At 72.4% G+C, this 55385-nt stretch carries 51 protein-coding genes; 26 read left to right on the top strand and 25 right to left on the bottom strand.

The genetic code is table 11. The annotated features are described in order from the left end of the window. Positions 1-158: 158 nt before the first annotated feature. Positions 159-1208, top strand: a complete 1050-nt coding sequence (locus tag ACFWZ2_RS29605; protein ID WP_384550819.1) for a glycoside hydrolase family 6 protein — start codon at positions 159-161, stop codon at positions 1206-1208. A 22-nt stretch (positions 1209-1230) separates the two neighbouring features. Here the strand turns inward: ACFWZ2_RS29605 and ACFWZ2_RS29600 are convergent, their stop codons facing one another. The 5 genes from ACFWZ2_RS29600 to ACFWZ2_RS29580 all read right to left on the bottom strand — a co-directional run bounded on the left by ACFWZ2_RS29600 (position 1231) and on the right by ACFWZ2_RS29580 (position 5517). After that, positions 1231-1665, bottom strand: coding sequence for a GNAT family N-acetyltransferase (locus ACFWZ2_RS29600; protein WP_384550796.1), 435 nt, complete (start codon positions 1663-1665; stop codon positions 1231-1233). Positions 1666-1680: 15 nt separating this feature from the next. Next, positions 1681-2100: a RidA family protein gene (locus ACFWZ2_RS29595; protein ID WP_384550794.1), complete on the bottom strand. Its 420-nt coding sequence runs from the start codon at positions 2098-2100 to the stop codon at positions 1681-1683. Between the two features lie 100 nt (positions 2101-2200). Then, positions 2201-3205 (bottom strand): TolB family protein, encoded by a 1005-nt coding sequence (locus ACFWZ2_RS29590; RefSeq protein ID WP_384550792.1) that lies wholly within the window; start codon positions 3203-3205, stop codon positions 2201-2203. After that, positions 3202-4545 carry an MFS transporter gene (locus ACFWZ2_RS29585; RefSeq protein ID WP_384550790.1) on the bottom strand — a complete coding sequence of 448 codons (1344 nt, stop codon included), beginning with the start codon at positions 4543-4545 and terminating at the stop codon, positions 3202-3204. Before ACFWZ2_RS29585 ends, ACFWZ2_RS29590 begins: the two co-directional genes overlap by 4 nt. Before the next feature lie 18 nt (positions 4546-4563). Beyond that, positions 4564-5517 (bottom strand): metallophosphoesterase family protein, encoded by a 954-nt coding sequence (locus tag ACFWZ2_RS29580; protein ID WP_384550788.1) that lies wholly within the window; start codon positions 5515-5517, stop codon positions 4564-4566. A gap of 229 nt (positions 5518-5746) precedes the next feature. On the opposite strand from ACFWZ2_RS29580, the gene ACFWZ2_RS29575 reads away from it, so the two are divergent. The 4 genes from ACFWZ2_RS29575 (at position 5747) to ACFWZ2_RS29560 (ending at position 12016) form a co-directional block, all read left to right on the top strand. After that, on the top strand, positions 5747-8734 hold the full coding sequence (locus ACFWZ2_RS29575; RefSeq protein WP_384550786.1) for a DEAD/DEAH box helicase: 2988 nt from the start codon (positions 5747-5749) through the stop codon (positions 8732-8734). Between the two features lie 149 nt (positions 8735-8883). Continuing rightward, positions 8884-10596, top strand: a complete 1713-nt coding sequence (locus tag ACFWZ2_RS29570; protein WP_384550784.1) for an SWIM zinc finger family protein — start codon at positions 8884-8886, stop codon at positions 10594-10596. A 120-nt stretch (positions 10597-10716) separates the two neighbouring features. Continuing rightward, positions 10717-11157, top strand: coding sequence for a hypothetical protein (locus ACFWZ2_RS29565; protein WP_384550782.1), 441 nt, complete (start codon positions 10717-10719; stop codon positions 11155-11157). Between the two features lie 37 nt (positions 11158-11194). Continuing rightward, positions 11195-12016 carry a nucleotidyltransferase domain-containing protein gene (locus ACFWZ2_RS29560; RefSeq protein WP_384550780.1) on the top strand — a complete coding sequence of 274 codons (822 nt, stop codon included), beginning with the start codon at positions 11195-11197 and terminating at the stop codon, positions 12014-12016. Between the two features lie 88 nt (positions 12017-12104). Here the strand turns inward: ACFWZ2_RS29560 and ACFWZ2_RS29555 are convergent, their stop codons facing one another. From ACFWZ2_RS29555 to ACFWZ2_RS29545, 3 genes are all read right to left on the bottom strand, one after another. Next, positions 12105-12593, bottom strand: a complete 489-nt coding sequence (locus tag ACFWZ2_RS29555) for a DUF3574 domain-containing protein (RefSeq protein ID WP_384550778.1) — start codon at positions 12591-12593, stop codon at positions 12105-12107. Between the two features lie 169 nt (positions 12594-12762). Then, a complete protein-coding gene (locus ACFWZ2_RS29550) occupies positions 12763-12903 on the bottom strand; it encodes a hypothetical protein (protein WP_384550776.1) in 141 nt (46 codons plus the stop codon). Positions 12904-12987: 84 nt separating this feature from the next. Further along, complete coding sequence (locus ACFWZ2_RS29545) at positions 12988-13944, bottom strand: endonuclease/exonuclease/phosphatase family protein (RefSeq protein ID WP_384550774.1); 957 nt, start codon at positions 13942-13944, stop codon at positions 12988-12990. 145 nt (positions 13945-14089) lie between these two features. On the opposite strand from ACFWZ2_RS29545, the gene ACFWZ2_RS29540 reads away from it, so the two are divergent. The 3 genes from ACFWZ2_RS29540 (at position 14090) to ACFWZ2_RS29530 (ending at position 16671) form a co-directional block, all read left to right on the top strand. Next, complete coding sequence (locus ACFWZ2_RS29540; protein WP_384550772.1) at positions 14090-15478, top strand: amidohydrolase; 1389 nt, start codon at positions 14090-14092, stop codon at positions 15476-15478. Positions 15479-15662: 184 nt separating this feature from the next. Next, complete coding sequence (locus ACFWZ2_RS29535; protein WP_384550770.1) at positions 15663-16346, top strand: DUF899 domain-containing protein; 684 nt, start codon at positions 15663-15665, stop codon at positions 16344-16346. Between the two features lie 142 nt (positions 16347-16488). After that, positions 16489-16671, top strand: coding sequence for a hypothetical protein (locus tag ACFWZ2_RS29530; protein ID WP_384550817.1), 183 nt, complete (start codon positions 16489-16491; stop codon positions 16669-16671). Positions 16672-16690: 19 nt separating this feature from the next. On the opposite strand, the gene ACFWZ2_RS29525 is transcribed toward ACFWZ2_RS29530, so the two are convergent. After that, on the bottom strand, positions 16691-18544 hold the full coding sequence (locus ACFWZ2_RS29525) for an ABC transporter ATP-binding protein (RefSeq protein ID WP_384550815.1): 1854 nt from the start codon (positions 18542-18544) through the stop codon (positions 16691-16693). Between the two features lie 359 nt (positions 18545-18903). On the opposite strand from ACFWZ2_RS29525, the gene ACFWZ2_RS29520 reads away from it, so the two are divergent. From ACFWZ2_RS29520 to ACFWZ2_RS29510, 3 genes are read left to right on the top strand one after another with little or no spacing between them, the layout of a single operon-like run. Next, positions 18904-19914 (top strand): thiamine pyrophosphate-dependent dehydrogenase E1 component subunit alpha, encoded by a 1011-nt coding sequence (locus tag ACFWZ2_RS29520; protein WP_384550768.1) that lies wholly within the window; start codon positions 18904-18906, stop codon positions 19912-19914. Between the two features lie 16 nt (positions 19915-19930). Beyond that, on the top strand, positions 19931-20944 hold the full coding sequence (locus ACFWZ2_RS29515; protein WP_384550766.1) for an alpha-ketoacid dehydrogenase subunit beta: 1014 nt from the start codon (positions 19931-19933) through the stop codon (positions 20942-20944). Further along, entirely contained in the window at positions 20932-22086 is a 1155-nt protein-coding gene (locus tag ACFWZ2_RS29510; RefSeq protein ID WP_384550764.1) for an acetoin dehydrogenase dihydrolipoyllysine-residue acetyltransferase subunit, read from the top strand. The genes ACFWZ2_RS29515 and ACFWZ2_RS29510 overlap by 13 nt, the downstream gene beginning before the upstream one ends. A gap of 6 nt (positions 22087-22092) precedes the next feature. On the opposite strand, the gene ACFWZ2_RS29505 is transcribed toward ACFWZ2_RS29510, so the two are convergent. Continuing rightward, positions 22093-22512: a hypothetical protein gene (locus ACFWZ2_RS29505; protein WP_384550762.1), complete on the bottom strand. Its 420-nt coding sequence runs from the start codon at positions 22510-22512 to the stop codon at positions 22093-22095. A gap of 89 nt (positions 22513-22601) precedes the next feature. Continuing rightward, positions 22602-23093, bottom strand: coding sequence for an ATP-binding protein (locus tag ACFWZ2_RS29500; protein WP_384550760.1), 492 nt, complete (start codon positions 23091-23093; stop codon positions 22602-22604). Between the two features lie 157 nt (positions 23094-23250). Here ACFWZ2_RS29500 and ACFWZ2_RS29495 point away from each other — a divergent pair, with 157 nt between their 5' ends. From ACFWZ2_RS29495 to ACFWZ2_RS29485, 3 genes are all read left to right on the top strand, one after another. Continuing rightward, positions 23251-24111 (top strand): helix-turn-helix domain-containing protein, encoded by an 861-nt coding sequence (locus ACFWZ2_RS29495; RefSeq protein WP_384550758.1) that lies wholly within the window; start codon positions 23251-23253, stop codon positions 24109-24111. Then, positions 24092-24433 carry a DUF397 domain-containing protein gene (locus ACFWZ2_RS29490; protein ID WP_384550756.1) on the top strand — a complete coding sequence of 114 codons (342 nt, stop codon included), beginning with the start codon at positions 24092-24094 and terminating at the stop codon, positions 24431-24433. The genes ACFWZ2_RS29495 and ACFWZ2_RS29490 overlap by 20 nt, the downstream gene beginning before the upstream one ends. 70 nt (positions 24434-24503) lie before the next feature. Beyond that, on the top strand, positions 24504-25301 hold the full coding sequence (locus ACFWZ2_RS29485; protein ID WP_384550754.1) for an SAM-dependent methyltransferase: 798 nt from the start codon (positions 24504-24506) through the stop codon (positions 25299-25301). 27 nt (positions 25302-25328) lie between these two features. Here ACFWZ2_RS29485 and ACFWZ2_RS29480 read toward each other — a convergent pair whose 3' ends face one another. The 5 genes from ACFWZ2_RS29480 to ACFWZ2_RS29460 all read right to left on the bottom strand — a co-directional run bounded on the left by ACFWZ2_RS29480 (position 25329) and on the right by ACFWZ2_RS29460 (position 30909). Further along, positions 25329-26063 (bottom strand): dual specificity protein phosphatase family protein, encoded by a 735-nt coding sequence (locus ACFWZ2_RS29480; protein ID WP_384550752.1) that lies wholly within the window; start codon positions 26061-26063, stop codon positions 25329-25331. An 82-nt stretch (positions 26064-26145) separates the two neighbouring features. Beyond that, positions 26146-27069: a hypothetical protein gene (locus ACFWZ2_RS29475; RefSeq protein ID WP_384550750.1), complete on the bottom strand. Its 924-nt coding sequence runs from the start codon at positions 27067-27069 to the stop codon at positions 26146-26148. Continuing rightward, positions 27066-29282: a PEP/pyruvate-binding domain-containing protein gene (locus tag ACFWZ2_RS29470; protein ID WP_384550748.1), complete on the bottom strand. Its 2217-nt coding sequence runs from the start codon at positions 29280-29282 to the stop codon at positions 27066-27068. The genes ACFWZ2_RS29475 and ACFWZ2_RS29470 overlap by 4 nt, the downstream gene beginning before the upstream one ends. A 238-nt stretch (positions 29283-29520) precedes the next feature. After that, complete coding sequence (locus tag ACFWZ2_RS29465; protein ID WP_384550746.1) at positions 29521-30000, bottom strand: DUF1772 domain-containing protein; 480 nt, start codon at positions 29998-30000, stop codon at positions 29521-29523. Positions 30001-30087: 87 nt separating this feature from the next. Beyond that, positions 30088-30909, bottom strand: a complete 822-nt coding sequence (locus ACFWZ2_RS29460) for a DUF2293 domain-containing protein (protein WP_384550744.1) — start codon at positions 30907-30909, stop codon at positions 30088-30090. Positions 30910-30952: 43 nt separating this feature from the next. Between ACFWZ2_RS29460 and ACFWZ2_RS29455 the strand changes: the two genes are divergently transcribed. Together ACFWZ2_RS29455 and ACFWZ2_RS29450 are read left to right on the top strand one after the other, a co-directional pair. Continuing rightward, on the top strand, positions 30953-31600 hold the full coding sequence (locus ACFWZ2_RS29455; RefSeq protein ID WP_384550742.1) for a uridine kinase: 648 nt from the start codon (positions 30953-30955) through the stop codon (positions 31598-31600). 166 nt (positions 31601-31766) lie between these two features. After that, positions 31767-32186, top strand: coding sequence for a CBS domain-containing protein (locus tag ACFWZ2_RS29450; protein WP_384550740.1), 420 nt, complete (start codon positions 31767-31769; stop codon positions 32184-32186). 21 nt (positions 32187-32207) lie between these two features. On the opposite strand, the gene ACFWZ2_RS29445 is transcribed toward ACFWZ2_RS29450, so the two are convergent. Beyond that, positions 32208-33353, bottom strand: coding sequence for a magnesium and cobalt transport protein CorA (locus ACFWZ2_RS29445; protein ID WP_384550738.1), 1146 nt, complete (start codon positions 33351-33353; stop codon positions 32208-32210). Positions 33354-33499: 146 nt separating this feature from the next. On the opposite strand from ACFWZ2_RS29445, the gene ACFWZ2_RS29440 reads away from it, so the two are divergent. Next, on the top strand, positions 33500-34315 hold the full coding sequence (locus ACFWZ2_RS29440; RefSeq protein ID WP_384550736.1) for a methyltransferase domain-containing protein: 816 nt from the start codon (positions 33500-33502) through the stop codon (positions 34313-34315). Between the two features lie 93 nt (positions 34316-34408). Here ACFWZ2_RS29440 and ACFWZ2_RS29435 read toward each other — a convergent pair whose 3' ends face one another. Both ACFWZ2_RS29435 and ACFWZ2_RS29430 read right to left on the bottom strand, forming a co-directional pair. Beyond that, on the bottom strand, positions 34409-35398 hold the full coding sequence (locus ACFWZ2_RS29435; RefSeq protein WP_384550813.1) for a carbohydrate kinase family protein: 990 nt from the start codon (positions 35396-35398) through the stop codon (positions 34409-34411). Further along, positions 35383-36288 carry a pseudouridine-5'-phosphate glycosidase gene (locus tag ACFWZ2_RS29430; protein ID WP_384550734.1) on the bottom strand — a complete coding sequence of 302 codons (906 nt, stop codon included), beginning with the start codon at positions 36286-36288 and terminating at the stop codon, positions 35383-35385. Before ACFWZ2_RS29430 ends, ACFWZ2_RS29435 begins: the two co-directional genes overlap by 16 nt. A 125-nt stretch (positions 36289-36413) precedes the next feature. On the opposite strand from ACFWZ2_RS29430, the gene ACFWZ2_RS29425 reads away from it, so the two are divergent. Beyond that, positions 36414-36779 (top strand): cupin domain-containing protein, encoded by a 366-nt coding sequence (locus ACFWZ2_RS29425; protein ID WP_384550732.1) that lies wholly within the window; start codon positions 36414-36416, stop codon positions 36777-36779. A gap of 33 nt (positions 36780-36812) precedes the next feature. Here ACFWZ2_RS29425 and ACFWZ2_RS29420 read toward each other — a convergent pair whose 3' ends face one another. The 3 genes from ACFWZ2_RS29420 to ACFWZ2_RS29410 form a co-directional block, all read right to left on the bottom strand. After that, positions 36813-38075: an MFS transporter gene (locus tag ACFWZ2_RS29420; RefSeq protein ID WP_384550730.1), complete on the bottom strand. Its 1263-nt coding sequence runs from the start codon at positions 38073-38075 to the stop codon at positions 36813-36815. A gap of 494 nt (positions 38076-38569) precedes the next feature. After that, on the bottom strand, positions 38570-39178 hold the full coding sequence (locus ACFWZ2_RS29415; protein WP_384550728.1) for a methylated-DNA--[protein]-cysteine S-methyltransferase: 609 nt from the start codon (positions 39176-39178) through the stop codon (positions 38570-38572). Between the two features lie 75 nt (positions 39179-39253). After that, positions 39254-40150 carry a glycerophosphodiester phosphodiesterase gene (locus tag ACFWZ2_RS29410; RefSeq protein ID WP_384550726.1) on the bottom strand — a complete coding sequence of 299 codons (897 nt, stop codon included), beginning with the start codon at positions 40148-40150 and terminating at the stop codon, positions 39254-39256. Between the two features lie 275 nt (positions 40151-40425). Between ACFWZ2_RS29410 and ACFWZ2_RS29405 the strand changes: the two genes are divergently transcribed. The 6 genes from ACFWZ2_RS29405 (at position 40426) to ACFWZ2_RS29380 (ending at position 48704) form a co-directional block, all read left to right on the top strand. Continuing rightward, a complete protein-coding gene (locus ACFWZ2_RS29405) occupies positions 40426-41301 on the top strand; it encodes an MHYT domain-containing protein (protein ID WP_384550724.1) in 876 nt (291 codons plus the stop codon). A gap of 62 nt (positions 41302-41363) precedes the next feature. Further along, positions 41364-43502, top strand: coding sequence for an excinuclease ABC subunit UvrB (gene uvrB / locus ACFWZ2_RS29400; protein WP_384550722.1), 2139 nt, complete (start codon positions 41364-41366; stop codon positions 43500-43502). A gap of 156 nt (positions 43503-43658) precedes the next feature. Next, positions 43659-44237, top strand: coding sequence for a TerD family protein (locus ACFWZ2_RS29395; protein ID WP_384550720.1), 579 nt, complete (start codon positions 43659-43661; stop codon positions 44235-44237). A gap of 104 nt (positions 44238-44341) precedes the next feature. Continuing rightward, entirely contained in the window at positions 44342-46258 is a 1917-nt protein-coding gene (locus ACFWZ2_RS29390) for a TerD family protein (RefSeq protein WP_384550718.1), read from the top strand. Between the two features lie 258 nt (positions 46259-46516). Further along, positions 46517-47509, top strand: a complete 993-nt coding sequence (locus ACFWZ2_RS29385; RefSeq protein WP_384550716.1) for a TerC family protein — start codon at positions 46517-46519, stop codon at positions 47507-47509. 94 nt (positions 47510-47603) lie between these two features. Then, positions 47604-48704, top strand: coding sequence for a calcium:proton antiporter (locus tag ACFWZ2_RS29380; protein ID WP_384550714.1), 1101 nt, complete (start codon positions 47604-47606; stop codon positions 48702-48704). Here ACFWZ2_RS29380 and ACFWZ2_RS29375 read toward each other — a convergent pair. Continuing rightward, positions 48694-50001: an MFS transporter gene (locus ACFWZ2_RS29375; protein WP_384550712.1), complete on the bottom strand. Its 1308-nt coding sequence runs from the start codon at positions 49999-50001 to the stop codon at positions 48694-48696. The genes ACFWZ2_RS29380 and ACFWZ2_RS29375 overlap by 11 nt on opposite strands. Positions 50002-50166: 165 nt before the next feature. On the opposite strand from ACFWZ2_RS29375, the gene aroQ reads away from it, so the two are divergent. Next, a complete protein-coding gene (gene aroQ / locus ACFWZ2_RS29370) occupies positions 50167-50631 on the top strand; it encodes a type II 3-dehydroquinate dehydratase (protein WP_384550710.1) in 465 nt (154 codons plus the stop codon). 16 nt (positions 50632-50647) lie between these two features. Here aroQ and ACFWZ2_RS29365 read toward each other — a convergent pair whose 3' ends face one another. Further along, on the bottom strand, positions 50648-51304 hold the full coding sequence (locus ACFWZ2_RS29365) for an MBL fold metallo-hydrolase (protein ID WP_384550709.1): 657 nt from the start codon (positions 51302-51304) through the stop codon (positions 50648-50650). A gap of 10 nt (positions 51305-51314) precedes the next feature. Further along, on the bottom strand, positions 51315-51998 hold the full coding sequence (locus ACFWZ2_RS29360) for a maleylpyruvate isomerase family mycothiol-dependent enzyme (RefSeq protein ID WP_384550707.1): 684 nt from the start codon (positions 51996-51998) through the stop codon (positions 51315-51317). Between the two features lie 222 nt (positions 51999-52220). Here ACFWZ2_RS29360 and uvrA point away from each other — a divergent pair, with 222 nt between their 5' ends. Beyond that, positions 52221-55286 (top strand): excinuclease ABC subunit UvrA, encoded by a 3066-nt coding sequence (gene uvrA, locus ACFWZ2_RS29355; protein ID WP_384550705.1) that lies wholly within the window; start codon positions 52221-52223, stop codon positions 55284-55286. Positions 55287-55385: the final 99 nt, after the last annotated feature.

Raw genomic sequence — 55385 nt, 5'->3', positions numbered from 1 at the left:
GCTTCGGTCCCCTCGCCCACCACCTCGGCTTCGGTCCCCTCGCCCACCACCTCGGCTTCGGTCCCCTCGCCCACCACCTCGGCTCCGGCCCCCTCGCCCACCACCTCGGCTTCGGTCCCTCGTCCCGCGGTCTTCGTCCCGGTCTTTTCTCCCGCCGTCTGCGTCCCGGTGCCTACTCCCGCCGCCTCCGCTCCGATCTCTCGTCCCGCCGCCCCCTCTCCCGTCTTCCCCGCCTCCTCCTCGCCGGTGTGCTCCTCCTGGGGGCGGCGGCGACCGGCTGTGCGCATCCGGCCCGGGCCGGGGATGCGCCTGCCCCGGCTCCGGCGGGTGTTGCCGCGCCCGCGTTCTGGGTCGATCCGCAGAGCGCTGCCGCACGTCAGGTCGGCGCGTGGCGGCGGCAAGGGCGGGCCGCGCAGGCGCGGCTTGTCGGGCGGATCGCGTGGCGTCCGCAGGCCGTTTGGCTGAACAAGGAGGGGGCGGGGAACGTGGTGCGGGGGAGTCTTGACGCGGCGGCGCGGGCGCGGCGCACCGTGGTCTTCGCCGCCTACTTCATCCCGCACCGGGACTGCGGCGCGTACTCGTCGGGCGGTGCGCGTGACGCCCGCCAGTACCGGCGGTGGATCGACGGCATCGCCCGGGGGCTCGGCACGCGGAGCGCGTACGTGATCGTGGAACCGGACGCCGTCGCGCACCTGGTGGCGGGCTGTCCGGGGGTGAACGCGCGTGAGCGGTACGCCCTGCTCGCCTACGCGGTCCAGCGCCTGGAGCGCCAGCCGCGCACGAGGGTGTACCTCGACGCGGGCAACGCGAGCTGGATCCCGGACGAGCGCCGCCTGCTCGGCCCGCTGCGCCGCGCGGGCATCGGCCGCGCCGACGGCTTCGCGCTCAACGTCTCCAACTACCAGACGAACCGGGCGAGTTCGGACTACGGCCACCGGCTCGCCAAGGGGCTCGGCGGCCGCAAGCACTTCGTCGTCGACAGCAGCCGCAACGGCAACGGCCCCTACCGGGGCGCACAGGCCTGGTGCAACCCGCCGGGCCGCGCCCTCGGCACCCCGCCCACCGCACGCACCGGCGACCCCTCGCTCGACGCCTACCTGTGGATCAAGCGGCCCGGCGAGTCCGACGGAACGTGCAGGGGCGGGCCGCGGGCCGGACAGTGGTGGCCGCAGTACGCGCTGGGTCTGGCGAGCAGGGCCAGGGGCTAGACCGTGCTCCGGCGGGCAGGCGCTAGGGGCGCCAGGCGTAGCGGACGTCCGGCTCCCGTTCCTCGTTGGCGGAGCCGTCCGTACGCTCGGTCGCCGCGAAGCCGTGGCGTTCGTAGAAGCGCTGCGCCGCCGTGTTCACCTGGAACGTCCTGAGCCAGAGCCCCGCGGGGCTGCGCTCCTTGGCCAGTGCCACGAAACGGTCGCCGATGCCGCGGCCCCGCCACTCGGGGGCGAGGTAGAGCTGGCTCAGCTCGTCGCCGTCGAGCACCATCATGCCGACGGCCCCGCCCCCGGCCTCCGCGATCCAGGTGCCGCCGCGGGGCACGACGACGTACTGGAAGAACTCCCTCACCTCGGCGTCGGAATGGGCCCTGCGGACGGTCGGCAGGGCGGCGTCGAACGAGCGCAGATAGACGTCGGCGACGGCCGCGCCGTCGGACGCGGTGGCCGCGCGCACAGTGGTGAAGGAGGTCTAGGCGGCCTCCGGAGCCGTCGGGACCACCGCGGTGGCGGTGATCTCCACGAGCTGGCCCGGATAGCCGAGGCAGGTCGTGCCGAGGAGCGTGGAGGTGTGCGGCCCCGCGTGCAGCGCGGATCGGCGGATGACCTCCCAGGCCTCGCTGAGCACGGCGGGTTCGTCACCGACCACGTACACCGTGCTGGCCACGACCTGCGACAGGTCGCTGCCGACGGCGCGCAGCGCCTCGTCGAGGTTGGCGATCACCTGCTCGGTCTGGCGGGCGACGTCGCCCTCGCCGACGAGCGTGCCGTCGGGGTCGAGCGGTACGGAACCCGCCATGAAGGCGAGTCGGGCGCCGGTCTCGACGACGGCGGCGTGGGCATATCCGGGCGGCGGGAAGAGGGTGGACACGACGGTTCGCTCAGTGGGCATGATCCGATCGTGGGCCGCGCGGGGCGGCGTGCGCACGTGAATTTCGCATAAGGGCCGGTGCGACGGCGCCGCGGGCCCGTGCGACGCGGCCGTGCCGCGCTCAGCGCACCGCCGCGGGCGAACTCCCGCCCCGTACCCGCAGTGTGGGCCTCCCCGTGCCGTCGGCGGGCGTCGACCAGATGTCCTGCTTGCGTCCGTCCCGGCCCGGCAGGGCGTACGCGACGGTGCCGTCGTCGAGCCAGGCGGCCTGGTCGTCGACGCTGTCCCGCTCGGCCAGCGGGCGCTCCCGCATCGTACGGAGATCGAGGACGTACAGCCGCCACGGGTCCGAAGTCCCCTTCCGCACCCGCTTCTTGAAGGCGATGCGGGTGTTGTCGGGGGAGAGGGAGGGGCATTCGACGTTCTGGCGCAGGGCGGTCGCCGACCACTTCTTCATGTCGCCCCGCACGAGGTACGTCCTGCCCTTGGTCGACACGGTCGCGTAGAAGAGGTTGTCGTCCTTGGCGAAGGTCACGCCCCAGTAGTTGACGTCGGGCGCGTGGTAGCGGCGGCCGTCGATCGTGAGGGGGATCTCCTCCATGTTCTTGATCAGATAGCCGGTGCGGGTGTCGAGGATGGACGTGCGGGTGGAGAAGGACGAACCCGCGTAGGAGTCGCCGGTGGCGAACATCGTCCAGGACAGCATCCGGCCCGACGCCGAGACCCGCGCCCGGTTGGGGATGCCGGTCAGCGCGATGCGGCGCTTCTCGCGGAGCCGGTCGTCCAGGACGACGGCGTACGACTTGGGCGGGATGCCGGAGCGGCGCTGCAGGCAGAGTCCGGTGCCCGCGGCGGCGTAGAAGCGCTCGCAGGAGGGGCCGCCGGTGGTGCGGGGACCCTTGCCCGGCACGGGGAGGCGGGCGACCCGGCCCGCGCCCGCCTCCGTGCTGCGGAAGTACAGCTGACCCCCATCGAGGCCGAACTCCGATGTGGCGTCGGCCGATTGGGCGCGCTGGGCGGCGTGCAGGGTGTACGCGACGGCGACGCCCGCGAGGACGACGGCGGCCGTGGCGACCGCGACGATCCGGGCGCGCAGGGACCGCAGAGGGGTGTCGGGCCGGGTCATGAGGGCCTTTCGGTGGGGGAGTGCGGGGCCGTATCCGTACGGGGCGGCAGGACCGGCTCGTTGCGCGGGAGCAGGGCCGCCGCCCCGGCGAGCGCCGCGGTCAGCGCGACGCAGGCGCAGGCAAGGGCGGGCCCCACGCCCCACAGCGTCCACGCGGCGCCGAATCCGGCGGCGGCGAGCAGCCGGGCAAGGGCCTGCCCGGTCTGCAGCACGGCCATGCCGCTGGCCCGGCGCTCGCGCGCCACGACGGGTGTGACCAGGGCCATCAGGACGCCGTCGGTGGCGGCGTAGAAGACGCCGAGCAGCAGCAGTACGCCGATGAGCAGCGGCCAGCCTTCGGTGGGCGCGAGCAGCAGGACGTACCCGCCCAGCAGCGCGACATGACCGGCGAGGAAGGGCCCGCGGCGTCCGGTGCGGTCGGCGAGCCGTCCGGCGGGGACCGCGAGCAGCAGATAGACCGCGGCGGCGCCGAGCGGCAGCAGCGGGAACCAGGAGACGGCGAAGTCGAGCCGCCGCTGGAGGAGGAGATAGAGGAACGCGTCGCCGATGGTGGCGGCGCCGAGCAGCGCGGCGGCGCCGAGGATCCGGCGGAAGGCGGGGACGCGCAGCAGGTCGAGCGCCTTGGCGGGGCGCTGGGCCGGTGCTTCTGGTGCTTTCGGTGTTCCCGGTGTTCCCGGTGTTCTCGGTGCGGAGGTCCGGGGCTCGTGCGCGTGTCCCGGCACGAACGCCACCAGGAGCAGTACGCCGAGCAGCCCGAAGCAGAAGCTGACCACGAACACGGCGTCGTACGCGTCCGCGGTCGCCCACAGCAGCGCGAACGCGGCGAGCGGACCGAGCAGCGCGCCCGTGGTGTCCATCGCGCGGTGCACGCCGAAGGCCCGCCCGAGCGCGTCGGGCGGACTGCTCAGCGAGATCAGCGCGTCGCGCGGCGCGGTCCGCACCCCCTTGCCGATGCGGTCGGCGGCGAGCGCCGCGCCGATGCCCGCGGTGGCGCCGCCCGCGAGCAGCAGGCCGAGCCGGGAGAGCGCGGAGAGGGCGTAGCCGCCGCCCGCCACGAGCTTGTGCCGTCCGCCGCGGTCGGCCGCGTAGCCGCCGGCCAGCCGCACCAGCGCGGTCACGCCGTTGTAGAGCCCGTCGAGGAAGCCGAACTGGAGCGGGGAGAGGCCGAGTTGGAGGACGAAGTAGAGCGGCAGGACGGCGGTGACCATCTCCGAGGAGATGTCGGTGACGAGGCTGACCGCGCCGAGCGCGAGGACGGGCCCGGCGACGCGGCCGCGCCGCGCCCCGGTCCGTTCCTCCTCCGTGGCCTTGGCGGCCGGTTCCGTGGAGGCCAGATACATGGTGCGCGTCCCGCTCGCTCAGTGGCACTCGTAGGACGGGCTGGTGTCCTTCGTCGAGCCGTCCGTGGCGACGAGGTTCCAGGAGAAGCCGGTGTCGGTGAAGTTCAGCTTGACGACGCCGAAGGTGTTGGTGATCCGCTTCTGGCTGTTGGGCTGGACTTCCTCGATCTTGTACGGGTTGGCGCCGCCCATGCCGCCGAGCAGTTCGACGATGCCGTTGGCGTCGGCCTTGCCGTCGGGGTTCTGCGGTGCGAACCGCTCGTAGTGGTGGTCGTGGCCGTTCAGGACGAGCTCGGCCTTGTTGTCGTAGAGCAGCTTCCAGACCGGCCTGCTCACCGGGTCGTTGCCGTGCTCGCCCGAGGAGAAGAGGGGGTGGTGCCAGTAGGCGGCCACGCACTTCTTGGCGTTGGCGGCGAGGTCGGCCTTCAGCCAGTCGATCTGCGCGTCGTCGTCGAAGCTGTTGGAGTCGAGCGCGATGAAGTGCCAGTTGCCCTGGTCGTAGCTGTAGTAGCTCTCGCCGTCGGGGTAGGCGATGTCGCCGAAGTAGGACTTGTAGCCCTTGAGTGCGCCCGCCGGGTCGTACGTCTCGTGGTTGCCGGGCACGGGCCGGGTCTTGCTCTTGAAGGCTCCCCAGGACTTGTCGTAGTAGTTCTGGAAGTCCTTCAGACGCGCGTCGTCGTACTGGTTGTCGCCCATGGTCATCGCGAACGACGGGTTGATCTGCTTGACCAGGGCCGCGGTCTTGGGGTGCTTGCAGCTGCTGCTGCTCGCCGTGCACTGCTCGGCGATGTCACCGGCGGCGACCGCGGTGAACGCCGCCCTGGGCTCGGCCTTCGGGGTGGCGTCGGCCTCTCCGGCCGGGGACCAGAGGAGCACGCCGCCGACGAGGGCGAGCGCGCTGCCCGCCGCGACAGGGATGCCCCAACGGGCTGTGCGGGCACGGGAGTTCGTTGCGCGGGGGGTGGGCGGCATGTCCGTCTCCTAGATCGGCTCGGGGGTGCCGGTGGGGGTGGTGCGGGGCCGTCCCGACGCATCCTGGCGATGCGACATGACCGCGTCAAGAAGTTGGGTGGATTATTGTTAGGAAACTTTCCTACCCGTAGTGCGCCCCGCTGCGGGGAAGGGCCGCCCGAGTCTGGCCTAGGGTGGCGTGCGGGGAACGAGCAGAGGCTGAGCGAAAGCCGAACAGAGGTTGAACGGAATGGCGGCGGACGGGACGGCGGAACCTGCGGCCGCCGAGGCGCTGGTGCGTCGTTGCGCTGCGGTCTTCCTGCCGGGGGAGGTGCCCAGGGAGGGGCGGGTCGCATTTTGGGGGGAGGGGGTGGAGCTCTTTCCCGACGGTTCCGCGCGGGAGGGCGGTTCCGAGGTCGATCTCGTACGGGACGAGCCCGCCGTCGTACGGAACGAGCTCACCGTCGTGCGCAAGCACGGCAAGGGGGCCCGTGCCCGCGCCGTCCCCGCGGTCGTCCTCCCGGTCGCCGACGCCGTGCCGCTGCTGCTGCGCACCGCGCGTCCGCACCCCACGGGGGCCTGCTGGGCCGCGGCGGCCCGGCACGCGCTGCAGCTGGCCGCGCGGGGCAGGCTGCTGCCGGGGCTGACCCACGGGGACCTCGACGCGTGGCGGGCGGGGCCGCTGGACGAGTCGGACGTCACGTATCTGCGGGGTGTCGCCGCCTCGCTGCCCGCCGAGGGGCACGCCGTACCGCTGCCGGGGAGCAGGCCGCTGCTGGTGCCCGAACCGTTCGCGCTGGTCAGGGCCTTCGTCGACGCGGTCGTCGACCTGCTGCCGCGCACGCCCGCCGCGGCGTACGCGGTCGGGGCGCCCTTCGCCGCGCGTGCGCCCCAGCGGCTGCGGGGCCCGGCCGTGCACGAGTGGGCGGCGGAGGTCGCGGCCGGGGTGGACGCCGGGGTGCGGGTGTCGCTGCGACTCGATCTGCGGACGCACGAGGTGTTCGACGGGGCGGACGGTGGTGGGGCTGACGGGGCTGACGGGGCTGACGGGGCTGACGGGGGCGATGGGGGCGACGGGTCCGGCGTCGCCGCGCCGCGGGTGCCGCGCGTGGCCGTGGCCAGCCCCGCGGCCGCCGTCGTGCAGGTGCACAGCCTCGCCGACCCGACACTCGTCACCGACGCCGCGCTGCTCTGGTCCGGCGCCGACCACTTCGGGCCGCGCGCCCGCGTCGACACGCTGCTCGCGATCCGCCGCGCCGCCCGCGCATGGCCGCCGCTCGCCCGGCTCCTCGACCGGCCACGACCCGACGTACTGCCCCTGGGCGAGCAGGAGTTGAACGACCTCCTGGGCCCGGCGGCGACCAGGCTCGGTGCGGCCGGGGTCGCCGTGCACTGGCCGAAGGAGCTGACGCGCGGGCTGACCGCGACAGCCGTGGTCAGGGCCGCGCCCGGCACGGCGGCCGACAACTTCGACTTCTTCAAGACGGACGAACTCCTCGAATTCCGCTGGCAGTTGGCGCTCGGCGGCGACGCGCTGACCGAGGCCGAGATGGAGGAACTCGCCGAGACCCACCGCCCCGTGGTGCGGCTGCGCGACCAATGGGTGCTCGTCGACCCCGAACTCGTACGCAAGGCGCGCAAGCGGGACCTCGGCCTGCTCGACCCGCTCGACGCGCTGTCCGTCGCGCTCACCGGCACGGCGGAGGTCGAGGGGCGGCCGGTGGCGGCGGTCCCGGTCGGCGCCCTGGCCGGTCTGCGCGAGCGCCTCACCGGCGAACCGGCACAGATCGCGGCGCCGCCCGGCCTCACGGCGACCCTCCGCGACTACCAGCTCCGCGGCCTTGCCTGGCTGGACCGCATGACGTCCCTCGGCCTCGGCGGCTGCCTCGCCGACGACATGGGCCTCGGCAAGACGGTCACCCTGATCGCGCTGCACCTGCACCGGGCGCGGGCCGGTGCCCCCGCCGGATCCGCGCCGACGCTGGTGGTCTGCCCTGCGTCGCTGCTCGGCAACTGGCAGCGGGAGATCGAACGCTTCGCGCCCGGCGTGCCGGTGCGCCGCTTCCACGGCACCGACCGCACCCTGACCGGCCTGACCGGCGGCTTCGTCCTCACCACCTACGGCACGATGCGCACCAGCGCCGCCGAACTGTCGGAACATTTCTGGGGGTTGGTGGTCGCGGACGAGGCGCAGCACGTCAAGAACCCGCACGCGGCGACCGCGAAGGCGCTCCGCACCATCCCCTCGCAGGCCCGGGTGGCGCTCACCGGCACCCCCGTCGAGAACAACCTCTCCGAACTCTGGGCCCTGCTCGACTGGACGACGCCCGGCCTGCTCGGCTCCCTGAAGGCGTTCCGCGCCCGGTACGCACGCCTGGCCGAGGGCGGTGAATTCGCCGAGAACGACGAGGCGATGACCCGCCTCTCCCGCCTCGTCAGGCCCTTCCTGCTGCGCCGCAAGAAGTCGGACCCCGGCATCGCCCCCGAACTCCCCCCGAAGACGGAGACGGACCACCCCGTCACCCTCACCCGCGAACAGGCCTCCCTCTACGAAGCGGTGGTGCGCGAGACCCTGGCCCGCATCGAAGCCTCCGACGGCATGGTGCGGCGCGGCCTCGTGATGAAACTCCTGATGGCGCTGAAGCAGATCTGCAACCACCCGGCGCAGTACCTGAAGGACGGCGGGACCACCGCCGACCGATCGGGAAAGCTCGAACTCCTCGACGAACTCCTCGACACGATCCTCACCGAGTCGGAGAGCGCGGGCGCCGTCCTGATCTTCACGCAGTACGTGGAGATGGCGCGCCTGCTGGAGACACACCTCTCCTCCCGGGGCATCCGCACCCAACTCCTGCACGGCGGAACGCCGGTGGCGCGGCGCGAGCAGATGGTGGACCGCTTCCAGTCCGGCGAGATCCCGGTCTTCCTCCTCTCCCTCAAGGCGGCAGGCACGGGCCTGAACCTGACCCGCGCGGGCCACGTCATCCACTACGACCGCTGGTGGAACCCCGCGGTCGAGGAACAGGCCACCGACCGCGCCTACCGCATCGGCCAGACCCAGCCCGTTCAGGTGCACCGCCTGATCGCGGAGGGCACGGTGGAGGACCGCATCGCCGAACTCCTCGCCGCGAAACAGGCGTTGGCGGACGCCGTCCTGGGCGACGGCGGCGAGACGGCACTCACCGAACTGTCGGACGCGGAACTCTCCGACCTGGTGGCACTGAGGAGGACGGGATGAACGGGCGGAGCGGGCCGCCGCGCGGCGGCCGGGGCGACGGTCCCGGCAGGTCCGGGGGGTCCGGGGGCGGGTTCGACAGGTCCGGGGGGTCCCGGGGCGGGCTCGGCAGGTCCGGGGGATCCCGGGGCGGGCTCGGCCGGGCCAGCGGGATGAGCGAGACGAGCCGCATGGGCAGTGGCCGCGTCTTCCCCGCGCTGCCCGCGCGCCCCGACCCCGACGTCCCCTTCGCCACGTCCTGGTGGGGCAACGCGTGGATCCGCGCGCTGGAGGAGAGCGCCCTCGACCAGGCCCGCCTGGCCCGCGGCCGCAACTACGCCCGCGAAGGCTCCGTGGACACGATCACGGTGGCGCCCGGCCGCATCGTCGCCTACGTCCACGGCAGCCGCGCCCGCCCCTACCGCGCCGAACTCCGCCTGCGCACCCTCACCCCCGAGGACTGGGCCCGCTTCCTGGACGCGGTGGCCGCGGACCCCGCGCACATCGCGGCACTCCTGGACAAGGACATGCCGCGCGAACTGGTCGCCGCGGCGCACCGCGCGGGCGTACAACTCCTCCCCGCGGGCCGCGAGTTGGCCCCCTCCTGCAGCTGCCCCGACAGAGGAACCCCCTGCAAACACGCGGCCGCCCTCACCTACCAGACCGCCCGCCTCCTGGACGCGGACCCCTTCGTACTCTTCCTCATGCGCGGCGGCGAGGAAGCGGACCTCCTCGACGAACTGGCCCACCGCAGCGCGCGGGAGTCGGCCCGGGAGGAGCGGGAGCGGGGGCGGGGGCCGGGTGGGGCTGGCGCTGAGGCTGGCGCCGGCGTCGCGGGGCAAGGGGGCGAAGCCGACGGGTGGGGCCGTGCGGCGGGTGCCGTGGATCGGGGCGGCGAAGCGGGTGTGTGGGGTCGCGCGGCTGGTGGTCGGGATCGCGAGGCCGTCGGGGGAGGCCGCGGAGCTGGTGGTCGGGATCGCGAGGCCGTCGGGCGGGGCCGTGAAGCCGTCGTGCGGGACTATGAAGCCGTCGGGCGGGGCCGTGAAGCCGTCGTGCGGGACTATGAAGCCGACGGGCGGGGCCGTGAAGTCGTCGTGCGGGACTATGAAGCCGACGGGCGGGGCCGCGAAGCCGACGGACGGGACCGCGGAGTCGTCGTACGGGACCACCCCGGGCACGAAGTCCCCGCCGCAGGCGGCGAACCTGACTCGTCCGCGCCGGACTTCGCCCACGCCTCCGCCCCGCCCCTGCCGGGCACCCTGGCCCGGGACGTCCTGGCGAGCGCCTATCGGCCGCCTCTCCCGGCCCCGCCGGCGCCCCCGTCCCGCCCGGGCGAACCGCCGGTCCTGCCGTCGATGACCGGTGCGCCGGACCCGGCGGCGCTGGAGTTCCTGGTGACGGACACGGCGGTGCGGGCCCACGCGTATCTGATGACGGGGGCGGACCCCTTTCCGGTGGCGATGGAGCCGTGGCGTGACGCGGTGCGGCTCGCGGCCTGCCACCCCGGGCTCACGGGGCGGCGCACGTTCAGCCGCCAATTCGCCGAACTGGCACGGTCGGTGGACCGCAGCCCCAAGGATCTTGCCCGGGCGGCGGCGGCCTGGCGGCAGGGTGCGGAGGACGGTCTGGCGACCTTGGAATCCCCCTGGGACCCCCCGGCGGGCCCCTTCGACCGGGCCCGTGGCGCCCTGGTCGCGGCGGACCTCCCCCGGATGACGATCCACCGCAACCACCTCACGAACGCGGAAGGCACCCTCCAGCTCCGCTACGGCAGGGACGGCCGCTGGTACCCGTACCGGAACGAACCGGGCGGCGACGACTGGTGGCCGGAGGGCGATGCGGATGTCGACCCGGTGGGGGCGTTGGCGGGGGTGTTGGAGGACTAGAACCTGTCCGACCTGCCCGGCGGATCATGGCCGGGTCCCCGGGGCGCGCCGGTGAATTGTGCGCCGGGCGCGGTTACGGTGAAGGCCCTGGAGACGTCGAGGTGTGGGGAAGGGGGCTCGGTGGACGCCGAGTTGACCGCGCTGGCCGCCGCGGGGGCGACCGCGCTCGTGCAGCAGATGGCGACCGACGGGTGGGGGAGCGTACGGGACCGGGTCGCCGGGTTCTTCGCGCGGGGGAGGCGGGGGCAGGAGGACACGGTCGCCGGAGAGCTCGAGGAGGCCAGGGGCGAGGTCCTCACCGCGTGGGACGCCGACGATGCCGCCACGGCGGAGGACGTACGGGCCGAGTGGCGGTCCCGGTTGCGCCGTGCCTTGGCCGCCGATCCCGGCGCCGTCGCCGAACTGCGCGAGATTCTCGCCGAGTTGGTGCCCTCTGCGGACCAGGAGGAGCGGCCGGGCGGCGTCGTGCACAACTCCATCAGCGGTGGGGTGCAGCACGGCCAGGTCATCCAGGCCCATACGGTGGGAGACCTCACCATCAGTGACAGCAGTGATCAGTGATCGTCGAGGGCGTTGAAGGAGTCCCACCGTGCGGGCCATGAACGAAGAGGTCTTTCTCGACCACGTCGCCGACCGTCTGGCCGCGCTGCCCGGCGTCCTGGCCGTCACCCTCGGCGGCTCGCGCGCGCAGGGCACGCATACGGCCGAGAGCGACTGGGACATGGCCGTCTACTACCGGGGGCCCGCCTTCGACCCCGCCGACCTGCGCAAGATCGGCTGGGAGGGCGAGGTCTCCGGGATCGGGGAGTGGGGCGGCGGCGTCTTCAACGGCGGGGCCTGGCTCACCGTCGACGGGCGGGCCGTCGACGTGCACTACCGCGACCTCGACGTCGTCGAGCACGAGCTGCGCGAGGCGTGGGCGGGACGGTTCCACTGGGAGCCGCTGATGTTCCATCTCGCGGGGATCCCCAGCTACTTGGTCGTCGCCGAACTCGGCATCAACCAGGTCCTCCGAGGCGAACTCCCCAGCCCCGCCTACCCGCCCGCCCTGCGCGCCGAGGCCCCCGCCGTCTGGCTCGGCAAGGCCCGCATGCGACTCGCGTACGCCCGCGCCAACAACGCCCCGCGCGGCCAGTACGCCGAGGTCGCGGGCGCCGTCGCCATCGCCGCGACGGAGGCGGCCCACGCGGTGCTCGCGGCGCGGGGGGAGTGGGTCACCAACGAGAAGCGCCTGCTGGAGCGTGCGGGGCTGCGGGACGTCGACCGCATCCTCGGCGCGGCGGGAGCGGGCGGCGCGGGCCCCGACGGGCTCGTCGGCGCGATCGATGAGGTGGAGCGGCTGATCGAGACGCGGGCGACGGCTGCGACGTCCGACGCCTCGACCACTGAGACCACGGCGACCGCCACCCCTGACCACTGAGGAACCGGACCGCCGGCGGCCGGGGCGTGGCCGCCCCGGCCCCCGAGGACGTCGTACGGCAGCCGCCGCCCCCGCCGTCGTCACCGGCTCAGAAGTCCACCCGCGTCCGCTCGTCGAGCCGCGCCACCGAGTCCTGGGCGAACGCCTTCTCGTAGTCGCTGCGGATCTCCTCGATCTGGACGTCCCGCTTCTTCGCCTCGGTCGTCGGGTAGAGCAGGATCAGCTCGTACGAACGCTCGCGCTCGATCTTGCCGTTGGAGTCGCGCCACTGGCCGCGGCCGTCCTGGATGGTCAGCCCGTCGGGGAAGCCCGGCGTCACCTCCTTGTCGATGAACGCCATGAACTGCTTGTCGGTGACGTCGGGGCCGCCGTCGGGGCGTTCCGTGCCGAAGAAGAGGCGGGTCTCGGTGAAGGGCTTGCCGCGGGCGACCGTCGTGGTGGCCGACGTCGAGGACGCGGGGCGCGCCTCGTCGTCCAGCGAGGCGTACGCCGCGGGCGCGCCGACCGCGAGGACCGCCGTCACGGCGCCGGCCACGGCGAGACGGGTGCGGGAGATGCGGGAGAGGGTGAGAGCCACGGGGCGGATCCCTTTCGGTGGGGAGTACGGGCGCCGACTCCCGTGTGCGCGGGAGCCGCAGACCGATAACGGCGGGAAACCGTAGCGGACACGCACGCCTCCTCTGCCCCGCTTCCGGCGATATGGCCTGATTCCCGCCCACCGGATTCACGCCCGCTTCGCGCGCCCGTCACAGAGCGCGGTGGCCGTCCGCTCCCAGCCGGTACGCGCCGAGGTCCCGCCACCCCTTCCCCGCCCCGTCCGTCACGATCAGCCGGACCGTGTCCACATGGCTGACGAGCGGCAGGTACGGGGCGAGTTCCTCCTCCAACGCGTCGTACGCCGCTTCGCAGGTGTCGGGGCCCTCGTGGTTCGCGAGGGTCAGGTGGGGGTCCAGGGGCGGGGTGAAGGGGCCTCAGGGCTGGATCCGCACCCACACCGGCGCATGGTCAGAGCCCGTCGCGTCCCTGCGGGCCGCGGGATTCCCGTCCGCCACCGAAGGGAGCGCCGCCGCGGAGGCGCCGGGCGCGCCCGTGCCCGCTGAACGTACGTGGTCGAGCAGGCCGCGGCTCATCAGGATGTGGTCGATGAGTTCGCGGCGGCCCGCGTGGATGCGGGAGAAGCGCTGCTCGGCGGGGATCAGCGGGGCCACGTTCCACAGCCGGGCCGCGTCGCCCTTGTCCGGGTGGTCGTAGCCGGGTGTGCCGATCTCGGATCCGGGCGGGCCGAGCAGGATCTGGGTCGTCGCGGCGGCGACCTCGTCGTTGAGGTCGCCGAGCACGGCGACGTCGTTCCTGCGGCCGTCGCCCTTGAGGAGCCGGTCGGCCACCGAGCGCACCACGGTCGCCTCGGCCGTGCGCCGGTACAGGGCGTACGCGCCGTACCGTGCGCGCTCGCCCTCGTCCTTGGGCTGGAAGCGGCCGCCGGGGTAGGAGAGCAGCTTCGACTTGAGGTGGCAGACCACCGCGTCGAAGAAGAACGCCCGCGTGGACACCGTCACCCCGAACACCCCGCGGCCGGCCCGCGACACGGTCCTGCCGGAGTCGTCGGTCTGCACCGGGAGCAGCCGGTCGGGGAAGGCGATCTGGTCGGCGATGACGAAGACCGGCAGGGTGGTGAGGAAGCCGACCCGGATGCCCCGGTCGTCCGGGTGCTCCGAGAGCGTGACGTGCCAGTCGCCCTCCAGCATCCCGGCGAGGTCGTCGAGCGCGGCCGGGTCGCCGACCTCCTGCACGCCGAGGACGCTCGGCTTCAGCGCGGTGATCGTCGCCGCGAGCGAGGCCAGCTTCGTCTCGTACGCCGTCTTGTCCTTGGGCCCGAACGGGCTGCCGGGACGGTAGAGGTTCTCCAGGTTCCAGGTGCCGATGATCATGGCCGACTCCTCGCCGAGCGCTGCGCCGGAAGGCCGGTCCGGGGGCCGCGGGGCGGCTGTCCGGCCGGCCGGTGGGCCCCAGCGTGCCCGCGATTCGGCCAGCGCGACAGAGTGGCCGGATGCGCACTCCCGCTACCTTGAAGAGATGACGCCGCCTCCCGCACACGGCCCCGCAGGACTCGTCACGGACGGCCCCGCCGACCTCCTCGTCACGGGCTGCACGGCTCTGACCCATGGCCCGGACGGGGAGATCTCCTTCGTCGAGGACGCCGCCGTCGTCGTACGCGACGGAGTCGTCGTCGCCGTCACGGGGACGGCCGCCGTGGCCGGTCTCGCGGCCGCCGAACGCATCGACGGAAGCGGCACCGTCGCGCTCCCCGGGCTCGTCAACTGCCATACGCACGCCCCGATGGCGGCCCTGCGCGGCATCGCCGACGACGTGCCCGCCGACGAGTGGTTCAACGACTGGATCTGGCCCATCGAGTCCGAGCTGACCGAGCGCGCCGTCGAGCTCGGTGCGCGGCTCGCCTGCGCCGAGATGATCCGCGGCGGTGTCACCACCTTCGCCGACCACTACTTCGCGATGGACACGGTCGCCGCCGTCATCGAGGAGACGGGCCTGCGGGCCGTGCTCGGCCAGGCGTACTTCAGCTCGCAGGGGCCCGAAGGGCGGGCCGCCTCCCTCGACTTCGCGCTGCGGCGGCGCGGCACGGCGGGCGGCCGCATCACCACCTGCCTCGCCCCGCACGCCCCCTACACCGTCGACGAGGACGACCTGGCGGCGACCGCCGAACTCGCCCGCGAACACGGCCTGTTGGTGCACACGCACGCCGCCGAGAGCCGCGCGCAGACCGACAACAGCCTGGCCCGGTACGGCCGTACGCCCATCGAGATCCTGGAGCGCGCCGGGCTCCTCGAAGGGGACCTGCTCATCGCCCACGCCACCGGCCTCGACGCGGCACGCGACCTGCCCGTGCTGCGCCGCGCCACCGGACGGGTCGCCGTCGCCACCGCGCCGCGCACCTATCTGAAGTTCGCCTGGGACACCACGCCCGTGCGGGCGCTGCGCGACATCGGCATCCCCGTCGGCCTCGCCACCGACGGCGCCGCCTCCAACAACACTCTCGACGTATGGGAGTCCATGACGCTCACCGCGCTCCTCCAGAAGTACGTGGAGCGGGACCCGGCCTGGCTCACCGGCCGCCAGGCCCTGCACCACGCCACCCTGCAGAGCGCGCGGGCCGTCGGTCTCGGGGAGCGGGTCGGGAGCCTCGCCGCGGGGCGCAGGGCCGACCTCGTCCTGGTGGACCTCACGGGGCCGCACACCCAGCCCGTGCACGATCTCGCCGCCACCCTGGTGCACAGCGCGCGCTCCTCCGACGTCCGCACCACGATCGTCGACGGACGGGTCCTGATGCGCGACCGGCAGCTGCTGACCGTCGATGTCCCGGCCGTGGTGCGGGAGTTGGCCGAGCTGCTGCCCGCGCTCGTCGACCGCAACCACGGCAAGCGCATCCAGAAGTACGAGGCATGAGGCCCCGCGCCGGTCGCTGCCCCGCCGGACACCCCCGCTGACCTGCGACGTCCGAACGGCCCCGCCTTTTCTGAACTTTTCTGGGATTTTCCCGCCCGCGACCGATGAGTTCCGCGCACCGGGCCGGTCCACCCTTGCGAGATGTGCCGAGACGTACGTGCCCGAAGGGTGGAGGAGACACACCATGGGACTTCCGGAGATCGTCACGCGCGAGGAGTGGACCGCCGCGCGCGAGGAGCTGCTCGTCAAGGAGAAGGCCGCCACCCGTGCCCGCGACGCGCTCAACGCCGAGCGGCGCGGCCTGCCGATGGTGGAGGTGGACAAGGAGTACTACTTCGAGGGCGCCGACGGGAAGGCGACCCTGCTCGACCTCTTCGACGGGCGCGACCAACTCATCGTCTACCACTTCATGTTCGCCCCCGAATGGGATGCGGGCTGCCGCAGCTGCTCCGGCTTCCTCGACCAGATCGGGCATCTGGCACACCTGCGGGCCAGGGGCACGAACCTCGTCGCCGTCTCCCGCGCCCCGTTCACCAAACTCCTGTCCTTCAAGGCCCGGATGGGCTGGACCGTGCCCTGGTACTCCACGGACGGCGGCGACTTCAACCACGACTTCCACGCGTCGTTCGACGAAGAGCCGAAGGACCTGCCCGGCATCAACTGCTTCCTGCGCGACGGCGACCGGATCTTCCACACGTACGCGACGTTCGCCCGCGGCCTGGACGGCCTCGGCTCCACCACCAGCCTCCTCGACCTCACCGCGCTCGGCCGGCAGGAGGAGTGGGAGGAGCCCAAGGGGCGGTCCTCCGTGCTCGGGGCGCCGGCGGGCAGCGCACGGGTGCGGTACCACGACGAGTACGAGGACTGAGGGAGAACCCTGGGAATTGCCTCAACTCTGTGTCGGTTCGGTCACGTTGCGAGCCCTGGAGGGCCTCTCGCGCGTTTTCATCGATGGAGCCACAACGGTGGAGCCGGAACGAAGAACACCGAGCACGGGGGACAGGATCATGATGAACGGACGAGTGGTGTTGGAGCGGTTTCCCGCGGGCGGACCGCGCGGATCGTGGCCCGCTGAGGAGTTCGCGCGGGCCCGCCGTCAGGAGGGGCAGCGTGCCGAGGTCGTGATGGACCTCGCGTCCGACGCCTTCCTGGTGATCGTGCGCGAGGCGGAGGAGGCCCCCGCGGCGGCGTGAGGCACGCCGCCCGTGCCGCTCAGCGGGCCAGGAACTGGTCCGCCTGCAGCGCGTACAGCTCGGCGTAGACGCCGCCCGTGGCGAGCAGCTCCTCCGGGGTGCCGGACTCCACGAGCCGCCCCTCGTCGAGGACATGGACCAGATCGGCGTGGCGCACGGACGCCAGACGGTGCGTGATGAGGATGACCGTCTGGCCGGTCCCTGCCAGCGCCCTGATCTTCTCGAAGACCTCCAGCTCGGCCCGGGCGTCGAGCGCGGCGGTCGGCTCGTCGACGATCAGGATCCGGCCCCGCCGGTACGCGGCCCGCGCGATGCCGAGCCGCTGCCACTGGCCGCCCGACAGCTCGTGCCCGCCGGTGAACGCCTTCGCGAGGAGCGTGTCGAGGCCGCGCGGCAGATCGGCCACCACGTCCTGCGCCCCGGCCTCCGCCACCGACGTGCGCAGCCGCTCGTCGGTGCGGTCCGCCGAGGCCCGGCCGATCGCGATGTTCACGCGCGCCGTGAACGGCCACCGCTTGAAGTCCTGCGCGACCATCGCGACATGCTCCGCGAGCTGCGCGCGGTCCGCGGTCGCGGCGTCCACGTCGTCCCACAGGATCCGCCCGCGGTCCGGCGCGTACAGGCCCGCGAGCAGCTTGACCAGGGTGGTCTTGCCCGAGCCGTTCTCGCCGACCAGGGCGACGATCTTCCCCGTGGGCACGCTCAGGGACACGTCGCAGAGCGCGTCCCTGCCCGCCGACCCCGGGTAGCGGAAGGTGACGCCGTCGAAGCGGATCTCGCGCGGCTCCCGTGGCAGCTCCGCGCCGCCGACCGGGATCGCCCGCCGCGCGGCCTCCACGAAGAGCCGGTCGAGATCGCCGACGAACAGGGCGTCCTCGTGCAGGGAGTTGATCTCCAGGACGAGGGTGTCCAGGCTCGACGCGCCCGTACGGATCGCGATCACGGCGGTGCCCGCCACGGACAGCGCCATCGCCCCGGCCAGCAGCAGACCGCCGAGCGTCGCATACGTCGCCGCAGTCGCGAGGCCCGTCCAGGCGGCCGCCGCCAGACCGGTGCGGGCGGCGAGCCGGGCAAGCCGGGCCTGCTCCTCCTCGGCCGCCTCCGACATCGACCGGAAGTGACGTAAGAGGAAGGGGCCCACGCCGTGCACCCGGATCTCGGGTGCCGCGGCCGCCTCCGTGAGCAGACCGCTGATCAGCCGGCCCGCGCGGGCGTGCTGCACCCAGGCGTGGAAGGAGCGGTAGCGGCGGCGCGCGATCGTCAGGGCGCTCCAGGCGCTCGGCAGCGTCATCGTCACCAGGAGCGGTAACAGCACCGGGTGCAGGACCGTGAGCACGCCCGCGGCCGCGATCAGCGAGATCAGCGCGTTCACCACGCGCGTCGAGATGGCGATCATGCGGCGGGCGGACGCGGCGCCGTACTGCGCGGTGTCGAGCAGCTTGTGGAACGCGTCGTCCTCGATCGCGGACAGCTCCACGCTCGCCGCCCGCTCCAAGTACTGCTCGGTGGCGACCCGTTCGACCTTCGGCTCCAGGCGGCCCGTCGCGTACGTCGACGCGGCGCGCAGCAGCGCGGCGGCGCACAGCACGCACGCCATGGTGATCAGGGCGGGGCCCGCGCCGCGCAGCCGGTCCTCGATCGGGGCGTTCGTCATCAGGCGCGCGAGCACGCTGTTCACCGCGAACAGGCTGACCGCCTGGGCGAGTCCACGGGCCAGCTCCGCGCCGAGCACGATGCGGGCGGCCTGCCGGTCGGCCTGCCAGGCGAGCCGGAAGCTGGCCCGGAGCAGGGCGGGCAGGCGGGTCAGCATGGCGCGGAACCCCAGCTGCAGGAAGGCGTCCTCGTGCTGGGACCAGCCGGTGTCGTAGCGCAGCGGTCCGCCGAAGAGGAGGGCCTCGGACTCGGAGGTGCCCGATGCGCGGGTCCCGGTGCCCGGAGTGCGGGCGTCCGAACCTGGCGTGCGGGCCTTGTCGTTCACTGATTCGGCCAATCTGATCTCCGTCTCGGAACGGGAAACGGCCACTATCGCGGGGGTCGTCCGGTGCGGGCAGGGCGCGTGCGCACACCGCCACGGCGTACCCGGTGCACGCCCGGGGCGCTCGCCACAGCGGAGGGTCGGCGTGAGCCATGTGGAGCGTTGCAACCCCGGGCAACTCTTGCCCGGTCAACGGGTCCGCAGTGGCATGACCCATGGACGCAACTCCACACCCGCACCGGCAAAGGAGTTATTCCGTGACCGACACTCTCCGGACCTCCGGGGTACCCCGCGCGCACGGCCTCGACGGACCCGCGCTGCTCGGCGCGTACCGCACGATGCGTACCATCCGAGGTTTCGAGGAGCGGCTCCACGAGGAGTTCGCGACCGGCGACATCCCCGGCTTCGTCCACCTCTACGCGGGCGAGGAGGCCTCGGCGGCCGGCGTCTGCGCCCACCTCGACGACGAGCGCGACGTCATCGCATCCACCCACCGGGGCCACGGCCACTGCATCGCCAAGCACGTCGACGTGAAGGCGATGATGGCCGAGATCTACGGCCGTACGACGGGTTCCTGCCACGGCAAGGGCGGCTCGATGCACATCGCCGACCTCGCCAAGGGCATGCTCGGCGCCAACGGCATCGTCGGCGGCGGACCGCCCCTGATCTGCGGCGCCGCGCTCGCCGCGAAGGTGCGCGGGGACGGCGGCGTGGCCGTCGCCTTCTTCGGCGACGGCGGCAGCAACCAGGGCACCACCCTGGAATCCCTGAACCTCGCGTCGGTCTGGCATCTGCCCGCCGTCTTCGTCGCCGAGAACAACGGCTACGCGGAGGCCACTTCGGCGACCTGGTCCGTCGGCGGCGGCTCCATCGCGGCCCGCGCCGCGGCCTTCGGCATGCCCGGCGTGACCGTCGACGGCTTCGACTTCTTCGCCGTGCACGAGGCGGCGGGCGAAGCCGTCGAGCGGGCCCGCTCGGGCGGCGGGCCCACCCTGATCGAGGTCCAGCTCACCCGCTACTACGGCCACTTCGAAGGAGACCAGCAGACCTACCGGGCGGACGAGGTGCGCCACGCCCGCGCCGAACTCGACTGCCTCACCCGCTTCCGCGCGGCCGTGACCGGCACCGGCGAACTCACCGCCGGGCAGCTGGACGCGGTCGACTCCGAGGTCGCCGCACTGATCGACGAGGCGGTCGCGGACGCGCAGGCGGCACCCCTGCCGACCCGCGCCGACCTGGAGACCGACGTCTACATCTCGTACACCTGAGGGAGTTGGCAGCCGGATGGCACGCAGTATCAGCTACCGCGAGGCGATCAACGAAGCACTGGCGCAGGAGATGGAACGCGACCCCTCGGTCATCGTCATGGGCGAGGACAACGCGGGCGGTGCGGGCGCGCCCGGCGCCGACGACGCGTGGGGCGGTGTCCTCGGGGTCACGAAGGGCCTCCAACCTCGTTTCCCGGGACGGGTGTTGGACACGCCGATCTCGGAGTCGGCGTTCATCGGCGCGGCGATCGGCGCCGCGACCCGCGGTCTGCGGCCGGTCGCCGAGCTGATGTTCATCGACTTCATGGGCGTCTGCTTCGACCAGATCTTCAACCAGGCCGCGAAGTTCCGGTACATGTTCGGCGGCAAGGCCGTCACACCCGTCGTCATCCGCGCGATGTACGGGGCGGGACTGCGGGCGGCGGCCCAGCACTCGCAGGCGCTGTACCCGGTCTTCACCTCCGTGCCGGGCCTCAAGGTCGTCCTGCCCTCCTCCCCGTACGAGGCGAAGGGGCTGATGATCCGGGCGATCAGGGACGACGACCCGGTGATCTTCTGTGAGCACAAGGCGATGTACGACGTGGTGGGCGAGGTCCCCGCCGAGAGCTACACGATCCCCTTCGGCGAGGCCGACGTGGTGCGCGAGGGGCAGGACGTCACGATCGTGGCGCTCGGCCGCATGGTCTCCGTCGCCTGCGAGGCGGCCGACGGCCTCGCGTCGTCCGGGGTGCGCTGCGAGGTGATCGACCCGCGCACCACGAGCCCGCTGGACACGGAGACCATCATCGAGAGCGTCGAGCACACCGGGCGCCTCGTGGTCGTCGACGAGGCGGGGCCGCGCTGCGGCATGGCCGCCGACATCTCCGCGCTCGTCGCCCGCGAGGCGTTCGGTGCGCTGCGGGCACCGATCGAGACGGTCACCGCGCCGCACACGCCGGTGCCGTTCAGCCCCGCGCTCGAAGACCTCTACATGCCGGACGCCGGGCGGGTCGCCGCCACGGTCAAGACCGTCGTCGAATGGAAGCCGTGACCGTGCAGGACCGGGACATCGCACGCGTGACCATGCCCAAGTGGGGCCTGTCCATGAGGACCGGGCGCATCACCGAGTGGAGCGCCGCCGAGGGCGACGAGATCGAGGAGGGCGACGACCTCGCCGAGATCGACACCGACAAGATCGCGGGCGTCCTGGAGGCCCCGCACGGCGGAGTGCTGCGGCGGATCGTCGCGGCCGCGGGCGGCGAGGCACCCGTCGGCCGCGTCATCGCGCTGATCGCCCCCGCTCAGGTGCCGGACGCGGAGATCGAGAGGCTCGCGGCCGAGGCGCGGGCGCAACTGGACAGCGGCGTACCGGCGGAGGACGAGGGCAGCCCCGTCACCGGCACGGCACAGGTGGCGGGCACGGCACTGTCGTACGCGACATCGGGCACGGGCGGGCAGGAGATCGTCCTGCTCCACGGCTTCGGCGGCGACAAGAACTCCTGGCTCTTCGTGCAGGGACCGCTCGCCGCCCGCCACACCGTCTACGCCCTCGACCTGCCGGGCCACGGCGAGTCGGCCAAGGACGTGGGCGACGGCGGCCTGACCGCGCTCGCCGCCCTCGTCATCGGCTTCCTCGACGAGCTCGGCATCGAACGGGCGCATCTGGTCGGCCACTCGCTGGGCGGCGCGGTGTCCGTGGCCGCCGCCGCCCGGGCCCCGGACCGGATCGCGTCACTGACCCTCGTGGCGCCCGCCGGTTTCGGTCCCGACGTGGACGCCTCGTACCTGCGCGGCTTCGCGACCGCCACCAACCGGCGCGAACTGCGCCCGCACCTCCTGAAACTCTTCGCCGACGAGGGCAGGGTCACCCGGCACCTGGTCGACGACCTGCTCAAGTACAAGCGCCTGGACGGCGTGGACCAGGCCCTGCGCACCCTGCTCGCCACCCTCGTCGACGCGGACGACGCACCGGCCCTGGACGTGACGGGCCTCCTGACGGGCCCGGCGTCCAGCGTCCCCACGGTGGCACTCTGGGGCGAGAAGGACCGCGTGATCCCCGCCTCCAACGCGGCATCCCTGAAGACCCGGGCGGATCTGCGCATCATCCCGGACGCGGGCCACATGCCTCACATGGAGACACCGGGAGAGGTGGTGAAGGCGGCAGAGGCAGCACTGCTGGGGCGGACCCCATAAGAGGGCTCACGCACTAAGGGCCCGGGACCACCCAGGAGTGGTCCCGGTGACCCTGCACAACGCGAGATACAACGGAATCGGCGGAGTGTAAGGAACATCCCCCTCCGGCCGATTGATCAGCACCGGACGACATCCCGCGTCCCGCACCACCGCTCCCGCCGCGTACACGACGGGCCACTCCATCGCGACATCGGAGTCCGCGGGCACGATCCACCACCAGCGCGGCCCGTCCTCGTACACACACCCCACCCGGGGCAGCCGGGACATCAGCTGGGGCCCGAGCGCCGCGGGCACCGCCACCGCGTCGCAGCCGAGCGGATCGGCCATGCCCTCGGGCAGCCCGAGCCGCAGGGACGGCGGCGGTGCCGCACGGCCGAGCTGTCGTTGTCGCTGCCGCGACAGACGGACCAAGGTGTCCAGATCCAACGGCCGTACCGTACCCGCGCTCACATGCCCCCCGTCCGCGTTACTGCCACGCTCGACTCATCCGTTCCCCGCGTACGCCGTCGCTGTCGTCACCACCGCGCACCCGCCGTTCTCGGCAACTCCGCCCACACCGTGAGCCCGATACCGGGCCCCGCGTCGTGGACGCCCCATGCGCTGCTCACCGCATCGACGAGAAGCAGTCCCCTCCCGTGTTCCTCGTCGGCCCCCCTGTGCGCCGGGCGCGGCACGCCTGACCCGCACCCTTCGTCACGTACGGCGATTCGCAGCTTCTCCGGATCCGCGCAGAGCTCGCAGATGATCCGCCGGCTCGCGGTGTGCACCACGGCATTGGTGACCAGTTCGGAGACGATCAGAGCCGCCGCGTCGCAGGCGTCGTCATCGCGCACCGCCCAGTCGTCGAGCTGCGCGCGCGTCAGCCTTCTGGCCTGTGCGGCGGAGCCCGGACGCGGGCTGAGGGCGAAACTGACGCAGACCTCGGCGGCGTCCTCGGGCCGCGGCTCGGCGAGATCGCCAAGACGGCCTTCGGCGGCTTCGGTTCCTAACGGCGCGGGCGGAGTCACGCTCTCCACTATCGCCCCGCCCAGAACACCTTGGCAAGGGCCACTCTGAAAAGTGCACAGTGGCGTGTTCCTTCGAGACGACGCATGGCACACTGCTCGCAACAGCTCGCGGTGCGGTGTGAGTTGAGGCAACGCGAAGTAGGTGGAGGTAGGAGACGTGAGCGAACCGCGGTCCGCGCCGACCGTCGGACAGGTCGTTCTCGGTCGTCGCCTGCAGGACCTGCGCGAGCGCGCGGGCCTCAAACGCGAGGAGGCCGCGAAGATACTGCGCGTCGCCCCCGCCACCGTCCGCCGGATGGAAACGGCCGAGGTCGCGCTGAAGATCCCGTATCTCCAGCTGCTCCTGAAGTCGTACGGCATCGCGGACGACGAGGCCGAGGCCTTCGTCACGCTCGCCGAGGAGGCCAACAAACCCGGCTGGTGGCAGCGGTTCCACGACATCCTGCCCGGCTGGTTCAGCATGTACGTCAGCCTGGAGGGCGCCGCAAGCCTCATCAGGTCGTACGAGCCGCACTTCGTGCCGGGACTGCTCCAGACCGAGGAGTACGCGCGCGGCGTGATGCGCTCCGGCGCGATCGGCCAGACCAGGCCCGCGGACATCGAGCGGTATGTGGCGCTGCGCATGGAACGCCAGTCGCTGCTCACCCGCGAGGACGCGCCCCGGCTCTGGGTGGTGATGGACGAGACGGCACTGCGCAGACCCGTGGGCGGCCCCGACGTGATGCGCGAACAGCTCGACCGGCTGCTCGAAGCCACCGAACTGCCCCATGTCACGCTGCAGGTCGCGCCGTTCGCGTCGGGCCCGCACCCCGGGACGTACGGACCGTTCGTGCTGTTCCGCTTCGCCATGGCGGAGCTGCCCGACATGGTCTACAGCGAGTACCTGACCGGCGCCGTCTACCTGGACGCACGCACCGAGGTGGCCACCCATCTGGAGGTCATGGACCGCATGGCGGCGCAGGCCGCCACCGCACAACGCACGAAGGACATCCTCCGCGATGTCCGCAAGGAGCTGTGACATGGACCGACATCGAGCCGGAACGCGCCCTGCCGGTCCGCGTTCACCAGGAGCCCGTGACGACTCGCGCAGCGAGGGCCGCGGGGAGTCCCGGATATACAACGGCATGCCCGCCCGCGACCTCGGCAACGACGGCTGGCACAAGCCGTGGAGCGGCGGCAACGGCGGCAACTGCCTGGAGGCCATGAAGCTGGCCGACGGCAGGGTCGCGGTGCGCCAGTCCACGGATCCGGACGGTCCCGCGCTGATCTACACGCGTGGAGAGATCACCGCGTTCATCCAGGGGGCGAAGGCGGGCGAGGCCGACTTCCTGCTCTCGTGACCGTCCCGGCCGGACCGGTCCCGTGACCGTCCCGACCGCCTTCCGATCGCCGCCGACCCCTGGAGCCGCCATGACCGAGCCGTCGTACATCGACACCAGCAAGCCGCACCCCGCGCGCATGTACGACTGGTTCCTTGGCGGCAAGGACAACTACCCGGTCGACGAGGAGATGGGGCGCCGGCTCGTCGCCATGGACGGCCGGGTCCTGACCACGGCGCGGGCCAACCGCGCGTTCATGCAGCGCGCCACGCGCTGGCTCACCACCCAGGGCGTACGTCAGTTCCTGGACATCGGCACCGGCATACCGACCGAGCCGAACCTCCACCAGATCGCCCAGGGCATCGCCCCGGACGCGCGCGTCGTCTACTGCGACAACGACCCCATCGTCCTCGCCCACGCCGAGGCGCTGCTCCGCTCGACGCCGCAGGGCGTCACCGAGTACATCCAGGCGGACTTCCGCGAGCCGGAGAAGATCCTCGAAGAGGCCGCGCGGGTCCTCGACTTCGACCGGCCCGTCGCCCTTTCGCTCGTCGCGCTGCTGCACTTCATCGCCGACGAGGACGGTGCGTACGAGCTGGTGGACCGGCTGATGCGCACCCTGGCGCCGGGCAGTCACCTGATGCTGTCGCACGGCACGGGCGAGTTCACCCCGGACACCGCGCGGCAGGCCGCCGAGCTGTACAAGGCGCGCGGGATGACGCTCGCGCTGCGCACGCGCGCGGAGGTGGCGCGGTTCTTCGAGGGGTACGACCTGGTGGAACCGGGCGTCGCGATCATCGACCAGTGGAAGCCGGAGTGGGGCGAGACCGTCACCGACCCCGCGGAGGGTCCGGTTCCGGGATACGGCGCGGTGGCGTCCAAGCCCTGACGGACCCGGCACGGTGACCGCGGGGACTCACAGCCAGGACCACATCCTGCGGGGCGCGTCCACGAGACGGCTCACCGCGACGACCGGCAGCGGTGGCTGCTGCGCGCGGTGGCGGCCCAGGCGCAGCGCGTAGTAGATCTGCTCGACCGACGGCGGCCCGACCGCGAGATTGCGCAGGGTCGCACGCGTCGACGACTCCTCGCCCGTGCGCACGAGATAGGCGGCGGCCATCGTGCCCGTGCGCCCCACGCCCGCGCCGCAGTGCACGAACACCGGTCCCGGGGCGCTACGCACGACGTCGAGGAAGCGTGTGACCTGGGCGGGCTTCGGTGTCTGGCCGTCCCGGATCGGCAGCCGCACCGTCCGCAGCCCGACGCTCCGCGGCTGCTCGAGCTGGGCTGCGGACAGCCGCTCGGCGCGCAGATCGACGACGGTGGCGAAGCCGAGCCGCGCGAGGCTCCGGTACCCCTGCGCCGAGGGCGCGGCCCCCCGCCACAGCCGCCCCACGGAGTCGACGGACCGGAAGTGGTGGATCCCCTTCGCGTCGAGTGTGCTGCGCGGCTCCGGCTGGGTGCCGCGCGCCCAGTCGGAGAGCGCGAGCACGCCGAGCGTGCCGACGGCCCAGAGCGCGAGATAGCCGAGCAGACAGCCGACGAGGAGGCGCAGACAGACGCGGCGTGCGCGGCGGGGGAGCGGTGGGGAGGGGAGCGGGGGCGGGAGCGGGGACAGGACTGGGGACGGTACGGCGCGGGTGATGGCCATGAAGGACCCGGGGATCGGGGACGGGGTGTACTGGCAGAGTAACGCCCGTATGGGTCAAGGGTGTTGAAAGCAGGACCTGTGTTCAGTCGTCGTCCGGGTCCGTGTCGCCGATGCCCATCACCGTCAGATGCGCCTTGTCCAGTTCCGTGTCCTCCAGGCAGCCGCGCAGCCGCATGCGGTCGTGGTCGGTGAGCGCGGGACGTACGACACCCGCGTACAGGTCGTCGTCGAGCGGGCCGAGCGCGGCATGCCGCAGCGGCACGGACGTGGCGTCCCGGCAGCGCTCCCAGAGCTGGTGCGCGGCCAGTGAGCGGCGTTCCGGCGTGGCGTCGTCGCCGCGCATGTCGACGCGCAGGAGCACGGAGGTCGCCGCCGACGCGCTCTCGTGCTCCTCGCGGGTCTGGGTGAGCTCGGCAAGACCCGCCACGAGCCCGGCGAGCAGTGCCGCGCCGACGACGGCGACGGCGATCAGCCGGCCCGTCCTGCGCCGGTCGCGCACGCCGCCCACCGGAGGCAGATCCTCGAGCCCGGCGTCGTCCGGTGGCGCCGCGAGCACGGAGAGCCGCCCCGCAAGGCGCCGCTCGGCGACGGGCCGCGCGGTCACGGCGGCGATCCGCTGCACGAGCCAGGCGAGCCCCGACAGGAGCACACCGGTCACCATGAGCACCGGCACGAAGACGTAAGTGCGGCTGCCCGGACCGTCGTTGAGCCAGCGGAACGGCCCGTCGTCGGCCCTGTGCGCCGCTCCGGGCGCCGGGTCCTGCCGCAGTCGCGCGAGGAGGTCGCGCTGGTTCCGGTCGGCGTCGCGCAGCCGGGCGTCCACATGTTCCTCGACGCGTGCCAGCCGCCCCAGGACCACGGCGCCCAGCAGCAGCACCTCGACGACCAGGAGCAACACCCCGCAGAGGATGGCCCGTTGCCACTGCCAGCGGTACAGATAGACGACGAGGTAGCAGGCGGCTCCCGCGGCGGCCGCCCCGCCGAAGAAGTAGGCGAGCCGCCTCATCGCTCCGCCTCGGGCCGCGCGGTCGCGTCCTTCGGGCGCGCGTCTGCCGGTTGAGCCTCCTTCGGGGGTACGTCTGTCGGCTGTACGTCCTTCAGCTGTACGTCGTCCGGGCGCGTGTCCCGTAGCCGTACGCCGTCCACGTGCACCTCCCCGGTCGTGCCGTCGAGCGTGAGACGGCTGCCCGGCGGGACGCGCCGCACGGCATCCGGCGCGTCGACGACCGCGGGAATCCCGAACTCCCTTGCCAGGACCGCCAGATGGGACAGCGGACTGCCGGTCTGCGCGACCAGGCCCGCGAGCCCGGGCAGCAGCGGGGCGAGCGCCGGGTCGAGGGTGCGGACGACGAGGACCGCGTCCGGCGGACGCACGCCCGTGCCGTCCCACGCGGTCCCCGCCGCGCGCCCGCCCGACACGCCGCGCCCGCCGCTCCCCTCGGGGCGCTCGCGCCGCACCGCCACGACGGCATCACCTTCCGCGAGCCGGAACGCGTCCGGCAGCGGCGCGGAGGCGGCCCGCGGCAGCCGCTCCCCGACGTCACCGGGCAGCGGCCCGCCCGCGAGCGCGGCATGCAACTCGCCCCAGCGCAAGAGCCCGACACGATCGGCACCGCCCAGCGCCGCACCCCGCGCCACCAGCCGTCTGCCCGCCTCGCCCACGAGGCGGACCTGCAGCTCCTGCGTCCACCGGATGCGCAGCCGCAGGGCCTCGCGCGGCGGCAGCGACCCGACGGCGGCGGCCGGTGCCAACTCGCCCGAGGGCACGGTCTGTTCGGGCAGGCGTATGCCCCCGCGCAGCCGGGGCGGCGTCAGTGCGAGCACCACCGGGTCCGCCGCCACGATCCGGTGATCGGGCAGCCCGCGCGCCCGGCCCCGGGCGAGCGCACCGAGCGCCGCACCTGCCGCCGTGGCCGTGACCGTCCCGGACTCCGGGAGCAGCGCCCCGCACAGCGCCTCCTGGGCGTGCAGCGGGACGAGGATCGCACGGGTCCAGCGGAGAGTGGACACGAGGTCGGGGAGCGGGAGTCCGGCCGGTGGCGCGATCCCGGCGAGACGGCGGTCGACGTCCGCGCAGAGGTCGAGCGCGAGGCCGGGCAGCGCCGAGGTGAGGCGCCCGACACGCCAGGCCGCGGCGAGCCTGCGGGCGCCCGGCGCGGGGTTCAGCGGCGCGAGCCAGGGGTGCGCGGGCCCGGCCGCGCCCAGCAGCCGCAGGTCCGCGGCGGCGCGCCCGCCGACCACGGTGACCACCGGCGTGCCGCGCAGGGTGCGGCGCGGCGCGGAGGCCCCGATGTCGAGCGCGGCGGCGAGCCCGCGCGCCATCGGGGCGACCCACAAGTCCTCCTCCAGCGGCTCCAGTTGATCGGGCAGGGTCTCGGCGACGGGCCCGGGGCCGAGCAGTCGCGCGCGGCGCGGCGGCCGGGGCGCCATCGCGGTGATCGGGCGGCTCTGGAACAGCCACAGGCGCCCGCTCCCCTCGGCGAACCCGAACTCGATGTCCTGCGGCCCGCCGAACACCTTGCGGGCGCGCCGGGCGAGACGGGCCAGACGGCGCAGCTCGGCCGCGGTCAGCAGCCGCTCGGCGCCGGACGGTTCGGTGCGAAGCACCCGCCCGGCGCGGCCCAGCCAGTGGTGCGTGCCCGACTGTTCGCCGCTGACCAGCGTGTCGGGGCCGCCCCGCACCGCGCTCACGAGCATCCGGTCGGACCGCCCCGCCACCGGGTCCGCGCCGAACAGCACACCGCCGACGCGCGCGGCGAGCATCGGCTGCACGAGCACGGCCATCGGGGCGTCCGTGCCGTCGGGCCGCCGCGCCGAAGCGACGACGGTACGGACGGCCGCGAGGAACTCCGGCCAGCCGCGCACATCGAGCACCGACGCGAACTGCCCTGCCAGGGACGACTCCTGGGTGTCCTCCTGCGGCGAGGAGGAGCGGACGACCAGCGGCAGCGCGCCGTCGTGCGACAGCTCGCACCAGGCGCGGCGCAGCTCTTCGTCGGGATCCTGTCCGGCTTGGCCACCTGCTCCGGCCCGGCCGCTCGCGCCGTACGGGACCACGAAGCCGGGCAGTACGGGAAGTCCCGCACCGGCGGCGCGCGCCAGATGTGCCGCCTTGGAACCGGCGAGAGGGGCAAGCGCTGCCCGCGCATCGTCGAGACGGAGCACGGCGGGCACGGGGCGCGCCGGCAGGAACGTGGGACGTTCGTCGAGCGTAGTCATCGGGCACCCTCCAGGACCGGCCGCCAACAGGGGGGACGCGCTGGGGTGGCCCTGCGCCTGACGGCGGAACGAAGGATCGGGGCGGGCCGCCCGAGGCCCGGATCGCGGCACCGGGGACGGCCTGCCGCTCCGTTCAACGCATCCCCGCCGGTCGGCATTCCCTTGCGGGGAGGCCCAGTTGACGGTTCAGGCCAGCTGGCGGGAAGAGGCGGGTCGGGTCAGTTCAGTTCAGGTCAGGTCAGGTCAGCGCGAGGATGAACGACGCCGACGCGGCCAGGGCGGCGACACCGCGGACGTGGTTCCACGCGGTCCACTCGCTGACGTACGAACGCCAGTACTCCGCGCCCTCCGCGGTCTCCGGATCGACCTTGGACAGCGCGTCGTTGCGGGGAATGTTCGCGGCGACGGTCACCCCGAACGAGCCGACCAGATACAGCGCGCAGCCGAGCAGCAGCTCGACCGTGCCCTCCTCGGGCCAGAGCACGAACGTCACGACGGCCAGCACGACACAGAGGCCCGCGGCGCCCAGGAACACGGCCATGAACGCCGGAGTGATCGCGGCGACGTTGATCCGGTTCATCGCGGCGATGCCCTGGGCCGGGGGCAGCGCGGCAAGCCCCTTCATCACGAGGGTCGAGAAGGCGCAGAAGACCCCGGCGGCGAGGCCACAGGCGAGCGCACCGAGCACGGCGAGCACGAAGTACGGTCCGTCGATCATGGCAACTCCCGTGGTGTCGTGGGCCGTTACGTCAAACAGGCGGACCGGCCGCGAGTGATCCTGCATGGCGTTCCCTGTCACCACAAGTCAATTGCCACCGGCCCTCTGCGGCCATGCGTCGCCCTCGCCGGAACATGCGCCTGCGTCTCGCCCGGGCCGGTCGGGCCCCTCGCGCCACCTGAGCAACGCCGCCTCCACGGCCGGGGTGATCCGCTGCCGCGCCTCGCTCCGTGGCACACCGCTCATCAGCAGCCGGTCGTACGGTGTGGCCGTGTGCCGCAGCGCCGCGACGACCGCCGCCGTCACCGCACCCTCCGAAAGCGCCCGGCCCGCCGCGCTGCGCCCCACCCGCCCGCTGCCCCGCACCGACGCGTGCGCGGCGATCTCCCGCGCCCGGTCCCGCGGGCACCCCGGGAAGAGCCGCGCGATCTCGGCGCCGAAGGCCTCGGCGAACCGCACGTCCTGCGCGGCCCTGCGCACCGCGTCCCGCTCCCTGCGCCGCGCCCGCGCCTCCGCGTCCGCCAGACACCGCTCCTCGGCCAGGGCGAGCGCCGCCTCCTCGACGAGGACGCCCTGCCGTTCGTAGCGGGCGCGGCGCCGGTGGAAGCGGACCACCACCGCCCAGAGCCCGCTGCCCTCGCGGGCCCGCCGGGTGAGTGCCGTGTCGCCGCGCGGCAGATACACGAGGTGTCCGAGGTCGGCGCAGTCCAGGCAGCGCGGCTCACCGCCCTCGAGCATCAGCAGATGCAGCGGCCCCGAGCGGCACTCCGCACAGCGCCGCCGCTTCAACGGCTGGAAGACCAGAAGTCCGGGACGGGCGGGGGAGATCGGGGAGGAGGGAGAGGGGTGGGAGGAGGGAGAGGAGTGGGAAGAGGAGGGAGGGGGCGGGGAGGCCGGGGAACTCGCCATGCCCGTCTCCTTCCCGTGCGGCGGCCCACGGCATCATGGCCGGGTGCGACTCGAACCGATCACCTGGGAACGCCTGACCGACACCCTCGCCGACCGGCTGCTCGACCTGGAGACCGGCGACGGCAGCCCCTGGCCGCGCGTCGCCGTCGACGGGGCACCGGCCGCCGGGACCGGCGAGCTGGCCGCGCGCCTCGCCGACGCGCTGCGACTGCGCGGGCGGACCCCGCTGGTGGTCGACGAGCAGGGCTTCCTGCGGCCCGCTTCGCTGCGGCTCGAGTACGGGCACCAGGACGTGGAGGCGTACTACAGCGGGTGGTTCGACACCGGCGCCCTGTGGCGCGAGGTGCTCGGGCCCCTCGACCCGGGCGGCACGGGGCGGGTCCTGCCCGACCTGTGGGACCCGGCCGCCGACCGCGCGACCCGCACCCCGTACGTCCAACTCCCGCCCGGCGGTGTCCTGTTGCTGCACGGCCCGCTGCTGCTCGGCCACTGGTTCCCGTTCGACCTGACCGTCCATGTGCGGCTCTCGCCGGGAGCGCTCGCCCGGCGCACACCGGAGAGCGAGCGGTGGACCCTGCCGGCCTTCGACCGGTACGAGACGGAGACGGACCCCGCGGGCCGGGCCGACGTGATCGTACGGGCGGACGATCCGCGGCATCCGGCGTGGAGCGGCGCGTCGGACGCGGCGTGACGCCGTCGTATGCCGGTGGGCGCCGCGTGGCTGGTGGCGGCTGGTGGGCGCCCGGTCTCCGCGGGCTCCGGATGCGTACGTCCAGGGGCGCGGCGAGAATGAAGGGCGCCGGGACCAGCGGTGCCTTCGCGCCGCGCCGGAATCCGCCCGGCAACGGGAGGCACCAATGACCACCGCCGGAGACATCATGCACCGGGGCGCCCAGTGGATCCCCAGGCACGAGACCCTGGACCGCGCGGCCCAGCTGATGCGCCAGCTCGACGTGGGCGCGCTGCCCATCAGCGACGAGAACGAACGCCTCTGCGGCATCCTCACCGACCGCGACATCGTCGTCGGCTGCGTGGCCATGGGACACGACCCGTCGAAGGTCACCGCGGGCGACATGGCCAAGGGCACACCGCGCTGGATCGACTCGGGCGCCGACGTCGACGACGTCCTGCGGGAGATGCAGGGCCACCAGATCCGTCGACTTCCGGTGATCGAGAACAAGCGGCTCGTCGGCATGATCAGCGAGGCCGATCTGGCCACCCACCTCACCGACGACCAGCTCGCGGGCTGGGTCGAGAGCGTCTACGCCAAGAGCTGACCTCCCGGGGTCGGCCGCCGTTCACAGCCAGCCGTTCCTGCGGAAGCCGCGGTACAGCGCGACACAGGTCCCCACGATCACCGACATGACCAGGGGGTAGCCGAACTGCCAGTGCAGTTCGGGCATGTAGTCGAAGTTCATGCCGTAGAGACCGCAGCCCATCGTCGGCACCGCGACGACCGCCGCCCACGCGGTGATCTTCCGCATGTCCTCGTTCTGCGCGACGGTCACCTGCGCGAGATGGGCCTGGAGGATCGAGTTCAGCAGCTCGTCGAAGGCGGCGATCTGCTCGGTGGCCCGCTTCAAGTGGTCGTCGACGTCCCGGAAGTACGCCTGTATCTCCGGGGCGATCACCCGCATCGGTGTGGTGGCGAGCACCTGGAGCGGGCGGCCGAGCGGCACCACCGCCCGCTTCAGTTCGAGCAGTTCGCGCTTGAGCTGGTAGATGCGGCCGGGATCGGCCCGCTCGCCGTCCGGCGCGAACACCTCCGTCTCCACCTGGTCGATGTCCGACTGCACCGCGTCCGTCGCCGCGAGATAGTCGTCCACGACCTGGTCCGCGATGGCGTGCAGCACCGCGGCGGGGCCCTGGGCGAGCTGCTCGGGGGCCGCCTCCAGCTCCTCGCGCAGCGGGCCGAGCGAGCCGTGCCTGCCGTGCCGGACCGTGATGACGAAGTCCCGGCCGACGAAGACCATGATCTCGCCGGTGTCCACCACCTCGCTGGTGGCGGTCAGTTCGGTGTGCTCGACGTAGCAGACCGTCTTGAACACGGCGAACAGCGTGTGGTCGTACCGCTCCACCTTCGGGCGCTGGTGCGCGTGCACCGCGTCCTCCACGGCGAGCGGGTGCAGGTCGAAGAGCTCGGCGATGCCCGCGAACTCCGCCGTGGTCGGCTCGTGCAGCCCCAGCCAGACGAAGCCGTCGTCGGACTTGCGGATCCGCTCGACCGATTCGACGAGGCTGTGCTCCGACGGCTGGCGCACGCCCCGTCGGTACGACACGCAGTTCACCACCGACGAGCCGAGCGGGGAGCGGGCCGGGTGACTCAGGTCGACGCGCGAGCCGCGGCGGCCCAGGCGCGCCACCTTCCGGAGGCGGCCGACCTTGCGCAGGCCGGTGACTTTGCCAAGGCTTCCTACCTTCCGCAGGTTGCCTGCCATAGACATGGGGACTCCTCGCGCTGGTGACGTGGCGTGACAGTTTGCCAGTACGTCCCCGAGGCCCGCTGAGGCCTGTGGGAACGGAGTATTCCGCTCCGGAATGCCCGGTTCTGCCTCCCGGGAGCAAGCCGGACAACTGGGATGATCGGGGCATGACGCGAATCGACGGCCCCCTCCTCGACGCCCGGCAGCCCATCGACCAGCGGCGGACCGGGGCGGGGCAGCAGCACTCCGAGGCGTTCGCCGCCCTCTTCGATCCCACGACCTTCGGGCATATCGAGCGCCTCGGCATCGGCCCCGGCTGGCGCTGCTGGGAGGTCGGCGCGGGCGGCACCTCCGTGGTCTCCTGGCTCGCCAAACGGGTCGGCCCCACCGGCAGGGTCCTCGCGACCGACACCGACACGTCCTGGCAGACGCGGGCCGCGCGCTCGCCCCTCGAAGTGCGGACCCACGACGTCGCCGCGGACCCGCCGCCCGTGGAGGGCTTCGACCTCGTGCACGCGCGGCTCGTCCTGGTCGACGTCGCGGACCGGGAGCGGGCCCTGCAGTCGATGCTCAGGGCGCTGCGGCCCGGCGGCCGGCTCCTCGTCGAGGAGGCCGACCTCGCGCTCCAGCCGCTGGCCTGCCCCGACGAGCACGGCCCCGCCCAGGAGTTGGCGAACCGCCTGCGCCACGCGGTGCGCTCGCTCCTCGCCGAGCGCGGCACCGACCCCGCGTACGGCCGCCGCCTGCCCCGCCTCCTGCGCGAGGGCGGCCTGCGCCACGTGGAGTCCGACGTGCACTTCCCCCTCACCTCCCCGGCCTGCGCGGCCCTGGAGACCGCGACGCTCCAGCACCTTCGCGCGGACCTGCTCGCCGCGGGCCTGGCGACGGCGGACGACATCGACACCCACCTCACGAACGCCGCCACGGGCACACTCGACCTGGCCACGCCGCCGCTGATCTCCACGTGGGGCAGAAAGGGGTAGCCCCCGGCGCCGGACACGGGGTACCCCTCGGCGCCCCCGCCGAACCGGCCCCCGCGCCACGGCAGTTGGCCCCCGGCCGGGCGCGGGCGAGGCTCAGTGCCCCGCGGGGCGCCGCGGTCGCGGGGCGGCACGGGGGCGTGGGGGTGCCGGTGAGGGCGGGCCCCCGGGGTGCGGGGGCCTGCCCCCTGTCCGTTCCACCGCCCGTGCGCCCGCGCCGCACCCCTCCGTCGCCGCGTCGAGGAGTCCCGCGCCGCCGAGCCGGGCGGCGAGCAGCGCTCCGGTGAAGGCGTCGCCCGCCCCCGTGGAGTCGCGTGCGCGTGCGGGGAGCGCGGGGACCCGGCCGCGTACCTCGCCGTCCTGGGCCACCAGCGCCCCGTCCGTGCCCAGTTTGACGACCACCGACGGGAAGCGGCGGCTCAGCTTCGACGCCGCGTCGGCGGGGTCGGGCAGGCCGGTCAGGTACTCCGCCTCGGCTCTGCTGGGCACCAGCATCTCCACCCCCTCCACCGCCGCGAGGAACCGCTCCACGCCCAGTTCCGCGAGGAACCCCGTGGACGCCGGATCCACACTCACCGGCACGCCACGCGCGCGTGCCGACGCCAGTGCCTCGGCGGCGGACGCGCGGCTGGCCGCGGCGAAGAAGAGATAGCCGGACAGATGCAGCCGCGCGACGCCGTCGAGGAGCGAGGGCGACCAGTCGGCGGGGGAGAGCCGCAGGGAGGCACCGTTGTCCGAGAGGAACGTCCGCTCGGCGGCGGCGCCCCCGTCCACCAGACAGATCACCGTCCCCGTAGGCGCCGCCGGATCGACCACGAGCCGCGGCCGCACCCCCGCGCGCGTGAGCGCCTCCTCGTGCCACCGCGCCGAATCGGCACCGACCCGCCCGAGCAGACGTACGTCAGGACACCCCCAATGAGCCGCCCAGCACGCCACGTTGGCCCCCGCCCCACCCGGCACCGTACGGATGGCCGCCGCCGTGTCGGTGCCCGGCGCGAGCGGCGTACGGTGCCGGGCGACGATGTCCGTGACGACGTCCCCGACGACGAGCAGGCCCCCGGCCCGCACCGTCACCGCCCGGCCCAGGCCGTCGCGATCCGCGCCGCGAGCCGTACGTTGCCGCGGACCGCGGCGAGATTGGCCTCCAGGGACGCGCCCTCGGTGCGCCGCATCAACTCGTCGAGCAGGAACGGCGTGATGGCCTGCCCCGTGATGCCCCGCTCCGCGCACGCCGCGAGCGCCTCGGCGAGCACGCGCGCGTGGAGCACGGGATCGAGCTGTTCGTCCTCCGGCACCGGATTCGCCACGATCAGCGCCGCGTCGGGCCCTTCGAGCGCGTCCTGGGCGCGCATCACCTCCGCGACCTGCCCCGGCGTACGCACCGTCCAGTCCACCGGGTGCCCGGAGTCGGCGAGATAGAAGCCGGGGAAGCGGTCGGTCCCGTACCCCGCCACCGAGATGCCCAGCGTCTCCAGGCGCTCCAACGTCGCCGCCACGTCCAGGATCGACTTCACGCCCGCGCACACCACCGTGATCCTGGTGCGGCCGAGCAGCCTCAGGTCGGCCGACTCGTCCTGGGTGACCGTCCACTCCCGGTGCACCCCGCCGAGCCCGCCCGTGGCGAACACCCGCAGGCCCGCGCGGGCGGCGAGCAGCGCCGTCGCCGACACCGTCGTCGCCCCGCTCGCGCCCGCAGCGAAGGCGAGCGGCAGATCGCGGTGGCCCAGCTTGCGGATGCCGTCGTCGTTCGCGACCCGCTCCAACTGCTCCTTGTCCAGGCCGACATGGGGACGCCCGTCGAGAACGGCGATCGTCGCGGGGACGGCGTCCTCCTCGCGTACGACCGCCTCGAGTTCCTTCGCCACCTGGAGATTGCGCGGGCGTGGCAGGCCGTGCGCGATGATCGTGGACTCCAGGGCCACCACGGGGCGCCGCTCCGCGACCGCCGCCCGCACCTCGTCGGACACCACCAACACGGGCCTGCCTCCTGCCTGTCGGGTCTCCCCTCATCCCTGGCGGGCGGCGGGCCCCGCCAAACCCCCGCGAGGCGTCCGGGCCCCGGCAGGGGCGGGTGCGCGGGACCCGGCTAGGGTGACCGGCCATGACCACGAATGATCAAACTGTTGCGTCTTTCGCCGTGCACATTCCGGATGTCGACCTGGAGGCCGAGCCGCTCGACCCGGGGCAGATCGTCTCCGGCGACCCGGTGGTGACCGGCAAGGTGCTGTGGGAGTCGGCCGACGGCAAGCAGCTGCGCGGCATCTGGCAGATCACGCCGGGTGTGGTCACCGACACCGAGGCCAACGAACTCTTCGTGGTCGTCAGCGGCCGCGCGACCGTCGAGGTCGAGGGCGGCGCCACGCTGGAGATCGGTCCGGGCGACGCGGCGGTGCTGCGCGAGGGCGACCGTACGACCTGGACGGTGCACGAGACGCTCCGCAAGGCGTACCACATCACGCTGCCCTGACCGCAGGGCCGACCCGTCGGCACGCCCTGCGGGTCACGCCTTCCTGACCGCCCTGCGGACGGCGAGCGCGGCCATCGGCAGCAGTACGCAGACGCCGACGACGTTGAGCCAGCCATAGCTGGCCCGCGCGACGATCAGCCCCGCGGCCGCGCCGCCGATGCCCGCCGACGTGTTCATCGTCAGGTCCGAGAGGCCCTGCACGGCGGCTCGCGCGGGCCCCGGCACCGAGTCGGTGAGCAGCGCGGAACCGGAGACCAGACCCGCGGACCAGCCGAGGCCGAGCACGAAGAGCCCGGCCGCGGTCTGGCCGTGGCTCGGCCCCGCCGTACCGGCGAGCAGCGCGGCGCAGCTCAGGAGCCCGACCGTCAGACCGATCACCGCGAGCCTGCCGAACCGGTCGGCGAGCCAGCCCATCACCGGCGAGAACGCGTACATGCCCGCAATGTGCCCGCTGATGACCAGGCCGACCAGCTGCAGGCTCGCCCCGTGGTGGCCCAGGTCGACCGGGGTCATCACCATGATCGAGACCATCACCGTGTGCGACACGGCCACCGTCACCAGGGCGAGCCGCGCCATCGGCGACGCGGCCACCGCGGCGACACCGGCCTTCAGCGAGTGGTTCCGCGCGGAGTGGTCCTCCTGCGGGGTCAGGGCGCGGGCGGTGAGCAGCGGGTCGGGGCGCAGCAGCACCGCCACCACGAGTGCGGCGACCGCGAAGATCCCGGCGGCGAAGAGGAAGGGGCCCGCCTTCTCGGGTATGGACGTGCCGGAGAAGGCGCGGCTCGTGGGCGCCGCGATGTTCGGGCCGAGCACCGAGCCGATGGTAGTGGCCCAGATGACGTGCGAGATGGCCCGGCCGCGCCGGTCGGGTTCGGCGAGGTCGGCCGCGGCGAACCGGGCCTGCAGATTGGCGGACGAGCCCGCACCGAACGCGGCCATGCCGAGCAGCAGCAGCGGGAAGCTCCCGACGACCGCGGCCAGCACGACGAGTCCCGCGCCCAGCGCGCCGATCAGATAGGCGAGGACCAGCCCGGGACGCCGGCCCCGCGACGTCATCAGCGCCGCCAGCGGCAACGACAGCAGCGCCGTACCCGCCACGGAAGCCGTCGGCGCGAGCCCGGACAGCGCTTCGGCCCCACTCACCTCGGTCGCGAGCACCGGCGCCAGCGCAATACCGATCGGCACCCCGAGCCCACCCAGGATCTGACTGGCGATCAACACCGCGGTCGTACGGCGCCGCAGAGCGGGCAGCGCCTCTGGTCCTGGTATGCCAGGGGCGTCGAGGGTCGAAGTCACTGACGCAGTGTGCCAGCGCGTTCGCAGGGACGAAACACAGTTTTCACAGTCGCCGGTACGACGGGATGGGGCGCCGGAACGCCCCGGGCCAGACGTCGGAAGGCCCTCGGGTCCGGGCGCCGGAACGCTCTTGGGCCGGGCGTCGGAACGCTCTTGGGGGCAGGTGCCAGAGCGGCGTCGCGATGAGGCGCTGGGACGCTCTCGGGGCCGGGCGTCCGAAGGGCCCTCGGGTCCGGGCGCCGGAACGCCCTGGGGCCGGGCGTCAGAGCACCCTCGGAACCAGGCGTCGGAACGCCCTCGCGATCAGGCGCTGGAAGGCCCTCGGGGCTGGGCGTCGGAATGCCCGGGGCCAGGCGCCGGAACGCCTTGGGACCGGACGTCAGAGTGCCTTCGCGTTCAGGCGTCAGAACCCCCTCGGGACCGAGCGCTGGCCCCCCGGCAGCGGCAGCGGCAGCGGCAGCCGGACAGCCCCCACCCGCCCCTCCCGCACGCACTCAGAACAGCGGCTGCGGTAGCACGCCCTCCAGGGCGAGGAGTTGCCGCTTGGTCTCCAGGCCGCCTCCGAAGCCGCCGATGCCTCCGTCGCTCTCCACCACGCGGTGGCACGGCACCACGACCGGCAGTGGGTTGGCGCCCATCGCGAGGCCCACGGCCTGGGCCGCGCCGGGCTGGCCGACGCGGCGGGCCAGGTCGCCGTAGCCCACCACCGTGCCGAACGGCACCCCCGCGGCGAGCTCGCGGAGCACCTGGCGGTTGAAGCCGGAGATCAGCGACCAGTCGAGCGGCAGCTCGAAGTCGCGCCGCTCGCCCGCGAAGTAGGCCGCGAGCTGGCGTATGGGCTCGGCGAGCAGCGGGGAGCCGGGCGCCTCGACCAACTCGGCGCCCAGGCGGGCGCCGAGCCGGTCCAACGCTTTGTCGCGCACGGTGTCGGTGGCGTGGAAGACCACGGCGACCAGTCCCTCACCGGTCGCGGCGAGCAGCAGCGGCCCGATGTCGCTGGCGACGACGGCCCACACGACCCGACGGCCGTCCTGCTGCCGCCCCTGACCTCGGCCCTGGGTTTGGGCCTGGCCCTGCTCCTGCTCCTGCGCATGGGAGTTCATGCCGACCACCGTACGACCGCCCACTGACAACGCGGCTCGGCGAGCGAGGGCCCGGCCTGGCGGCCGGGCCGGGCGTCAGCTCTCGTCCAGCGCCTCGCGCACGACGTCAGGCGTGTTGGTGATGATCCCGTCCACCCCGAAGCCCGCGACGCGCAGCGCGCTCGGTGCGTCGTTGACCGTCCAGGTGAAGATCTCCAGCGGCTTGCCGTGCGGACCCTTCTGGTCGTGGATCGCCTCGACGTAGCCCGCCGAGATGGAGGTGTGCGTCGCGTTGATCTGGTCGGCGAACTCCGCGTACTCGGGAAGGTCGGCGACCGCGGGGGTGCCCAGGAAACCGGTCTTCACATCGGGCCGCAGCGCATGCACCTTCTTCACGCTGTCCGCGCTGAAGCTCTGGATGACCAGCTTGCTCTTCACATGGTGCTTGTCGAGCCAGCCCTCGTTGCGGAGCACCCGCAGGCCCTCCTCCTCGATGCCCGGGTAGAGCTCCGGCTTCTTGAACTCGAAGACCAGCTTCTGGTGGTTGTGCGAGACCCGCCGCATGTACTGCGACAGGGTCGGCACGCGCTGCCCCTTGTACTTGGGACTGAACCAGCTGCCCGCGTCCAGCTGAGCTATCTCCGCGGCCGTGAAGTCCGCGACCTTCCACGGGGCGCGGTCGGGGAAGACCTCCTCGACGTCCGTCGTCCGCTTCAGGGTCTCGTCGTGCATGATCACGAGCTCGCCGTCCTTGGTCCGCTGGACGTCGTTCTCCACCCAGCGGAACCCCATGTCGCGGGCCTTGTCGATGGCCGCGATGGTGTTCTCCGGTGCGTACGCGGAGGCGCCGCGGTGGGCCACGACCAGAGGCCTGTCGTGGTCGGAGGCGCTTGTTGCCGAGGGGCTCTGCGCGGTGGCGGTGGTGGAGGGGAGGACGAGTGCGCCGGCTCCCATGAGGGCGACGGCGGTGGCAGCGGCAGCGCGTGCGTACACGGGTACTCCTCGCGTCGTGACATCGCGGACCGGTCGAGAGTGACAGTCCGGGACCAATGGGAGACAGGTGCAGGATGGCCACAGGTTGAACGGAGTCATCAAACTCGGGGACCCCGCGCGCGGGGAGTGCGATTCTTTGCCGGAAAATCGTTCGTAGGTTCCGGGGTGAGCTTTACTCTCTGCCTCAGCCGACGGCCTTTCAGATGGGTGCCGGCAGGGGGGTATACGGGGCTTTTCAGGGTTTTTGGGCACATCAGGCGGAAGGGCTACCGCGCATGCAGGGCACGGTCGACGGGTTCAGCTACGGAGTCGTCACACCGGTGGTGGCGTACGGCATGGCCTGTCTGGGCGGCGCGCTCGGACTCCGCTGCACGACCAGATCGCTGCTCGTCGCCCGCTCCTGGCGGCCCGGCTGGCTCGCGCTCGGCTCGGCCGCGATCGGGTCCGGGATATGGACCATGCACTTCGTGGCGATGATGGGCTTCACCGTGGCGGAGGCCCCGATCCACTACGACAAGACGCTGACCTTCGCCAGCCTGGCCGTCGCCATCGTCATGGTCGGCATCGGCATCTTCATCGTCGGCTACCGCGGCGCCATGGGCACCGCCCTGTTCACCGGCGGGACGATCACGGGCCTCGGCGTCGCCTCGATGCACTACCTGGGAATGGCCAGTATGCGTCTGCGCGGGACGCTGGAGTACAACACCCTCGTCGTCTCCGCGTCCGTCGTGATCGCCATGGTCGCCGCCACCGCGGCCCTCTGGGCGGCCGCGCAGGTCAGGGGATTCCTGTGGAGCCTGGGCGCGAGCCTCATCATGGGGCTCGCCGTGAGCGGCATGCACTACACCGGCATGGCCGCCCTCAGTGTCCATCTGCACGGCTCGGACGCCGTGCCCGCCGGCGACTCGCCCGCCGAGATCCTCGCGCCCATGATGATCGGCCCGCTCGCCTTCCTGCTCCTGGCGGGCGTGATCGTGATGTTCGACCCGCTCATGGTCCTCGGCGGCCAGCCGCAGGCTAGGAACGCCGCGCGGGCGGGCCGCCCCCGGCAGTCCTACTCCGTCCCGCGCTCGGGCGACCGGCACGTCCCCCCGCCCCGCCGCCGCAGGACCCGGCAGCGGCCCGGCTCCCGCACCCCGCAGAACTGGTGAGGCAAGGCCGCTGAGCGGCCGATCGGACCCGGTTGTCAGTGCGGGGTCGTACGGTGGTTTCCATGCGGCCCGTATCGAAGATCGAACGCACGGTGGCGCCTTTCGAGGTCGTCAGCCCGTACCAGCCCAGTGGTGACCAGCCGGCGGCCATCGCCGAGCTGGAGCGACGCATCCGCGCAGGTGAGAAGGACGTCGTCCTCCTCGGCGCGACCGGCACCGGCAAGTCGGCCACCACCGCGTGGATGATCGAGAAGCTCCAGCGCCCCACCCTCGTGATGGCGCCGAACAAGACGCTGGCCGCCCAGCTGGCGAACGAATTCCGCGAGCTGCTGCCGAACAACGCCGTCGAGTACTTCGTCTCGTACTACGACTACTACCAGCCCGAGGCGTACGTCCCGCAGTCGGACACCTACATCGAGAAGGACTCCTCGATCAACGAGGAGGTGGAGCGCCTGCGCCACTCCGCGACGAACTCGCTGCTGACCCGCCGCGACGTGGTCGTGGTCGCCTCCGTCTCCTGCATCTACGGCCTCGGCACCCCGCAGGAGTACGTGGACCGGATGGTCCCCCTCAAGGTCGGCGACGAGATCGACCGCGACCAGCTCCTGCGCCGCTTCGTCGACATCCAGTACACGCGCAACGACCTCGCGTTCACCCGCGGCACCTTCCGCGTCCGCGGCGACACCATCGAGATCTTCCCGGTCTACGAGGAACTGGCCGTCCGCATCGAGATGTTCGGCGACGAGATCGAGGCGCTCTCCACCCTCCACCCGCTCACCGGCGAGGTCATCAGCGACGACGACCACCTCTACGTCTTCCCGGCCTCGCACTACGTAGCGGGTCCCGAGCGCATGGAGAAGGCGGTCAACGGCATCGAGAAGGAGCTCGGCGAGCGCCTCGCCGAGCTGGAGAAGCAGGGCAAGGTGCTCGAGGCCCAGCGCCTGCGCATGCGCACCACGTACGACCTGGAGATGCTCCGCCAGATCGGCTCCTGCTCCGGCGTCGAGAACTACTCGATGCACTTCGACGGCCGCGAGCCCGGCTCCGCCCCGAACACCCTCATCGACTACTTCCCCGACGACTTCCTCCTGGTCCTCGACGAGTCGCACGTCACGGTCCCGCAGATCGGCGCGATGTACGAGGGCGACGCCTCCCGCAAGCGCACCCTCGTCGACCACGGCTTCCGACTGCCCTCCGCCCTGGACAACCGCCCCCTGAAGTGGGAGGAGTTCCTCGGCCGCATCGGGCAGACCGTCTACCTCTCGGCGACCCCGGGGAAGTACGAACTCTCGCGCGGCGACGGCTTCGTCGAGCAGATCATCCGCCCCACCGGCCTCGTCGACCCCGAGGTCGTCGTCAAGCCCACCGAGGGGCAGATCGACGACCTGGTGCACGAGATCCGCAAGCGCACCGAGAAGGACGAGCGCGTCCTGGTCACCACGCTCACCAAGAAGATGGCCGAGGACCTCACCGACTACTTCCTCGAACTGGGCATCCAGGTCCGCTATCTGCACAGCGACGTCGACACGCTGCGCCGCGTCGAGCTCCTGCGCGAGCTGCGGGCGGGCGAGTACGACGTCCTGGTCGGCATCAACCTCCTCCGGGAGGGCCTCGACCTGCCCGAGGTCTCCCTGGTGGCGATCCTCGACGCCGACAAGGAGGGCTTCCTGCGCTCCGGGACCTCGCTGATCCAGACCATCGGCCGCGCGGCGCGCAACGTCTCCGGCCAGGTCCATATGTACGCGGACAAGATCACCCCGGCGATGGAGAAGGCCATCGACGAGACGAACCGCCGCCGGGAGAAGCAGATCGCGTACAACAAGGAGAAGGGCATCGACCCGCAGCCCCTCCGCAAGAAGATCAACGACATCGTGTCGGCGATCGCGCGCGAAGAGGTCGACACCGAAGAGCTCCTCGGCTCCGACTACCGCAAGCCGAAGGAGGGCAAGGCCGCCAAGGCCCCGGTGCCCGCGCTCGGCGGCAAGGCGGCCAAGTCCACCAAGGCCAAGGCGAAGAAGTCGGACCAGGCCGCGCCGACCGACCGCCCCGCGGCCGAACTGGCCGAGCAGATCGAGGAGATGACCGAGCGCATGCGGGCGGCCGCCGCCGACCTGCAGTTCGAGATCGCCGCGCGACTGCGCGACGAGGTGTCGGAGATGAAGAAGGAACTGCGGCAGATGCGGGAGGCCGGACAGGCGTAAACGCACTGCTGGGGGAGGGGAGGCGGCGTACTGCCCGGTCTGTTGCAAGACCGCCACAAAGTGCCGCCCGGAGTGCGGCTCCGCCGGAGCCACTGCATAGGGTGCTGGGCAACCGCAAGAGGCGGTTGCCCAGGCAGTTCGAAGAGGGGACAGCGCGTGACGGTCAACATGACCAAGGGTCAGGCCATCAGCCTGCAGAAGAACGACGGGGGCGCGCTGTCCGCGGTGCGCATGGGACTCGGCTGGCAGGCGGCTCCGCGCCGCGGCCTGTTCGGTACGCGCACGCGCGAGGTCGACCTGGACGCCTCGGCGGTCCTTTTCGCCGACAAGCAGCCGCTGGATGTCGTGTTCTTCCGCCACCTGGTCAGCGACGACGGCTCGGTGCGGCACACCGGTGACAATCTCGTCGGCGGCGTGGGCCAGGGCGGCGACGACGAGGCGATCCTCGTCGACCTGCAGCGGGTCCCCGTCCACATCGACCAGATCGTCTTCACGGTGAACTCCTTCACCGGCCAGACCTTCCAGGAGGTGCAGAACGCCTTCTGCCGCCTGGTCGACGAGACCAACGGCCAGGAGCTGGCCCGCTACACCCTCGACGGCGGCGGTCAGTACACCGCGCAGATCATGGCGAAGGTCCACCGCGCGGGCGCGGGCTGGCAGATGACGGCCATCGGCAACCCCGCCAACGGCCGCACCTTCCAGGACCTGATGCCGGCGATCCTGCCGCACCTGTAAGCGACGTCCGAGCGACGCCGGCCGACGTCAGGCGACGCCGGGCGACGTCCGTACGTCCGTACGTACGAGGGCTCGACGCGAGCCCGACGAGGGGGAACGAAGCGATGACGGCCGAGCTGGTGCGGGGGCAGAACCACCCGCTTCCCGGGACCCGCCTGGAGATTCGCATCTCGGCCGGCCAGCCGATCGTGGCGGGCGCCACGCTCGGCGACGAGCAGGGCAGGGTCCGCGGCGTCGAATGGGTGGCCCACCCCGGCTCGCCCACGTTGCCGGGCCTCGAAGTGTCCAAGCAGGCGGCCGCCGACCACCGGCTCGCCGTGGACCCCGACGCCGTGCCGGACACCGTCCACCGGGTCAGCGTCCTCCTGTCGCTGCCCATCGGCGTCGGTGGCCCGGTCAGCTTCCGGGCGCTCGCCGCCCCCTTCGTCGCGGTCACCGGACTCGACGGCGCCGAGGTCGCCAGCTACACCATCACCGACCTGGACGCCGAGTCCGCCGTCGTCGCCCTGGAGCTCTACCGCCGCCAGGGCGCCTGGAAGGTGCGTGCCGTCGGCCAGGGCTACGCGGGCGGTCTCGCCGAGATGCTCACCGACCAGGGCCTGCCGGGCGCCCGGGAGCTGGCAGGCACGATCAACGAAGCGGTGGCGCAGGGCCTGGCGCGCTCGGTGGCCGCACCCCCGCCGCGCCCCGCGGACGACGCCCGCGTCCGCACCGCCTCCCAGGGCCAGGCCACCCCGCAGAGCGGCCAGGGCCAGCCCGCCCCCGCCGCCCCGCACCCGCAGGGCGGCGACGCCCCCACCGGCGGTCCCGTCAACTACACCCACCCCAGTCGGCAGACGACCGCGCCCCCGCCGTCACCGCCCACCGCGCCCCCGGCCCGGCCGGGCCAGGCCGCGCAGCCCGTCGCGGGCGACGCCACCGGCTGGTCGATGGAGGAGCGGCTCTACAACCAGGTGTGGGGCATGTTCGAAGACCTGGCCCGCACCACGGCGGCGTACCGAAGCGCCGTGGACTTCGCCGACTCCCGCATGGAGCAGGAGCTGGACAAGGTGCTCGCCGACCCGCGCAGCCGCGTCGGCGGCGCGGGCGACACCGCGCGCGACGCCGCCCGCGCCAAGCACGGCGACCTCGTCGGCCAGGCCAGGGCCACCCTCGACCGCGACCTGGCACAGCTCGCCGCCGAGGCGGAGGTCGTCGAGCCCGCGCTCCCCGCGGCGTACGCGGCGTGGAGCAGCCCCGTCTGGCAGGCCTACCGCGCGCCCATGGAGATCCCGATGGCGCTGCGCCTGGGCGACCTCCATCTGCCCGAGCGCATCGACCTGCGCATCCCGATGCTCGTCAGGCTGCCCCTGGAGCGCGGCCTGTGGATCGACAGCGGCAAGGCCCTCACCAACTCCTTCACCGACTCCGCCGAACTGCGCCGCCTCGCCATGGACACGGCGGTCATGCATGCCGCGCGGCTGCTCGCGGCCTATCCGGCGGGCGAGTTCACGGTGCACGTCATCGACGCGGCGGGTTCGGCGGCGGGCCCGCTCGCGCCGCTGGTGGCGTCCGGTGTGCTCGCCGAGCCCCCGGCGTCCGGCGCGGCCGGTGTCTCCGCCGTCCTCGGCAAGCTCACCCAGCGCGTGGACCTGGTGCAGATGGCGATCCGCGGCGGCGCCCCCGACGCCCTGCCCCCGGACCTGGACACCGCCGAGCAGCTCCTGATCGTCAATGACTTCCCGCACGGCTTCGACGACCGCGCCGTGACCCAGCTGCGCTACCTCGCGGACGAGGGCCCGGCCGTCGGCGTCCATCTGATGATGGTCGCCGACCGTGAGGACGCCGCGGAGTACGGCCCGCTGCTCGACCCGCTGTGGCGCGCGCTGCTCCGGCTGACGCCGGTGCCCGACGACCATCTCGCCGACCCGTGGGTCGGTCACGCGTGGACGTACGAGCCGCCGACGGTCCCCCTGGGCAGCGAGGTCCTGCGGCAGGTCCTCGACCGGGTCGCTGCGGCCCGGCGCAACGGCGGCCGTTGACGCCTTGCGGGCAAAGCGACTTTAGACCCGTCTGACCTGGCCTTTTGGCTCTTGTTTGCCATCGCCTTTACTAAGTCTTGGTATTTCGCGTACGCTGCTACCTGCGGAGGGGAGTACTCCCGGCTGCGACGTGCCCGTCAATACGGACCGCCATCGGTCCCGGGGCGTCGGCCCGACGTGCGGCGGTGACCGCCTCGGGTGGAAGAGACCTCCGGCAGCGACGACGCTGATCAGTAGCCGTACGACGCCGGAGGCGCAGTGGACGTTTCAATGACTCTGTGGGTGACGACCGTTCTCGGTCTGTGTGCCCTGATCGCGGTCGACTTCTTCATCGGGCGCAAGCCCCATGACGTGTCGATCAAGGAAGCCGGAATCTGGACGATCGTCTGGATCGTCCTCGCGGGGCTCTTCGGCGTCGGCCTGCTGATCGCGGGCGAATCCCAGGCGTCCGGCGAGTTCTTCGCGGGCTTCATCACGGAGAAGTCCCTCTCCGTGGACAACCTCTTCGTCTTCATCCTGATCATGGCGAAGTTCTCGGTGCCCTCCCACCTCCAGCAGCGCGTGCTGCTGTTCGGTGTGCTGATCGCCCTGGTCCTGCGCGCGATCTTCATCGCCGCCGGCGCGGCCGTCATCGCCAACTTCTCCTGGGTCTTCTACATCTTCGGCGCCTTCCTGATCTACACCGCCTGGAAGCTCATCCAGGAGGCGCGCGCCGACGAGGAGGAAGAGGACTGGGAGGAGAACCGCCTCCTGAAGTCCATCGAGAAGAAGTTCGGCGTCTCCGACCGGTACGAGGGCACGAAGCTCTTCGTCCGGAAGAACGGCAAGAAGATCATGACGCCGCTCATGGTCGTCATGCTGGCCATCGGCACCACCGACGTGCTCTTCGCGATGGACTCCATCCCCGCGATCTTCGGCCTCACCCAGGACCCGTACATCGTCTTCACCGCGAACGCCTTCGCCCTGATGGGTCTGCGGCAGCTGTACTTCCTCATCGGCGGACTGCTCAGGAAGCTGGTCCACCTCAGCTACGGCCTGTCGGTGATCCTCGGCTTCATCGGCGTGAAGCTGGTGCTGCACGCACTGCACGAGAACGGGGTGAACGTCCCCGAGATCTCCATCCCGGTCTCGCTCGGCGTCATCTGCGGCGTCCTGGTGATCACCACGATCACCAGCCTCATGGCCTCCAAGAAGCAGGCCGAGAAGGACGCGGCCGAGGCCGAGACCCCGAAGGACAGCATCGAGGCCTGACCGTCCCGCCTCCCGCTCCGGCCAGGGGCGGGAGGCAGGAACGGCACCCGATCACCGAGTCGCGGTACCCAGGCGCCCGGGGCAGCATCGAGTCATGGTCACTCGGCTCCGGGCGCTCGGCATGCAGTGGACGACGGTGGTGCCGCTCCTCGCGGTCGTCCTTCTCGCCTTCACCTGGGGGCGCGATCTGCCCGGCGTGGTCGTCGCCGTGGTGACGCTGGTCCTCGCCGGAGCGGTGCTCGCCGCCGTCCACCACGCCGAGGTGATCGCGCACCGCGTCGGCGAACCCTTCGGCTCGCTCGTCCTCGCGGTCGCGGTGACGATCATCGAGGTGGCGCTGATCGTCACCCTCATGGCCGACGGCGGCGACAAGAGCTCCACGCTCGCCCGCGACACCGTCTTCGCCGCGGTGATGATCACCTGCAACGGCATCGTCGGACTCTGTCTCCTGGTGGGCGCGCTGCGCCACCGCGTCGCCGTTTTCAACCCCGAGGGCACGGGCGCGGCCCTCGCGACCGTCGCCACCCTGGCCACGCTCTGTCTGGTCCTGCCGACGTTCACCACCACCAAGCCGGGCCCGGAGTTCTCCACGGGCCAGCTCACCTTCGCCGCGATCGCCTCGCTCGTCCTGTACGGCATCTTCGTGACCACCCAGACCGTGCGGCACCGCGACTACTTCCTGCCCCTGACCAAGCAGGGGGAGGTCATCGACGCCGACAGCCACGCGGAGGGCCCCTCCTCCCGCGCGGCGCTGCTGAGCCTCGGGCTGCTCGCCCTGGCGCTCGTCGGCGTGGTCGGCCTGGCCAAGGGCGTCTCCCCGACCATCGAGTCGGGTGTCGAGAGCGCCGGCATGCCGCACGCCGTGGTCGGCGTGATCATCGCGCTCCTCGTCCTGCTCCCCGAGACGATCGCGGCCGTCCGTGCCGCCCGCCGCGACCGGGTGCAGACCAGCCTGAACCTCGCCCTCGGTTCTGCGATGGCCAGCATCGGGCTGACCATCCCGGCCGTCGCGGTCGCCTCTGTGTGGCTGTCGGGTCCGCTGGTGCTCGGACTCAGCTCGACCCATATGGTGCTGCTCGCGCTCACCGTGATCGTCGGCACGCTCACGGTCGTGCCGGGGCGCGCCACTCCGCTGCAGGGCGGCGTCCATCTGGTGCTGTTCGCGGCGTTCCTGGAGCTGGCGATCACCCCGTAGCGGCCGCCGGATCGGAGGCCGCGACCGGCCGCGTCTCCGGAAGCAGCGCGAAGCACCCGAGGCTCAGCAGCGCGATGCCCGACAGATACGCGGCCACGCCCCACGGCCTCCCGTCCCCCTGCGCGAGGGCCGTCGCCACGATCGGGGTGAGCGCGCCGCCGAGCACGCCGCCCAGGTTGTAGCCGACCGCGGCGCCCGTGCAGCGCACCCGGGGCTCGTACAACTCCGGCAGATACGCGGCGATCACGGCGAACATCGTGATGAACGCGAGCATCGCCACCAGGAAGCCGGTGAACATCAGCAGCGGCTGCCCGGTCGAGAGCAGCGCGACCATCGGGAACATCCACAGGGCCGACGCCGTGCACCCGAGCAGGCACAGCGGCCGTCGTCCGTACCGGTCGCCGAGCACCGCCACCACCGGCGTCAGCGCGCCCTTCACCACCACGGCCGCCATGACGCAGGCCAGCATGACCGTGCGGCTCACCCCGAGCCGCTCCACCCCGTAGGCGAGGGACCAGGTCGTCACGGCGTAGAAGACCGCGTACCCGACGGCCATCGCGCCAGCCGTGAGGAGCACGAGGCGCCAGTGCCCGCGCACCACTTCGGCGAGCGGCACGCGCGCGTGCTCGCGCAGCCGCAGGAAGTCCGGGCTCTCCGCGAGAGAGGTGCGCAGCGCGAGCCCGGCCGCCGCGAGCAGTCCCGCCGCCCAGAACGGCACGCGCCATCCCCAGGCCGCGAACTGCGCGTCGGTGAGCGTCGCGGACAGGGCCAGCATGATGCCGTTGGCCAGCAGGAACCCGACCGCGGGGCCGATCTGCGGAAAGCTCGCCCACAGCCCGCGCCGGTCGGCAGGAGCGTGCTCCGCGGTCAGCAGCACGGCACCGCCCCACTCACCGCCGAGCCCGAGCCCCTGCAGAAAACGCAGCACAAGGAGGAGCAGGGGAGCGCCGATCCCGATCGATTCGTACGTCGGTACGCAGCCGACGGCGACCGTGGCGAGGCCGGTGAGGAGCAGCGACACGATGAGCACCGGACGCCGTCCGTGCCGGTCACCGATGTGCCCGAAGACGACGGACCCCAAGGGCCGTGCCACGAAGCCCACTCCGAAGGTCGCGAAGGCGGCGAGAGTTCCCGCCAGCGGGGAGAACGTCGGGAAGAACAGCGGACCGAGGACCAGCGCCGCGGCCGTCCCGTAGATGAAGAAGTCGTAGAACTCGATGGCGGTCCCGGCGAGCGAGGCGGCGGCCAGCCGCGGCAGCGAGGGGGATTTCGCCGGGATTGGTTCAGTTGTACGCATACCGCGTCAACTACCCATGGTGACGGCCGGTTACGGGGGCGTGCGGAGGTGATCAACCCGGTCGGCACGTCACCGCGATGCGCCCTCCGGCTCAGGCAGCAACTACGGAGAGTGCGCCCGGCTTTCGGCCTCTCACGCGCGCGGGAGGCGTGATAGACCTCGACCATGACGCGCAGCCTCGCCACCGCCCCGATCATGATCCTCAACGGCCCGAACCTGAACCTGCTCGGGCAGCGCCAGCCCGAGATCTACGGCTCGGACACCCTCGACGACGTCAAGGCGCTCTGCGCCAAGGCGGCGGCCGCGCACGGCGGCACCGTGGATCTGCGGCAGAGCAACCACGAGGGCGAGTTGGTCGACTGGATCCACGAGGCGCGCGAGCACCACGCGGGCATCGTCATCAACCCCGCGGCCTACTCGCACACGTCCGTCGCGATCCTGGACGCGCTCAACACCTGTGACGGGATGCCGGTGTTGGAGGTGCACATCTCCAACATCCACCAGCGGGAGGCGTTCCGGCACCACTCCTACGTCTCGCAGCGCGCCGACGGCGTCATCGCGGGCTGCGGTGTTCAGGGGTACGCGTTCGCGGTGGAACGGGTGGCGGTGCTGGTCGCCGCCGGGGCGTGACGCGTACCCCCTTCGCTCACCAGCCCCGGGCGCGCCACTCCGCGAGGTGCGGCCGCTCGGTGCCCAGCGTCGTGTCGTTGCCGTGGCCGGGATAGACCCACGTCTCGTCCGGCAGCGTCCCGAAGATCTTCGTCTCGACGTCGTCGATGAGGCTCGCGAAGGCCTGCGGGTTCTTCCACGTGTTGCCGACGCCGCCCGGGAAGAGGCAGTCGCCGGTGAACACGTGCGGATGGCCGTGCGGGTCGTCGTAGACGAGGGCGATCGAGCCCGGGGTGTGGCCCACGAGGTGGCGGGCGGTGAGCTCGACCCGGCCGACCTTGATGGTGTCGCCGTCCCCGACCAGCACGTCCGTCGGCACGGGGATGCCCTCCGCGTCGTCACGGCCCGCATACGTCCGCGGCCGGGTGGCCGCGACGACGGCGGCCAGCGCCTGCCAGTGGTCGCCGTGCCGATGCGTGGTGACGACGGACGCGATGCCGTCGGCGCCGATCAGTGTCAGCAACGTCTCGGCGTCGTTCGCCGCGTCGATCAGGAGCTGCTCGCCGGTGGCCCGGCAGCGCAGCAGGTAGGCGTTGTTGTCCATCGGCCCGACCGCGACCTTCGAGATCATCAGGTCCTGCAGTTCGTGCACATCCGCGGGTCCGCCGACCTTCACCGCTCCGCTGTACGTCATGTCCGTCAGCCTATAGCGGGGGCAGGGCAGGGAGGAGGCCACCTTCGGCCTCCAGGGCGGTCCCCGCGCGGCGGCCCGCGAGCCAGCCGACCAGGTCGGCCGCGGACCCGGTCACGGTGATCTCGGGCTCGCCCGCGCGACCGGTGCCCCACGCGTGCGTGCCGTCCGTGATCCGGGTCGGCGGCACATCGGGGTTCCCGGAGAAGCGTGCGGTGAGGAAGGTGATCTCCCGCTCCACGAACTCCTCGGGCAGGTCCTCCAGCTCGTACCCGATGCCGAGGTCGACGTGGTGCAGCTCGACCTCGACCCACCGCCGGAAGGGCACCCGCGACGCGGAGTCGGTGACTCCGTTGCGCATCTCGATGGTGCGGGACCAGTCGGCGGGCACCGCGGCCTGTGCCTCGAGGCGGGCCGCGCTCTCGCGTACGTCGTCGAGCTGTACGGCGAGCGCGCGCGGGGCGTCCCGCTCGATGTCCGCGTCGCGCGCCTCGGTGCTGACGTACATCGGCCGCCCGGCCAGAACGTTCACCAGTGCGTCCGCGTTCCGCGCGACATGGGCGAGGACGTGGCCGCGGGTCCAGCCCGGGAGCCGTGACGGTTCGGCGGTCGAATCGTTGTTCAGTTTCGTCGCTGCGGTGAGCAGCCGGTCGGTCGCGTCACGTACAGACGCCAGGTCGCGCACATGATCAATCATGCGCCCGACGATAGCCCCGCCACACGTTCGAGTGAAGGTCTTGGGGCGGCCCCGCAAATCGAATGCACGTGCTATATGGTCGGGGGCGGCATCGGGCATTCTTGGTGGTCCGGGTTTGTTGTGAACCAGGGAAGCAGCCCGGCGTTGTCAGTGGCTCGCCCTAGTCTGTGAACGACGGGGGTTCCGCCCCTGTCACCCCCCTCAAGAAAGGTGCGGACCGGCGTGGCCGACCGTCTCATCGTCCGTGGCGCGCGCGAGCACAATCTCAAGAACGTCTCGCTCGACCTCCCGCGTGACTCCCTCATCGTGTTCACCGGACTCTCCGGGTCGGGCAAGTCCTCGCTCGCGTTCGACACGATCTTCGCCGAGGGCCAGCGGCGGTACGTCGAGTCGCTGTCCTCGTACGCCCGGCAGTTCCTGGGCCAGATGGACAAGCCCGACGTCGACTTCATCGAGGGCCTCTCCCCGGCGGTCTCCATCGACCAGAAGTCGACCTCGCGCAACCCGCGCTCGACGGTCGGCACCATCACCGAGGTCTACGACTATCTGCGGCTGCTCTTCGCGCGCATCGGCAAGCCGCACTGCCCCGAGTGCGGCCGCCCCATCTCCCGGCAGTCGCCGCAGGCCATCGTCGACAAGGTCCTCGAACTGCCCGAGGGCAGCCGCTTCCAGGTCCTCTCGCCGCTGGTCCGCGAGCGCAAGGGCGAGTTCGTCGACCTCTTCGCCGACCTCCAGACCAAGGGGTACTCCCGCGCGCGGGTCGACGGCCAGACGATCCAGCTCACCGAGCCGCCCACGCTCAAGAAGCAGGAGAAGCACACCATCGAGGTGGTCGTCGACCGCCTCACGGTGAAGGACTCCGCCAAGCGCCGCCTGACCGACTCCGTGGAGACCGCGCTCGGCCTCTCCGGAGGCATGGTCGTGCTGGACTTCGTCGACCTCCCCGAGGACGACCCCGAGCGCGAGCGCATGTACTCGGAGCACCTCTACTGCCCGTACGACGACCTGTCCTTCGAGGAGCTGGAGCCCCGCTCATTCTCCTTCAACTCGCCCTTCGGCGCCTGCCCGGACTGCACCGGCATCGGCACGCGCATGGAGGTCGACCCCGAGCTGATCGTCCCCGACGAGGACAAGTCGCTCGACGAGGGCGCCATCCACCCCTGGTCGCACGGCCACACCAAGGAGTACTTCGGACGGCTCGTCGGCGCCCTCGCCGACGCGCTCGGGTTCTCCACCGACATGCCCTGGGCCGGACTCCCGCAGCGCGCCAAGAAGGCCCTCCTGTACGGCCACAAGACGCAGATCGAGGTCCGCTACCGGAACAGGTACGGCCGCGAGCGGGTCTACACCACCGCCTTCGAAGGCGCCGTCCCCTTCGTCAAGCGCCGGCACAGCGAGGCCGAGAGCGACGCCAGCCGCGAGCGCTTCGAGGGCTATATGCGCGAGGTGCCCTGCCCCACCTGTGAGGGCACCCGCCTCAAGCCGATCGTGCTTGCCGTCTCCGTCATGGGGAAGTCCATCGCCGAGGTCTCCGCGATGTCCATCAGCGACTGCGCGGACTTCCTCGCCGAGCTGAAGCTGGGCGCCCGCGACAAGAAGATCGCCGAGCGGGTCCTCAAGGAGGTCAATGAGCGACTGCGGTTCCTCGTCGACGTCGGCCTGGACTATCTGTCGCTGAACCGCGCCGCGGGCACCCTCTCCGGAGGCGAGGCCCAGCGCATCCGCCTGGCCACCCAGATCGGCTCCGGCCTGGTCGGCGTGCTCTACGTCCTGGACGAGCCGTCCATCGGCCTCCACCAGCGCGACAACCACCGGCTCATCGAGACCCTCGTCCGCCTGCGCGACATGGGCAACACGCTCATCGTCGTCGAGCACGACGAGGACACCATCAAGGTCGCCGACTGGGTCGTCGACATCGGCCCCGGCGCGGGCGAGCACGGCGGCAAGGTCGTGCACAGCGGCTCCATGAAGGAGCTGCTCGCCAACGACAAGTCGATCACCGGGCAGTACCTCTCGGGCAAGAAGTCCATCCCGGTCCCGGACGTGCGCCGCCCCGCCGACCCCTCCCGGCAGCTCACGGTGCACGGCGCCCGTGAGAACAACCTGCGGGACATCGACGTCTCCTTCCCGCTCGGCGTCCTCACGGCCGTCACGGGCGTCTCGGGCTCCGGCAAGTCGACCCTCGTCAACGACATCCTCTACACGCACCTGGCAAGGGAGTTGAACGGCGCCCGTTCCGTTCCCGGCCGCCACACGCGCGTGGACGGCGACGACCTCGTCGACAAGGTCGTGCACGTCGACCAGTCGCCGATCGGCCGTACGCCGCGCTCGAACCCGGCGACGTACACCGGAGTCTTCGACCACGTCCGCAAGCTCTTCGCGGAGACCACGGAGGCGAAGGTGCGCGGCTATCTGCCCGGGCGCTTCTCCTTCAACGTCAAGGGCGGCCGCTGCGAGAACTGCTCCGGCGACGGCACCATCAAGATCGAGATGAACTTCCTGCCGGACGTCTACGTCCCGTGCGAGGTCTGCCACGGCGCGCGCTACAACCGCGAGACGCTGGACGTGCACTACAAGGGCAAGTCCATCGCCGAAGTCCTCGACATGCCCATCGAGGAGGCGCTCGGCTTCTTCGAGGCGGTCCCCGCGATCGCGCGTCACCTGAAGACGCTCAACGACGTCGGCCTCGGATACGTACGCCTCGGACAGTCCGCGCCCACCCTCTCCGGAGGCGAGGCTCAGCGCGTGAAGCTGGCCTCCGAGCTCCAGAAGCGCTCCACGGGCCGGACCGTCTACGTGCTCGACGAGCCGACCACCGGTCTGCACTTCGAGGACATCAGCAAGCTGATCACGGTCCTCTCCGGCCTGGTCGACAAGGGCAACACGGTCATCGTCATCGAGCACAACCTCGACGTGATCAAGACCGCGGACTGGGTCGTCGACATGGGCCCGGAGGGGGGCAACGGCGGCGGTCTCGTCGTCGCCGAGGGCACCCCCGAGGAGGTCGCCGGGGTGCCGACCAGCCACACCGGCAAGTTCCTGCGGGACATCATCTCGGCGGACCGGATCAGCGACGCGCTGCCCTCGCAGGGGCGCAAGCCGGTCAAGAAGGCCCCGGCCAAGAAGTCCGCCGCGAAGAAGGCGGTGGCGGCGAGCGCCACGGCCACGAAGAAGACGGCCACGGCGAAGACGGGCACCACCGCCAAGAAGACGGGCACCACCGCCAAGAAGGCGGCCGCTCCGAAGAAGGCGGCCGCCAAGAAGACGACGCGGGCCCGCAAGGCCTGACCGGCCCCGGGCCGCCGAGCCCGAGCATCGGCCGAAGCGCGCCGCCCCCCCCCCCCGGGGGGGGCGCCTAGGGGGGGGCCAAAAGAACGGAGGGGGAAA

Origin of the sequence: Streptomyces sp. NPDC059002 (assembly GCF_042740435.1) — a bacterium.
Lineage (GTDB): Bacteria > Actinomycetota > Actinomycetes > Streptomycetales > Streptomycetaceae > Streptomyces.
The sequence above is the reverse complement of the archived record's forward strand: the minus strand, read 5'-3'. Positions and strand labels throughout refer to the sequence as shown.

Excerpts from the sequence above, each read along its gene's own strand:
- ACFWZ2_RS29595 (WP_384550794.1), bottom strand. The coding sequence starts at position 2,100 with ATGCCCACTGAGCGAACCGTCGTGTCCACCCTCTTCCCGCCGCCCGGA.
- ACFWZ2_RS29590 (WP_384550792.1), bottom strand. The coding sequence starts at position 3,205 with ATGACCCGGCCCGACACCCCTCTGCGGTCCCTGCGCGCCCGGATCGTC.
- ACFWZ2_RS29585 (WP_384550790.1), bottom strand. The coding sequence starts at position 4,545 with ATGTATCTGGCCTCCACGGAACCGGCCGCCAAGGCCACGGAGGAGGAA.
- ACFWZ2_RS29580 (WP_384550788.1), bottom strand. The coding sequence starts at position 5,517 with ATGCCGCCCACCCCCCGCGCAACGAACTCCCGTGCCCGCACAGCCCGT.
- ACFWZ2_RS29575 (WP_384550786.1), top strand. The coding sequence starts at position 5,747 with ATGGCGGCGGACGGGACGGCGGAACCTGCGGCCGCCGAGGCGCTGGTG.
- ACFWZ2_RS29570 (WP_384550784.1), top strand. The coding sequence starts at position 8,884 with ATGAGCGAGACGAGCCGCATGGGCAGTGGCCGCGTCTTCCCCGCGCTG.
- ACFWZ2_RS29560 (WP_384550780.1), top strand. The coding sequence starts at position 11,195 with ATGAACGAAGAGGTCTTTCTCGACCACGTCGCCGACCGTCTGGCCGCG.
- ACFWZ2_RS29545 (WP_384550774.1), bottom strand. The coding sequence starts at position 13,944 with ATGATCATCGGCACCTGGAACCTGGAGAACCTCTACCGTCCCGGCAGC.
- ACFWZ2_RS29540 (WP_384550772.1), top strand. The coding sequence starts at position 14,090 with ATGACGCCGCCTCCCGCACACGGCCCCGCAGGACTCGTCACGGACGGC.
- ACFWZ2_RS29535 (WP_384550770.1), top strand. The coding sequence starts at position 15,663 with ATGGGACTTCCGGAGATCGTCACGCGCGAGGAGTGGACCGCCGCGCGC.
- ACFWZ2_RS29530 (WP_384550817.1), top strand. The coding sequence starts at position 16,489 with ATGAACGGACGAGTGGTGTTGGAGCGGTTTCCCGCGGGCGGACCGCGC.
- ACFWZ2_RS29515 (WP_384550766.1), top strand. The coding sequence starts at position 19,931 with ATGGCACGCAGTATCAGCTACCGCGAGGCGATCAACGAAGCACTGGCG.
- ACFWZ2_RS29510 (WP_384550764.1), top strand. The coding sequence starts at position 20,932 with ATGGAAGCCGTGACCGTGCAGGACCGGGACATCGCACGCGTGACCATG.
- ACFWZ2_RS29490 (WP_384550756.1), top strand. The coding sequence starts at position 24,092 with ATGTCCGCAAGGAGCTGTGACATGGACCGACATCGAGCCGGAACGCGC.
- ACFWZ2_RS29485 (WP_384550754.1), top strand. The coding sequence starts at position 24,504 with ATGACCGAGCCGTCGTACATCGACACCAGCAAGCCGCACCCCGCGCGC.
- ACFWZ2_RS29480 (WP_384550752.1), bottom strand. The coding sequence starts at position 26,063 with ATGGCCATCACCCGCGCCGTACCGTCCCCAGTCCTGTCCCCGCTCCCG.
- ACFWZ2_RS29475 (WP_384550750.1), bottom strand. The coding sequence starts at position 27,069 with ATGAGGCGGCTCGCCTACTTCTTCGGCGGGGCGGCCGCCGCGGGAGCC.
- ACFWZ2_RS29470 (WP_384550748.1), bottom strand. The coding sequence starts at position 29,282 with ATGACTACGCTCGACGAACGTCCCACGTTCCTGCCGGCGCGCCCCGTG.
- ACFWZ2_RS29465 (WP_384550746.1), bottom strand. The coding sequence starts at position 30,000 with ATGATCGACGGACCGTACTTCGTGCTCGCCGTGCTCGGTGCGCTCGCC.
- ACFWZ2_RS29460 (WP_384550744.1), bottom strand. The coding sequence starts at position 30,909 with ATGGCGAGTTCCCCGGCCTCCCCGCCCCCTCCCTCCTCTTCCCACTCC.
- ACFWZ2_RS29450 (WP_384550740.1), top strand. The coding sequence starts at position 31,767 with ATGACCACCGCCGGAGACATCATGCACCGGGGCGCCCAGTGGATCCCC.
- ACFWZ2_RS29445 (WP_384550738.1), bottom strand. The coding sequence starts at position 33,353 with ATGTCTATGGCAGGCAACCTGCGGAAGGTAGGAAGCCTTGGCAAAGTC.
- ACFWZ2_RS29440 (WP_384550736.1), top strand. The coding sequence starts at position 33,500 with ATGACGCGAATCGACGGCCCCCTCCTCGACGCCCGGCAGCCCATCGAC.
- ACFWZ2_RS29425 (WP_384550732.1), top strand. The coding sequence starts at position 36,414 with ATGACCACGAATGATCAAACTGTTGCGTCTTTCGCCGTGCACATTCCG.
- ACFWZ2_RS29415 (WP_384550728.1), bottom strand. The coding sequence starts at position 39,178 with ATGAACTCCCATGCGCAGGAGCAGGAGCAGGGCCAGGCCCAAACCCAG.
- ACFWZ2_RS29405 (WP_384550724.1), top strand. The coding sequence starts at position 40,426 with ATGCAGGGCACGGTCGACGGGTTCAGCTACGGAGTCGTCACACCGGTG.
- uvrB (WP_384550722.1), top strand. The coding sequence starts at position 41,364 with ATGCGGCCCGTATCGAAGATCGAACGCACGGTGGCGCCTTTCGAGGTC.
- ACFWZ2_RS29390 (WP_384550718.1), top strand. The coding sequence starts at position 44,342 with ATGACGGCCGAGCTGGTGCGGGGGCAGAACCACCCGCTTCCCGGGACC.
- ACFWZ2_RS29380 (WP_384550714.1), top strand. The coding sequence starts at position 47,604 with ATGGTCACTCGGCTCCGGGCGCTCGGCATGCAGTGGACGACGGTGGTG.
- ACFWZ2_RS29375 (WP_384550712.1), bottom strand. The coding sequence starts at position 50,001 with ATGCGTACAACTGAACCAATCCCGGCGAAATCCCCCTCGCTGCCGCGG.
- aroQ (WP_384550710.1), top strand. The coding sequence starts at position 50,167 with ATGACGCGCAGCCTCGCCACCGCCCCGATCATGATCCTCAACGGCCCG.
- ACFWZ2_RS29365 (WP_384550709.1), bottom strand. The coding sequence starts at position 51,304 with ATGACGTACAGCGGAGCGGTGAAGGTCGGCGGACCCGCGGATGTGCAC.
- ACFWZ2_RS29360 (WP_384550707.1), bottom strand. The coding sequence starts at position 51,998 with ATGATTGATCATGTGCGCGACCTGGCGTCTGTACGTGACGCGACCGAC.